The sequence below is a fragment of the Dolichospermum heterosporum TAC447 genome, assembly GCF_024584745.1.
Taxonomy (GTDB): domain Bacteria; phylum Cyanobacteriota; class Cyanobacteriia; order Cyanobacteriales; family Nostocaceae; genus Dolichospermum; species Dolichospermum heterosporum.
Genome location: NZ_CP099464.1, coordinates 4,171,201 through 4,228,871, shown reverse-complemented (window position 1 = coordinate 4,228,871; position 57,671 = coordinate 4,171,201). Strand labels below are relative to the sequence as shown.

Below are 57,671 nucleotides of genomic sequence, written 5' to 3'. Positions count from 1 at the left end.
ATAAAGTTATTTACCACTTTACCCAAAGCGGCTTTCGCATAACCGGTTTCTCCGGGTTTAATGCCATTTACAGACCCCGTTGCATCATCCACCTCATATAGACCGAACAGATTATTAAAAGCTGCGGTGGTCTGATTTAGGGCATTTTGCAGGGAGTTTTTGACAAGGGATGGGTTGTAGTTATTAGGAAATTCGTAGCCCAATTTATCAACAATACCAGTTAATGTACCTGCTTCCTTGGGAATCAGTTTATCATCAGGAGCAATTGGGATTAGCTGAGTTGGTGCTACAGTATCAGTTGCAGCTTTACCCGTAACCGTTACCCTAACATTAGCGCTTGCGGAAAGACTACCATCAGAAACAGTGTAACTAAAGACATCATTACCCAAATAATTGGCATCTGACAGCGTATAGGTCAAATTATTGCCATTGATATCAACTTTGCCATATTTACCGTCGGTTTTGCCGGTGAGCTTTAAACTATCTCCTTCAGGGTCACTATCATTGTTTAAAGGGTTGATAGTTCCCGCACTTCCTTGACTGACAGATAATTGATCATTTTGTGCAACGGGAGGATCATTTACCGGAGTCAGATTGATTGTGATTGTAGCAGGATCAGATTCTACTTTTGGAGTACCATTATCAATCGCTGCTACTGTCAATGTGGCAACATTACCATTAGCATTAAGAACGGGATTATATCGCAGATTAGCTAGGTCATCAACTGATATCTCTTGATTGACAGTCACTTGTTGACCATCAACAAAAGTCAGGCTTCCAGCGGTTGGTAAACTTATTACCTTAATTGCCATTAAATCATTATTGTCTTCGTCTTGGTATTTACCCTTATCTTTGAAGTCTCCAATACCAAAACTAATTATTTGATCTTCTTGTCCAGTTTGGGTAAAGCTTTGCAAATTTGGTTTTTTGTTAGACGCAGCATCATCATCATTATTATTAATTGTTCCTTTCGCTGTAGCGTTGGTAGAACTAACAACCGCACCATTATTAGGATTGCTTAAACTCACAGTGAAAGTCTCATTGCCTTCAAATAGGCTATCTTGAGTTGTTTGCACAGTAAAGGTTTTGCTAAGTTCACCTGGTGCAAATGTGAGAGTTTGAGTATTTGCAGTCAAATCACTGGCACTAGCTGTATCATTTGTCGCAATAGAAGTGGCTACAGTGACACCTTGGTTAGATTGAGCATCTCCTGTGCGGGTGACAGTGAAATTAACTGCACTTCCTTCTGTTGCTGAAGCAGCAGCAATACTGAATATGGGTGCAGCATCATCATTATTAATTGTTCCTTTCGCTGTAGCGTTGGTAGAACTAACAACCGCACCATTATTAGGATTGCTTAAACTCACAGTGAAAGTCTCATTGCCTTCAAATAGGCTATCTTGAGTTGTTTGCACAGTAAAGGTTTTGCTAAGTTCACCTGGTGCAAATGTGAGAGTTTGAGTATTTGCAGTCAAATCACTGGCACTAGCTGTATCATCTGTTGCAATAGAAGTAGTTACAGTTACACTTTGGTTAGCTTGAGCATCTCCTGTGCGGGTGACAGTAAAGTTAATATTGCTTCCTTCTAATGCCTGAGCAGTAGCAATACTAAATATGGGTGCAGCGTCATCATTATTAATTGTTCCTTTCGCTGTACCATTTGTAGAACTGACAACCGCATCATTGCTAGGATTACTTAAACTAACAGTAAAAGTCTCATTGCCTTCAAATAGGCTATCTTGAGTTGTTTGAACCGTAAAGGTTTTGCTAGATTCACCTGCTGCAAATGTGAGAATTTCTGTTTTTGCAGTTAAGTCATTTGCACTAGCTGTATCATCAGTACCAATAGACGTAGATACAGTTACACTGCGAGTAGTTTGCTTATCTCCTGTGCGGGTGACAGTAAAATCGATTGCACTTCCTTCTATTGCTGAAGCTGAAGTAATCGTAAATATTGGTAATTCATAATTTTGATCTTTAAGAATAGCAAATTGTGTATTATTTGCACTAATTACAGTGTCATTTCCTTGAGCCGAGAAACTGAGCTTGTCTAATTTGATACCATCAATATCAATTCGCAGATTATCATCTGCGGGATTAAAGTCTGTAATGATATTTGGACTGTTGGGATATTCGGCATTAGCCAGCCAGAATGTATCTTTACCCGCGCCACCAGTTAAAGTATTGCCACCGCGATTACCAAAAATTGTGTCATCACCTGCGCCGCCTAAAATAGTATCATTACGGTCAGCAAAAATAATATCATTACCATCTCCACCATCTAAGGTATTGCCACCATTACCCTCAGAGTGGAGTTCATCATTTCCTGCTTCTCCAAAGAGTTTATCATTAGTATAGGCAAATAACTCATCATTCCCATCACCACCTTGAAGGATATTGTTTCCCCCTCCAGTTAAGGCATCAAGAATATCATCTTCTGCCGTACCAACTAGGGTGTAATTCGTGCTACTTGCTGGTACAAATGATGTTGTCATTGTCATGCTCCTGTTCAAAAATTAGTAGATACTGGTTTAAATTTGTTTACGTATTTTTATTAAAGAACGCTGATAGAACCAGGGGGAAATTTCCAAAGGAAAGTTTCTACAAAAGTTTATCATTGTTACTAAAATTATTGCATTTGAATGTTTCCATTTTTGCAATTAGAGATTTGTTGTTACTTATTCTGCTGTGAGAATTTTAGTTTTATTGAGATTTAAAAAATGCCTAAAAATTTGACTACATAGTAAACTTATCTTAGATTGTTTAACAAATAAATAATTAAGGGTTAAGAAAAAATTAAAAGAACTAAGAGGATGTTTGAAAAGTTTTTAATGTATAAATGAACCCCTCTGGTAAACCTCTCCATTATTAAATGTTATTCCTTTTCCCTCTCCTCTTAGGAGCTATCGTGTACACACAAGTTCAATTACCCCTTAATCCCCCGGATGCTTTGGGGGGAAACCGGAAAAATAGTTCCCTCCCCAAAGCATCGGGGAGGGTTAGGGTGGGGTAATTTGAGGAATAATGGTGATTCGATAACTTGTGTGTACACCGTAGCCTCTTAGGAGATGGTTAGGTTTCTAGAGATTATCGGTTTCATCTAATACTTTTCAAACAACCTCTAAGGTCATAGTTCGCGTTACCTGTTATTGATGAATCGTTTCTGGGCGCAGACCCTGCGCCCCTACTTTCTGAATTTTTCATGGTCAGAATCTACTAGAAGTTCGTCAAATTTATTTTGACGGGTAATGAGCGGAAAAAACTTCTGTTCTTCCCTCCCCTGCCCCCCTTGCCTCTCTTCTCCCCCTGCTTGCCTTCACCCATCATTTTCGGGTTGACAGACTACTAGTACAGCTTGGCGTAAATAAAATGACTATTAAAAGCTCCAAAAATTTGATTAGACATCTCCAAAAAAGATTGTAGAGCCGAGAATGGTGAGTTTGACACTCCCCGCGTCTTTAGACGCGGGGATTCTTAATCGAATAATTGTCAAGACAACTGCTCGAATAATATCCGCTTTTCAGGTATTACCTTAGATGTACGGTTCTTGCCCTGATCCTGTTTGCCATTACTGGCAGAATCATCTCTGACAAGCGTAACTTTCAAAAGAGTCCCCCGGTAGGTTTTTAATGTCTTTGCTGACAAATTTTAAATTAGCTCTTCGTAAAATTGTCCGAGAAGCCTGAGTATCAGCATGGTCAATATGACCACAATGTTCACAAATGAACTTTTCGCCATCTCTATTAGCTTTACTAATATGATGACAAGCCGAACATTCTTGAGAAGTAAATTTAGGATTAACGGATAATACTGGCTTACCAGACTTCAATGCCAGCCAAGCAATCTTAGAAAATAATTCGCCCCAACTGGCATCAGAAATAGAGCGATTTAATCCACGTTTTGCAGATTGACCATTAGCCATAAATCGTCCTTGCTGCCTTTTGGGTTTGCAGCGGGACTTCATTGCTATTTTTTGTTAACTCAGCATACATGATGCCATGTTTAACAATAGGGCAGGTCAAAGGGCAATAAGAACCATATTCAATTCGACTATCTAAGTCTGAGAATGCACCATAATAGTACATCACGGACTCATCTGATTTCTGGTTATTAGTCTCAAAACCGCGCTGACGTTCTGCCAAACAATAATTTCTGTGTTTCCGCAAAGTAACAAGCCACTCAGACATTAAGGCTTGTTGCCCAATATTCGGTTGTAGCTTGAATCTCCAGCGTATTTGCACAGGTTTATTTTGTTGATGTGATTGATGATATAACTGTGTTAGTCTACAATTAAAAGGAAGTCAATAGCTAAAATCTATGAAAAAAAGCTATTTCTTTTCAACTGCGGGGAATGTTGCCGCCGACACAATAGAAAGATATATTAATGACCCGCATCATGGTTGAGAATATTGGCAGCGGTTAAAACCGCACGGGTAGGCTTTCCCCCGCGCTCTAAAGAGACGCGGCTCCCAGCCTTCCCGCAATCCCCTGGCGGGCTTTTCGGCGACTCTTCCATGAAGACATTGACCGAGATTTAAAGCCCTAAGGAAAAGACTTTTACGCTATGCTATCAGCAAGTCCTATTATAGGTGCATCAAGGAAAGTTTTCCCATACTTGAGCAACTAACTGACTTAACCAGCGTCTTTGTTGTCTATCTAACATTTGATCATCTGCTAATACTTGGGTGGTTAATTGATCTAAGGACTGACCCTGGGCGCGAACAACTCTAACTACACCAGCAATTACCGCAGCAACTAGTTCTTCATCAACTGGCTGTTTTCTGAGTGCAGATATTTCTTGGGGACTGTCTGGGATAGGATAATTCATAGCGTGGGTTTAGGAAATTTACAATGTCAGCAACCCAGCCCTAAATGGACTGAGCTTGCAAGAAATTTCAAGCTGTACGACCAGACCACCCTAAGCGGCTTGCCCTGAGCGAAGTCGAAGGGAGTCTAAGGGTAGCCGTTATTTGAGTCACGACACCTCGAAATGCGTAGCCAGTTTCCCGCTCTGTCGCTGTAAGTTAAACAGTTCTAAGGTAACTGGAACAGTGCTTTCAGCCCAACAAGCTCTTATAACAGGTCAAGGCTAACATTACCCCAGAAATGGGAGTTGGTTTCCAGATTCCAATCAAAAATCTGGTCTCAATTTTAACATCCACAGCGGTTAAAACCGTGATCAGTGAGCTTGTCGAATTGCTCGTGTCGCGGCTGGTGAGCTGCGTCGAACCATCCCTCTCAGCGTCTTTAGACACGCTTGTTTCCCACTTACCGCGAGGTTTTATGAACAATGAACTTGATAGTAAGAATTCAGGGGTCAGGAATCAGGATGTAGGGGCGCAGGGCTTGCGCCCAGTCAGGAGTCAGGAGTATGGCTAACGCCACGCCACGCTATCAGGAGTTTAGGAGAAAGAAATTGAAGAATAGAGAATGGAATTTCTCCCCTGTTCCCTGTTCCCTGTTTCCTTCCATCTCAAACCTTATGTATCCTGAGTCCTTATACTTGATAAATCATTAAAATTCTTTATGGGATCTTTATGAAGTTAATTAGCGCAGAGTCTAACCTAGTTTCTGCCTTTTTTTAATCTGTCTAACTGAGTAGATTGATAGGAGATATCAGAAAAATATGCAAGAACTTCTTTATTTAGAAATTCCTACGCCCGATACAGTATCCGTTAGCAAATGGCTACAAACAGATTTTGTTGTTGAAAATGGGCAAAAATTAATTACCGCAGATGGTTTGCGGTTGAGAGGCGCGGTTCAAGGTACCACTTCTGGTGATGTAGAACTGTCTATATTTGTGTGGTCGGTGCAGCGAACAACTTATCTTAAGGTATTCCGTTGGGGAGATGAACCTTTTCCAGGGGAGAGAGGTATTCTCCAATCTCTGACACAGGAAATTAGAGGTCGCTTTCCTAATTGCTACCCGGAACTACCTGTTATTGATGCCCAAAATTCAATTTTCACAGAGCTAGAACCTTATTATCCCTTAACTGTTAAGTATTTTCAGAAAATGTCTAATGGGGAATATCACCTCAACCGGGCTTACTGGTGGGAACAACGGTGGCGCGAAGGGGTAAGAAATCCTCAAAAGCCCCGACAAGTGGTATTTTATCAAGGGAATAGCCAGGAAACATCACCTGTTCTTTCTCCTGCTGCTAGTCCTGAGTATGACCTGATTTATATTGGTGGTGCTTTGGGGTCAATTCATGCGGCGGTGATGGCTAAATTGGGCTATAAGGTGCTATTGGTGGAAAGATTGCCTTTTGGTAAAATGAACAGAGAATGGAATATTTCTCGTGATGAAATCCAAAGTTTAATCAATTTGGGTTTGTTAACAGATGCTGAATTAGCAGAAATTATTTCTAGGGAGTATAAGGACGGTTTTAATAAGTTTTTTGATGGGAATAATCCTGCTAAGTTAAAATCCCCTGTTCTCCACACTCCTACTGTTCTGAATATAGCTTTAGATTCAGAAAGGTTACTGGCATTATGTGGACAAAAACTTCAAGCTGCTGGTGGTGATATTTGGGACGAAACGGAGTTTTCCCAGGTGAATATTAGTTCTACACAAGTTGCTATTAATGTCAAACATTTGCCTACTGGAAATGAACGGCAAGTGAGTGGAAGGTTGTTGATAGATGCAATGGGAACGGCTTCACCGATTGCTTGGCAATTAAATGGTGGTCGGGCTTTTGATAGTGTGTGTCCAACGGTGGGAGCGGTGATTGAAAAGGGCTTTGAGCCTGGGGTTTGGGATTCTGAATATGGGGATGTTCTCTATAGTCATGGGGATATTTCTAGGGGACGACAGTTGATTTGGGAGTTGTTTCCTGGGGTTGGGGAAGAGTTGACGATTTATCTGTTTCACTATCATGAGGTGAATGAGCAAAATCCTGGTTCTCTGTTGGAAATGTATGAGGATTTTTTCACAATTTTGCCAGAGTATCGGCGTTGTGATTTGGATAAATTAGTGTGGAGAAAGCCCACTTTTGGCTATATACCAGGACATTTTAGTGTAGATAGTAGCGATCGCACTATTGCAGTTGATAGATTAATTTCCATTGGTGATGCTGCTTCTTTGCAGTCTCCTCTAGTTTTTACTGGTTTTGGTTCTTTAGTCCGCAATTTAGACCGATTAACTACTCTGTTAAATATCGCTCTCAAACATGATTTATTAAGTCAGCAACACTTAAATAAAATTCGGGCTTACCAAAGTAATGTGGCGGTAATGTGGTTGTTTTCCAAGGGAATGATGGTTCCTACTGGCAAATTTATCGCCCCCCAAATGATAAATGCGATGCTGAATACTTTCTTTGGGTTATTAACAGATGAGACCCCGGAAGTTACAGATAATTTCATTAAAGATCGTTGTGATTGGTTCACTTTTAATCGTCTAGCTTTGAAAGCAGCCATGAAAAATCCGGCTTTATTATTGTGGATTTGGCAATTAGCTGGTTGGCGAGATTTATTACGTTGGCTGGGTAATTATTTTAGCTTTGCTCGTCATGCTTTAGTCAGTCTGATTTTGGGGACATGGTTTCCAAAATTCTTAAAATGGAATCAATCTTGGTTAGAAAATCGCTTTCCAGGATTATGGTTACAATTGTTAGTAATTAACTATGCAATTTCTACTGGTAGACCACGATTACCGCCAGTGTTGCGTTAGTTTTAGGGACTTCCAAGAAATAAATTATCCTGATTAACGAACCACGGAGGCGCAGAGGACACAGAGGAATAAGGGTTTGAGAGATTTTTGCGTTAGGTGGTTTATCGGTTGTCAAGAGATTGCTTCCTTTCACTCGCAATGACAACTCATGCAGCACAGGTTTATTAGAGACTTCCAATCAAAAAAATATCCCAAAATTTCTTGTGGTGCGGGACGAATTGCCCGCTAATCACCAAGGACGGGCAAGGATGCCCATCCCACAAAATTGGATCATTTTTTTGTGGAGTTCTCTTAGAAACACAAATTTAATAACCTGCAATTCTGATGTAACCTGGAATGGTGCGTTACGCTGTCGCTAACACACCCTACTTTTGCACCTTATTTAATTCACATTCCTTATTTAATTATATTCATCATCAACATAGGATTCATATATCTCCGGTGTTTCTGCGGAACTAACAGAGTCCGATAGTTGGAAACTGTCATCTGTCATCCGAATAATTTCTCCCGAAAAGAATTTGGCTAAACTTTCCGCAGCTTTAACGACTCCATCATGATCCCAATTTGATGGAGATGGTAACACCGGTGGCGGAGAAAGAGTTTGTACTGGTGCTGTATTCGTAACAACAGGCTCAATTTGGACTGGTGTGGGTGATGGTGCGGATACTGTAGCTACTGGTTGTGGTGTGGGTTGTGGTTCTGGTGTTTGTTGATATGTTTGTTGGGGTGGTTGTTGAACTGGAGGAGAAGTTTGTGGTGGTGGATTTCTTCTGGTAGAGGTGGCGTTTGCAGTGGTAGCTTTTTCTAAAGTAACTTGAATTTCTTGCTGGAAAGTTTGTCTAAAGGCTGTGGTGATAATAGGTAAATAAGATTTCACTTTGTCATACCAAACCGCTTTTACACCTACACGGGCAGTATGACCATTAAATTCCATTAAATGGCACATTTGACCCAGTAATGCTTGTGTGGGTAGCTGTTGAATATGTCCACGAACTTGTTGCCAAAGTTGAGTTAAATCGTATTGTGAACTTTCTCCTGCTGGTTGTACTGCTGCTGTTTGATAGTTGGCAGGTGGTGGTGGAGGTAGAGGTTCTGATGTTGGTGGTGCGAAATTAACAGGATATGCTGGTGGTGCAGCAACGGGTGGATATGTTGGGGTTGCGGTTGTATTGGTTCTTGGTGGGATATTTGCAGTTGGGGTTTGAATATTGGCACTGGGTAATAATCCCAGTAATGTTACTTCTAACCATAACCGGGGTTGAGTGGTGTTTTTTAGTTGGACTTCGGCTGTTCTCAGGTGTTGTTGTCCTAGCAAGATGGTACTGATGTCAAATTTTTGGGCAAATTCAACTAATGATGTCCAAGTTGACTGAGTACAAGCAACTAAATCTTGACGATTGGGGGCAGTTTTAGCGATGAGAAAATCTCGATAAAAAGCTGCGAGATTTTGGAGAATAATTAGGGGTTCTCGTCCTCTATCGAGGATTTTCCGGGTAGTGTCTAGGACTATTTCTGCTTGATCTTGAGCGATCGCTTCTAACAACCCAAATAGGTCTTTTTCGCTGACTGAACCCACCAAATCCCAAACTTTATCCGGTGTCACTTCCCCAGCGACTAAAGCTAATTGATCTAATAAACTTTCTGCATCTCTTAATCCCCCTTGGGCAATTTGTCCCACTAAAGTCAGGGAATCATGGGAAATATTAATACTTTCTTTATCGGCAATATGTGTTAAATGTTTTACCATTGCCTCTAACTGAATCCGTCGAAAATCAAACCTTTGACAACGAGAAATAATTGTTGGTAATACCCTTTGTGGGTCTGTTGTCGCCAGAACAAAAACAACGTGCTTGGGTGGTTCTTCTAGGGTTTTAAGTAACGCATTAAACGCTGCGGTACTTAGCATATGACAGTTATGTACTAGTAATCCATTAGCTACAAAGTTATGATTATCCTCAACTTCCAGATCATAAACTCGCTCAACTCCAGCGAGGTGAACAGATTCTACCTTCTCCAAATTTGTAAATGAGCGTGCCGCATCCACATTCACAGGGGATAGTATCTTCATTCCTTCTTTTACGTCTTTGGCTGCTATCCATCCCTGATCAGTCCTGATTAAATGATTACTTGTACACTTAATTTCTCTGTGAGTTGTTTTGATAACTAAAGTTTGCTTTTCCCCTTGATCTAACCACCGGACAACTTTTTTAAATTCCCATTTTTTAGAGGATTCATTGTAACTAAGAACTTTTTGTCCTTTAATATTCGGGTTGTCAATGCGAACAAGTCCGGTATTAGTGAGAATTAAAGAATCTCCTGTTAGACATTCATCAATCACATATACTTTATAACGGCACTGCATCGGGGCAAACTGCGCCCGTTCAATCAGTTCCCGGATATTATCAACACCAGTATTACTAGCAGCGTCAATTTCAATAACATCAGTAGAATAGCCTTTAGTAATACCCTGACAGATTTCACAAACGCCGCAGGGTTGGGGGGTTGGCTGGTTGCCTTGGAGACAATTGAGAGATTTGGCGAGAATTCTCGCACTGGAAGTTTTTCCTGTACCTCTGGGGCCAGTGAACAAATAGGCAGGGGCGATTTTCGCTGAGAGAATGGCGTTTGTTAGGGTAGTAGCGATCGCCTCTTGACCCACTAGTTCAGCGAAGCTCTTTGGCCGATACTTATGGTGCAGTGGTTCGTAAGACATGGAGACAGGTTTAAATCCGTATATCCCAGGTAAATTTTAGGGTTTTACCATTCTAACAACTCATGGCATTCGATTTTGGATTGACAATTTTGGATTTTGGATTAACTTCACTCTAAACTTGTTCTTTGTGTTATAAAAAAGTCCAAGTTTTAACCGTTTTGAGTATAAGTAGGTTGGCGTTAAAAATTGTCGTTATGACAAGGTATTTGGAGAAAAACAAAAAAAGTGTTCGTTCCGCACTTCGTGCGGCTGCGCTAACATCGACCAACATTGCTGATTTCGCTATGCTCAATTTTGCTCGTTGGTCAATTCTTCACTCGCGCGTATTTTATTCATCTCATCACCTCCCTATCGGGTAGGTGAGAGGCTTCTACTGTTTAAGCTAAAATTTTAATAGGCAACATCAATGGTGCATCAAATGTTCAAGCGGCTAATTCAATGGCTCAAAAAAATTTTTCGGCACTTGTTTGGTGGTAAACAAAATCTCACCCTCAGTCGAGAGGAAGTCCCCACACAAGTAGCTCCACCCCTAAGTGATACAGATTTAGAATTTCTATTTACAGAACTACTAGAAGGGGTTCATCAGGTCAAGGGACAAGCTTGGGCGCAAAAATGGTTACATAGTCTTGAACATCGTGTTAGTACGGAACAGTGGTTAGAATGGTTAATTCGTTTTGGAGACAGATTATTAGCATCTGCTAAACCTCATAATGAATTAGCAGCCAGATTAGTCCAACTTGGTGAGCTAAGAGTTGGGGAAATCAGTAATCTGTCCTACGATATAGGTATGAAAGTCTTAACACTTAATGCAGGAGAACCAATTTGGGAATATGACGGTCCTGATGTAGTGGAGAGTAATCCCTTAGTATCTGCCAACACAGAGGAAAATTTATCCGAAGGGGAATACAAAACTGTTACCCTAGATGAACTGTTGATGATGTTACAACAGGATGAAAACCTATGTGACCAAATCTCCCAACAACTAGGAGTGGAAACACAAAATCCCGAAGAGATTATTCAGGTATTGGTTAATCAGTATAATGAAGCGAACGAACCTTCTGTATAATCAAAACTGAGGACTGACACTTTTCGTGATTATAGTCTTCAGTTCTAGGAAACACAGGATTAGGGAAAATTACGCTTTTTGTGAAATAGTATAAAGAGGATTTTTCACTCACTCTGATGAAGACAAGTCCCCATAACTCAAGTTTGATTTGTTCAGTGTAGCTATTAGTATTGTTACCCAGGTCTATTAAATTTTCTAGACCTTTCCGTAATTAATAATTTTTTTGACACAACAATAGCTACAATCTAGGAGAAAGAAAATCCCATAAATTGGCAGATGTTCAGGTGGCTCTTGCAGTGGCTTAACAAATTTTTACAGTACCCCTTTGGCAGTCTTGGGATAAGTGATCCCAGGGCTAGTCAAGGCAATCTGGTGGCAGATCAACCACCAGAACTTACGAATGCGGATCTAGAGTCCTTATTTAACGAACTCCTAGAAGGAGTAAACCAAGCGCGAGGACAACAATGGGCATTCAAGTATTTACAGCGGATGGAACCGCGTATTACTGTTGACCGTTGGATAGATTGGCTGTTGATATTTGGAGACAAATTATTAGCTTCTCCCGCACCAAATCTTCAGTTAGCGGAGCGGATGGTGAAACTGGGTGAGTTGAGTATTGGAGAGGTTAGTAACTTGTCCTATGACATTGGGATGCAGCTATTGCGGCGCAATCTTAATCAGGAGGATGAAAGTACGCAAGAGTCACAGGAGTGGGAAATTTTCATCCCTACACAGGAGGAGTTAGATACTCCTGGTCAGGAATTGCTGCGCCAATTTGGGGAGGAAATCTGGCAATATCAGGAAATAGAACCTCTGAGTCATCCACAATCCCCAATGGTTGAGGATCTATTCACTGGTGAGTCTCTAGAGTTAAGTCATGAGTCTTTGGCTGAAGATATTTTTGACAATACTGCCAAGACGGAAAATGACTATCAGAGTTATGAGCATAAAATTCAGGAATTTTCCCAGAATGTTGAGGATATAATTGCCGATCCAGAATCTCGAATGGAGAAAAGCTGGCACGAGCCTTGGGTAAATTTAGAACCGCAGTTAGCATCCACTTTCGATGAGTTGGTGGTGCGGTTGGAGCAAAGTAACGATCTTGTTCAGCAGTTAGCGTCGGAATTGGCAATTCGTGATGGTCAGATTGTGCAGCAATCTAGATCACAAATGGTTGTTACTAATCCGGCAGAAAGTTTATTTTATGAAGGGTTACAGCAAGCTAAGGCTGGAAACTTATTAGCGGCTTTGGATTTGTATGAACGAGCTAGTCAAATCCAACCTCAAGCTTATGAATATTGGTTTAATCAGGGGCTGACACTGTTTTATTTGCAACGGTTTACAGAGGCGATCGCTGCTTATGACCAAACCCTGGCTCTCAAACCCGATTTCTATAAGGTTTGGTATAACCGAGGCGGTATTCTCGGTGAGTTGGGAGATTTTGATGCGGCTATCGCTTCTTTTGATCAAGCGATCGCTATTCAACCAAATTACCAACCAGCTTGGTCTAGCAGAGGCTTGGCACTACTCAAGTTAGGTTTGATCGGGGAAGCCATTGATAGTTATGATCAAGCCTTGAATTTAGAACCCCAAGATGCGGAAACTTGGTATTACCGGGGTATAGCTTTAGCTGTGGTTGAGCAATATGCAGAGGCGATCGCTAGTTACGACCAAGCTCTTCATCTCGAACCCAACTATCATGAAGTATGGATAGACCGGGGGGTAGTGCTATTTAGTTTAAAACAATGGTCAGAAGCGATTGAATCTTGGGATCAAGCCCTGGCTGTGCAACCAGAATTTTATTTAGCTTGGTATAACCGGGGTGTGTCCTTTGAAAACTTAGGTTGTCGGGAAGATGCGATCGCCTCCTATCAACAAGCGATCGCCATCAAACCCGATTTCCATCCGGCTTGGTATAACCAAGCCGTAGCCCTATTTTACCTAGATCGTTTCCCTCAAGCCATTTCCTGCTATGACAGTGCCTTGGAAATGAAACTAGACTATTGGGAAGCTTGGCTAGGAAGAGGGGCGGCTGCTGGTCATCTTCCCCCCCAACAATCATCACTAATTATCGTTAGTACCATTTCTGCCGCCAATCCCGACCTGAACTTAGGCGGCTATGAAGGCAAATTAGCCAGTTATCAAGAAGGTTTAAAATATCTTCGCCCCGATACTCATCCAGAAGGTTGGGGAAGATTACATATAGCTGTTGGTAATACTTATTACGAGCAAGGCAAAAAAGAAACTGCACATCGGGATTATTGGCATCATGCCATGTCTGAATACCAATTGGCACTATCCACCCTAACACCAGAAGATTTTCCCGAATTCCATTTAGAAATTTTGCAACTTCTTGCCAAAGTCCTTGTCTGCTTAGGAGAAACAACAGCCGCACAAGAACTACAAAAATGGGGAATTGAACTATTACAACAATTACTCACTCAGCCCACCCGTTCTGATGAAAATAAAAAACAACTGTTACTAAAATTCATAGGTTTAGGACAACTAGCAGTTGATTTGGCTGTAAATACAGGAGACCTAGTAGAAGCTTGGGAAATCGCTGAACAGGGTAAAAATAATTGTTTACAGTGGTTAATACCTGATTTAAATTATCAACTTCAGTCGGGGAATTATCACGGTATTCAAAAATTACTGAATCCCTCCACAGCTATAATTTATTGGCATATTAGTCCAGCCGCTTTGCACACATTCATTATCAAAGATCAAGCCCCATCTCCCATTTTACTTTTTACACCTATCCAAGATATAGAAGCAATTCCAGAGGGAGTAAGACGCTTAATTGAGTTTGAACAATGGTTAGCAGATTGGCAAGAGTCAGCAACACTATCCAAACTATTAGAGTTGCAAAATATCTTGAATATTTCCACAATTATTCAAGAATTGGAAGGGGTAGAGACAATAATTTTAATTCCCCACCGTGACCTATACAAGTTACCTTTGCACAGTTTATTTAATCTGTCTTTTGTTTCGGTAGTCTCTGCAAAGGTGGCAAATTATAATATTAGCTATCTACCCAGTGTAGCTATGGGAGTTTATTTACAGTCTCAATCATCTTCTAATGGTCATCAATCTCATGATCATCAGGACTATCCTCTACTCAAATCTGATAGCGAAGCACGACCTAGTAATCAATTAGCATCAGAAATCATTAGCGAAACCTTTGCTATTTCTCAGGATTTTCTGAGTTATTAAGATATGATTGTGAACAGTTGACTGTTAAGAGACTTCCAAAAAATAAAGTTCTCAATTAATGATAATGATCATCATTGGTAATGTCTTTTAATTATCCCTCTTATCTGTTTAAACTTTTAAGAGGGCTGGACTATTCCTTTACACCTCTATATCTTTATTCATCAGAAATCATACTTAATATCCATTCTATCCATCGTCTAACTGTGCTAGAACGTCTATCAGCAGTTTCATTATTTAACTTTGAATTACAGGATAAAATTATTTTAATAATTTCATTTTTATCCGGTATTTCACCATTTGAAAGAGTAGATTCAAAAGTTTTATAAAAAACCTGATATTGTAAAATTTTTCTAATAAAATATAATATTTTTATTTTATGCCTTTTTTTTAAATAATCTGTGCTTTCATCACTTAACTTAAAGTTGATTTCTTTAGTATTTATGTCTTTATATTTTTCAACAAATCCAAGATATCTAGCAGCATCAGTATAATAAGTAGTCTGTCGTTGATTAAATTGATAATTTGCTGTAATCTCTTCCTTTGTAAGCTCTTTATTTAACAAAATTGTTAGTAAATCTATAATTCTTGCAAATGTATTTGCTTGTGGAAATGGAATATCTGTTGGTTCAGGGGCTATCGTAATAGATTTAAATACTTCAGATACATCATCATGAGTTATTATTTCGGGTGCCATAACATAATTTTTTTGCTCTACTAACTTTATAGAATTGTAATCTAATAAATTCTCAAATTTGTATATAAAGAAGCTAAATATATTACTAGAATTAGAGTAAGTCATTAAAACTGGAATTACCTCTTTTGTTCTAATTTTATTAGAGGATGTTTTAAAAGTATTAGATGAAACCGATAATCTCCAAAAACCTAACCCCCCTGCCCCCTTCCCTACGAGGGAAGGGGGTTTTCAAAGCCTCTCCCCGCTTCGGGGAGAGGTTTGGAGAGGGGTTTGTTTATACATTAAAAACTTCTCAAACACCCTCTTAGACCATAGTTGATATGGATAATAAAGCTGCCTAATTAAAAAATTATCCACATCATATAATTTAGCTTCCACTAATACAAAATAATTTTCACTCTCAAACCCTGCATCTATTTCACACTGAGAGTTATCAACTTCAATTTGATACTGTTTATTATCTACTTTATCTTTTATAAAAAAATTAAACTTACCTGTAGACATTCGACCATAAACAGTTTGTTTAAAAACTTCTCCATTACTATTAATTAAATCATCTATAATATCTATATTGAAAGCACAACTTAAAGCTGCACTTTCTGAAAAGAGATTACAATAATCTATACTTTCTATACTGGAAGGAAAATCAACAGGAGTAGGTTCTAAACAAGCGTCATAATCAACATTTAAATAAGTATCAAATCTGCCTATTATATATTTATTTCTGGAAATAGGTAATATAGACAGCTTATGTTGTTTAAAGATTTTAGGCAAAGTATGATAATGATCAAACTTTGCCATTAACCTACTTTCTCTGAATTCATTAATACTATTGGACTCTATCTCAAAGTATCCTATTTCATTTATTTTTTCCAAAATAGAGTATTTTTCAAATAGTGCTTCCCAAGCAATATCATTTTTAGTATTTTTATCACTCATAGTTTTTTACTAAAATCTCATCCACTTTACCTCTTTTTTTACCATTACAATTTATCGCTCTTATAGCTGAGATTTTTGTGTGCAGATAATCTTTATAGAGGTCTTCGATAAATTCTGTACAAGCATTACTTAGTAAAATATGACAACCCCTACTGTTTAGATCATCAAATACCTCTTTTAATCTTCTCTGTTCCTGTTTATTGAAACCGTTAACATCGTAGCCAGTAAAAGAAGCAGTTTCGGAAACTGGATCATAAGGAGGATCGAGATATATAAAATCTCCTCGTTTAGCATCTTTAACAGCTTCTTGAAAATCAGAGTTTAATATTCTAACTTGATTTTCATTTAAATATTTATTAACTGCTTTTAAAACAGCTATATCTAAAATATTTGGATTTTTATATTTGCCAAAAGGTACATTAAATTGACCTTGAGAATTAACTCTAAATAACCCATTATAACAAGTTTTATTTAAGAAAATAATCCTGGATGCTCGTTGAACTTCTGTTTTAGACTTGAAATTCTTTTCTCGATCCCAGTCTCTAATATCATAATAATAATATTCATTATTTTTGTGATTTTTTAAATCCTCAATTAGTTCATCTAAAGAATTTTTAATTATTTTGTAACAATTTATCAATTCAGCATTACTGTCATTAATGACAGCTTTTTTAGGTTGCAAACTAAACAAAAGCGCACCACCACCAATAAAAGGCTCGTAGTAGGTTTGAAGATTATAATTTTTAGGCAGGTGATTGGCTAGAATTGTCGGCACAAGCTGTCTTTTTCCTCCTGCCCACTTTACAAAGGGTTTGACTAACGGATTAACTGATACCATTTTATGACCTGTAAATTATTAAGTGACAATAGCTTATTGATACTATTGTACTATATAATTGATATTTTCGTCTAGAATCCAGATTATACTATATTTTTTAGAAAAATCTGGATTTTTGAGAATTATTGGATTATTCCCAGTTTAATTGACATTCATGTTGATCAAATTCCCAATCAATACATACATCAGATATGGAGTCCATCGAATTTATTATATTAAAAACTTGAAGTTTATCTTCTTGTTGATATAAGCTAACAGCATATAAAATAATAGCAGCTAACCAAGCATCAAGTCGTCTAGCAAATTCAAGTGTCCAATCATATCTTTCTTCAACAGTAGGTTGATAATTAATCACAGGAGTAGCTGTTGATTTATGTGATGGAGGGTAAGGTAGTTGAATCAATCCAGGTAAAACACCTAAAATATGAAATTCAGTTTCATTGTCACTCACATCAATTAATTGCCATTCAGTATTATTTGAGTATAAAGGCATATTAAAAAATAAATAATTTCCTCGTTCGTAAGTGTTACTTGTATTCCATATATCCCAAGATCGTAAAGCTTTTACTAACACTTTCTGCCATCGAATATTATCGGTTGACGCTCACGGAAGCCTCATTAATTTACAATCTGCTATATTCCCAATCACCAATTATCTATTTTGTAAAAATTCCCTATGTTCAGGTGAATTTAATCCGGCTTGTAAAACTACTAAAACCTGAATCATGTCACCTGCCAGTAATGCTGGTACTGCTAACCATAAACCTGGCATAACTTGACTTTTTATGACACCATCAGCATCGGGTTCAAGAGAGATATATTCACTTTCATGTAATTGAAACCAATTTAGTTTTTTTTCTAAACTTTGCCAAACAATATATTCTTGAATACCGTTGCGACGATAGGCCTTTTTTTTATCATGCAAATCATAAGCTGCACTACTAGCAGCAATTTCGGCAACTAATTCTGGTGAACCTTCAATATAGTCATCTACTGTAATGCGGGACTTTCCTCCTAAACTTTGATCAATGAATAGAATTCCATCAGGCTGGGGTTCGTTATCTTGATCTAATCTAATTGTGGGTTCAATACCTAACTTGATACCGGGTGTAGCAATTTGATAATTCCCTAACCAAATTACAAGTTTTGCATGGGGTTCTGCATGACGTTGAAAGCGTAAGGGTGATGCCACGTAAACTACTCCTTCGATTAGTTCGGCTTTTTTAACATGGAGACTTTCTGTATAACGACGTTCAAATTCGTGGCGGGATAGGCGATCGCCACTTTCTAAAGGTAAAATCAGATTTTGAGGAGTATTGTTAATATCTGGTTTCTTAATCACCATGTTGCGTCCCTCCATTAATTACCTTAATTTTATAAAATATCCAACTTGTCAAACAACCATTTGCACGCACTATCTACGTCTGGAACTTGTTCTCCTGGGGGTACAGGTGGACGATTTACCATCACAACCTTAATTCCGAGTTTCCTAGCGGCGATAATTTTGGGATAGGTGGCATTACCACCGCTATTTTTGCTAACAATGGTATCTATATTGTATTTGAGTAAAATTTCCTGTTCGTTTTCTAAAGTAAAGGGACCGCGATCGCATAAAATTAATCCAGGTGGGACGATAACATCAGTATTTGGTGGATCAATCATCCGCATTAAAAACCAAATTTCCTGTAAATGTGCAAAAGTCGCAATTTCTTGTCTACCAATTGTTAGAAATACTCGTTTAGCTTGATTTGCTAACACAGTAGCAGCAGCGAGATTATTTTCTACTTCTAACCAGCAATCATCTCCTAATTTTTCCCAAGGTGGACGAATTACCATTAATCGCGGAATACCTACTTCCTGTGTCGCTGCGGCGGCATTTTCAGAAATCTGATTAGCGAAAGGATGAGTAGCATCAATTAATATATCAATTTGCATTTCTCGCAAATAACCAACCAATCCTGGGACACCACCAAAACCGCCAATCCGCACATTACCAACAAGATTAGCAGGTTCACGAGTTCGACCGGCTAAAGAAGCGATCGCCTCAATACCAGGAATATTTGCTACCTTAGCAGCCAATTCCACTGCATCACCAATTCCACCGAGAATTAAAACCCGCAACATATCAATTTTGGATTTTAGATTTTAGATTTCTACGAAGCTGTTGTATATACAGTTTGCACTTGAATGAAATACATCCTAGTCCCATCCTTGCTTGCGGGGCTATCGTGTACACACAAGTTAAATTACCCCTCTTAATCCCCTCGATGCTTTGGGGGGAAACCGGAAAATGGCGTTGCTGAATCGAGGTATGAAATCTCCAAATTGAACCTTTAAAAATCAAACCTCAGTGCGTCTACTCTTCGAGATCACGAAGCGTGATTGCGCCTTTGCGTGAGACTAAAATTCATACCCTTAATCCTTAATCAGCAACGCCTCATTTTTAATTACTAATGTCTATTGACACTAGATTCTAGGATTTTAACTTGATTTTGGAGTTTTTCTACAGTTTGCAAATGCGATAACTTTAATGAATAATTCAACCAAATAAAACTACCGGAAAAGATAGTTAAAACTCCAACTAAAATACCTGTTAACAATTTCACCTGAAAATGCAGATGTTTTACCTGATTAACTTGATTTTCTTCTGGAAGTTGAGACATAGGAGCTAAACTGAGATTTTCATTATCTACCATCACCTCTATCTTCGTTTCTTCCACTCTGGCAAATGTCACCTTACTTTCCAGCCATTTAGTAATTAACTCAGGACAATTTTTATTAAACCATTGCCAAGCCAGGATTTTAAATACTGGCTTCGACATTTTAGTCATAAATTTTAGAGTCTTATTGAGAGTTCCAAAATGCAGCTTATGATTTATCAAATTAGTTGAACCAACATCATAAAGACAATCTATGATGGCTTTAATTGTAACTTCTTCCTGATAAATCAAGGTTTTTAATAAAAGTCTAAGTTCATTAATTAGTTGTTCCTCTTTCTCTTTCTCTTTTTCTTGAACCTTTTGTGTTAAATGATCAGATATTTTTACTGATTTAGACATATTAAAACTATGGGTTGCTAGAAAAGTTTTTTTATTATAGTTCCCAGTTTCCATTACCTAATCTTCCGAGAACCGGAAATTTTCGCCAAAGCATCTTGAAACGCGGGTGGTAACTGACGCATAATTTTACCTTTTTCTCGATCCAAAGCTACTAACGTTACCAGAGCAGTAATATATAAATCCTGACCATCAGGAGAAACAAGGGTGTAGTCCCAGTTCATTCGCACTCCTGTTACCTCAGCCATCCGTGTTCTTACTAGGACTGGCATTCCTAATTTCACCGACTGATGATAACGAATTGACAATTCTACAACAGGTAAATCACAACCTAAAGCTACTAAATCAGCAAATTCAATGCCTATAGAGCGTAAGCATTCTACCCTTGCTTCTTCCATCCATGTTAAATAAGTACCATGCCAAACTATACCTGCGTAATCAGTGTGGTGAGGTTGCGCCCGAACTGGATATTCAAACCAATTTTCAAATGCAACATTAGTCACACTGTCAATGGCGCTGGTGGGTGGTAATTGGGGCTGATTGATTTCTTTAGACATAGGAATAATTTTTACAAGCAACGGATGGCTAAAAAACCGATAAAACTTTGTAAATTGGATATTTGTGAACTATTTTTTATCTTACCAGATTGTCAAGACGTTGCGTAAAACGCCCATGATTCGGAAAATTTGAGCAATACTGGTACATGAAGCAAGATAGACAGAAATTAAAAAAATGACGATTCAACTTACAAATACAGGATTATTAGATTGGACCGGTGATACTTTAGCCTTTGGTCTATTTGAAGATGCGGTGGAGTTAACCGGTGATCTGGTCAACTTAAATGATAAATTTGCGGGAATTTTAAAAGAAGTAATTACCGAGGAAGAGTTTACAGGTAAGGCAAATAGCACCGTTGTTATTCGTTTAGGTGGGACTTACCCAGTGAAGAAGGTAATTGTAGTTGGTTTAGGGAAACCAGACGCACTAAAACTAGACAGTTTACGCCGTGTAGCCGCGACTATAGCCAAAACCGCCAAAAAGCAAAAAACCAAGACTTTGGGCATCAGTTTACCACTGTGGAATAATGACCCAGCCACCACAGCCCAAGCATTGACTGAGGGCATAGAATTGGCACTTTACCAAGATATTCGCTTTAAATCCGAGCCAGAAGATAAAAATCCCAATATTGAAACCATTGATTTACTTGGTTTAGCTGGACAAGAAGCGGCTATTACCCGCGCTAATCAAATTGTTTCCGGTGTAATTTTAGCTAGGCAGTTAGTCGCAGCCCCAGCTAATGCGGTTACATCTATTACTATGGCAGAAACTGCTCAAGCGATCGCTCACGAATACGGGTTAGAACTGGAAATTTTGGAACAGGAAGAATGCGAAAAACTAGGCATGGGGGCATTTTTGGGAGTCGCCCAAGCTTCTGATTTACCACCAAAATTCATTCACCTCACCTATAAACCAGCCGATACACCTAAGCGGAAACTGGCAATTATCGGAAAAGGCGTAACTTTTGATTCCGGTGGATTGAACATTAAAGGCGCTGGTAGTGGGATCGAAACCATGAAAATGGATATGGGTGGTGCAGCGGCAACTTTAGGCGCGGCTAAGGCTATTGGACAATTAAAACCAGATGTGGAAGTTCACTTTATCTCCGCCGTTACTGAAAACATGATTAGCGGTAAGGCTATGCACCCTGGAGACATCTTAACTGCATCAAATGGCAAAACAATCGAAGTAAATAACACCGATGCTGAAGGGCGGTTAACCTTGGCTGATGCCTTGGTTTATGCGGATAAATTGGGTGTGGATGCGATCGTTGATTTAGCTACCCTTACAGGTGCTTGTGTGGTAGCTTTGGGTGAAGATATCGCTGGTTTATTTACACCAGATGATGCGGTAGCTTGCCAACTGCAAACAGCCGCTGATAGTGCTGGTGAGAAAATTTGGCGGATGCCAATGGAAGACAAATATTTTGACGGGCTAAAATCGGGTATTGCTGATATGAAAAATACCGGACCCCGTTATGGCGGTTCTATTACTGCGGCTTTATTCCTGAAGCAGTTTGTTAAGGATACCCCTTGGGCGCATTTAGATATTGCCGGACCAGTTTGGGCTGATAAGGAACATGGCTACAATGGTGCTGGGGCAACTGGTTTTGGTGTGAGAACACTGGTTAGCTGGGTTTTGAGTTAGGGAAACACCAGGGCGGGGAAACCCCGCCCCTACGGTTTTTGTATAGGAAATAGATCAAAGTGCGATCGCTCAAAATAGCCTATCATTAGGCTAGGTGTAACCTGTATTCCATAACTTCATGCCTTTCTCCGATTTCACTAATCCTTATAAAAATCCGGCTGACGTACCAGAAAAGTATCGCCAGCATATAAATCTACAGAAATTATTTAAAGCTGATGGTTCTTATGTACGTCCAGCAGAAGATCCTGTAACAATGTGGGCAATTCAGATTTTAGTGGAAGAGTACGGCGTTCCACTAGAAGCAATGGCATTAGAACTAAATGCGGATTTTGCCGAGGGAACTCATCAAGGTGGACGACGCTATCAAGGACGGGCAGACGTTGTAGTTTATGATGACCGTTATGCCGATTCTGTAGGTAATTTGGATGTAGCCTTTATTATGGTAGAGGCTATGGAACCAAATAAAAAAGTTGGTGGAACTGAAGCGGAAGGTTGGGTAGAACATCTTAACCGACTCAATTCTTACATGAGTGCTTCACCATCTGCTCGTTATGCAATATTAACCAGTGGGAAACAAACAGATATCTATCGTCGTGACCTTGATTATCCACGTAAGTTAGAAATAATTGGTAACTTACCTAAATATGAAAGCGCCCGTGAAGCTGCAAACCATAGTCCTTATACTGTAATTTTAAATCCTAGTGAACCAGATGGTATTCAAACTGGACTTACACCTCTATCCCGTGATAAATTTCGGGAGGTTTTGGGTGATACCCGTTCTGGATGTCATTCTATTCTCAGAGATAACGAGGGTTTGCAGCCACAAGAAGCCGTTGATGCAATGGTTAAATTTTTGTTTGCTAAGTGGTACGACGAACAAGCAACAATTGACTTGGTAAAGCAAACAGGAGAATCACGGGCTTATGTATTTAGTGTCAGTAATGAAACAGACCCAGAACGTTTATTAGTTCAAGTCAGAGAAACTTTTGAAAAAGCCAAGCAGTGGGAACGGGACACACTAGCGAAAAAATTTGGTGATGATTTGGCTGTGAGGTTGGCTTTTAATGAAGCTGATGTTTTGCAATTCAAGCCACACACCACAATGGAAATAGTCAAGCGTTTACAGCCTTGGAGTTTGCGGAAATCTTCAGCAGATGTCAAAGGTGGAGTATTTGAAGACTTTTTAAGTAAAACTTTCCGTGATGATTTAGGGCAATATTTCACACCTACACCTGTAATTAATTTAATGGTAGGAATTTTGCAACCAACAGTAAATGATTATGTTGGTGATCCTGCTTGCGGTTCAGCGCGAATGCTAACTCACGTTTTGGATTATGTGCGTAAACAGGAATATGCAAAAGCAATAGCAAATAATGGAGATAGTGCTGAAGGGATAAATCCTGAAGAACCAACGGAAGAGTTTATCAAGTTTCGAGATAATCATTTATTTGGGGCTGAATATTCTCGAAATGTGATGCACGTAGCGCGAGTTAATACTTTAATGAATGGCGCACAATATGCCGATTTAAAGGTTATGGATTCGCTGGAAAGATTGAGTAGCATTACAGGAGGAATTACAGAAGGACTTCCAGAACGTCCTGGTTTTTATCTGGGTGGGTTAACGATGATTTTAACTAATCCTCCATTTGGTTCTAAGTTGACAAATGAAAGTATTTTGAAGGATTTTGCTTCACGGGATGGGGTGACAAAGAAAAATGGCAAGGTTGTTAGAAGCATTCCTCAAGAAGTCGCTTTTCTTAATCGTTGTCTTGAGTTTTTAGCACCAGGGGGAAAGTTAGCAATTGTTTTACCTGATGGTGTTTTGGCAAATAGTTCCATGCAGGATGTAAGAGACTGGATTTTACGTTGGGCAAGATTAAAAGCGATTGTGAGTTTACCACAAGAAACATTCAGACCCTATGGTGCTGCTGTGAAAACTAGCGTGGTTCTTCTAGAAAAGCGTGATATAGCTTTGACAGCAGAAAGTCAGCTAGAAATTGAGCAGGATGATAAGATTTACATGGCTAGGATTGATGATATTGGCTATGACGCATCTGGTCGTATTTCTGCCTCAGAAGATGAAGTTAATGAACCGCCAGAAGTGAAGAAAGCAATTACAGATTTAGCTGGGTTATTAGGAAGGTAGTTAAATGGAAAAAACTATAGTTAATCTTTCGCAGTTACGTCAAAAGGGTGTCTGGAACTTTGAACCTTACTCGCAAGTTGTGACAGGTACAATGGCTCAGTTAGAGAAAAGCCCCTTTCCAGTAGTCAAATTGGGTACTTTAGGAACTACTCAGCGTGGTTATTTTATCAACGGGATTAAAGATAGAGGGGAAATTCCTTTGATATCAGTACGTAATATTTCGACTGAAGGTATCAACCTGAATCATGTGCGCTATCTCACTCCAGAGGAACACAACAAACTAGAAAAAACTCAAGTTCATAAGGGTGATGTGCTGGTTAGTTTAATCATGCGTCCAGGGATAGCTGCTGTTTATGAATCTGACGAACCAGCCAACATAGATACACACCTTGCAAGATTGCGCTTAACAGACAAGATTGATCCTGCTTACTTGACGTTATATCTCAATTCAGATGATGGTCAAGCCCTTATTCACTCCCTTTCAACTGGTAGCATTCAGCCTATGTTGACTCTTGCTGCTCTAAATAATTTGCCTATAATGCTCCCCTCTCGTGATGAACAAAAACAGATTGTTGTTGAAGCACAACGATTAATAAAAGAGGCAGAGCAATTATCGAAAGCTGCTAAAGATCACCGTGCTGAAGCTCAGAAGCTTGTTGGAAAGCTATTTCAAGGGGGAGTTTAATGATCCATGCTTGCTACTTAACTGTCTTTGAACAGCCACAGGAGGAATTAGAAAGAGCCTTGTATGATCTTTTCGATGACTTGGGTGCTGTATATGACGAATACGATTCAATACCTCTAAACCCATTAAATAATCAATATGAATTGCAAGCAGCAGTTACCCAAAATTTTGAGTTTCTCCTAAATGTACATTGGCAATCCCATATCAATTCTCATACTTTAATAACTTTTGACGTTGAAATGGCAGTTCCGGTTGAACCTGTCGAACTTGAGAAGGTTTTAGCACAGGCAGCAGAAACGTACTTTCCTAAATTAACACTTGTTTATAACTCTTATGGGGATGAGAGAAGTGAGAGATTATTCCCTTTAGTAATGAATTTTGAAAACGCAGTTAGAGAATTTATTATATCTGTAATGCTCAAAAAGTATGGTTCTCGCTGGGAAGATACTCTTGATAGATATATAGAAGATGCTGAACAAAATCTTGAAAAATATAAAATTAAATATGGCTATAAATGGGAAGATAGACTTAGAAAATATAAAGAATGTAAGAGTGAGGCATTAAAGAATAATGAAAATGAAGCTAACTACCAGCAATATAATCCTCTACTTATGCACTGGCTTTATTATGCAGATTTTACAGATTTATCAAAAATGATTAGTATAATTGATGACTTAGAAGGAGGTTATAAGCTATCAAATTCACCTCAATCAATTTTTGCTAATACTGTTAATAAAAACACACGAGATACAATTACGAGAAAAATTAATGACCTCCGTGTATTAAGGAATAGGCTGATGCACGGACGTTATCTAACAGGAGAGAATGAAGAGTTAATTAGATTGATTTGTAAAGAGTTTCAAGAGCTAATTATTCAGCCAGGATATATTAATAACTTTGAAAGTCGTAGGCTAACTGAAGACTAACTAATTGATAGAAGATAATAGATGTTAGTAGAGGAAGAGGTAACATGAAGGAGGGTAGTAAATACCAGCCACTCCTAGACTTTTTGTATAGCAGTGAACAAAATGAAATAATTTTATCATTTGCCGAAATCGAGCGTTTAATAAAAGAGTCCTTACCCAATTCAGCAAAAAGTAAACGGGCATGGTGGAGTAATCGCAGCAAAGGCGCATTACAAGCTTCAGCCTGGATAGAAGCAGGATATCGGGTTGAAAATGTTGATTTTGATCAGCAATGTATTACTTTTCGCCAATTTACTAATAGCGAAGAAGTGCAAATTGTAGATGGGAAAGTGGTATGGAATAGCAAATCAATTAAGGCATTACGTCTCCAAATTGGTTTAACACAGGCAGAATTTGCACAAGAGCTAGGTGTACGTCAGCAAACAGTTAGTGAATGGGAAAATGGAATTTATGAACCGACTCGCTCAAAGTCGAAACATTTAGACTTGGTTGCTAAAACAATCGGATTCAAATACGAGGTAGGAAGTTAGTCATTTAAGCTTTGACATTTACATGGTTAACAGGTATATTGTCAGAATAGCATCTGCTTCTGGCAACTGTCAAGCATGAATATAAAAAACACCGAACCCAAAGCCCTCTTCCTGTCCCCCGACGGCAAAATCTACCCCGACAGCCTAATTTGCACAGGTATCATCCCCGCAGAACTGGACGGAAAACCCTGCCCCTATTCTCAAAACGGTCAATTTCCTGGCATCAAACCCCTAAATTCTGAAGACCCCACATACACCATAGACAAAGGAAAAGCAGGCGACCTTTGCCCCACCTGTGCCAAACAACAACTTGCACACCTGGGACACTGGCAAGGTTACAGAAATCAAAATTTCCCAGAAGAACTGCGATCACTACGCTTATTCAAGTGTCGAATGTGGTTCTGGCTAGTCGTTCCCGGACTGCACGACCATGACGCAACCCAGCTTTTACCGCAACAGCCATGAAAAGAGAGTGTTTAGAAGCGATGAAAACACACTCACAGCAACCCACCAACAAAACTACAAATATTGTCAGAAGCCAGCAAATAAGTTTCCGACGCTTCCTGCTGACTTCCGGCTTCCTAAAATAAGGAGACATTTACCATGATAAAACCAGTTGTTGCCCAAAATCATCCTTGGGTGATAGTCAGAACTGTAACCATTACCCAATTTCACACCGTCGCCCATTTTGCTAACCGCCAAGATGCAGAAAACCATTTAAGATTTTTGCGTCGAACTATTCCCAACGGAGGTTTTGAGATCATGTTTGAGTTGCCAGAAGATGCAAAAGAAAACCTGAATATTGAATTACTGACTATCAACCGAAAAAGGGTGTAAATCGTGAGTTTTGATAATGTTTGTAAAATCCTAGCTGAAAAATATCCTCTTGATTTTGCCAACTGGTTGTTACCGGAAACAGTCGAAAAGATCAAAGTCTTAAAAACCGAATTAAGCATTGAACCAATTCGTGCAGATTCCGTTATATTGCTGCAAACAAACAACAGAATCCTACATTTAGAATTTCAAACTAGAACCAAATCAGAAACTCCCATTCCGTTAAGAATGTTAGATTATTTTGTCAGATTAGTTAGACAATATAATCTACCTGTAACTCAAGTGGTGATTTTCTTGCAGGAAACAACTAATGAAATCGCTTTTACCGAGGCTTATATTGATGAAATGACAAATCATCGCTATCGAGTCATCAGAATGTGGGAGCAAGATTCGGCTTTGTTTCTCAATAACCCCGCATTACTTCCCTTAGCACCATTAACAAAAACAAATTCCGCACCAGAATTATTATCCCAGGTTGCCACAGAAATTGCTAAAATTACAGATGTACCAGCCAGACAGAATACTGCTGCTTACACAGAGATTTTAGCAGGTTTGCGATTCGAGAAAAATCTAATTCGTCAATTATTGAGTGAGGATATTATGCAAGAATCTGTAATTTACCAGGATATTTTGCAAAAGGGTGAACAGAAAGGAGAACAAAAAGAAGCTTTTCGTTTTCTGAATCGTCAATTAAATCGGCGGTTTGGGGAAATGGATTCATTTATAGTTGAACGGATTCGTTTATTACCTACTGAACAATTAGAAATATTGGGAGAAGAGTTTTTAGATTTTTCAGGAATATCTGATTTAGTTAATTGGTTAGATACACACCTTCCCAGAAGTTTATAGGATTTTTTCCAGATTCTCGATTTTTTGAGATTTTAGCAGGTTTGCGATTCGAGAAAAATCTAATTCGTCAATTATTGAGTGAGGATATTATGCAAGAATCTGTAATTTACCAGGATATTTTGCAAAAGGGTGAACAGAAAGGAGAAAAAATAGGAGAACAGAAAGAAGCTTTTCGTTTCCTGAATCGTCTTTTGAATCGGCGGTTTGGGGAAATGGATTCATTTATAGTTGAACGGATTCGTTTATTACCTACTGAACAATTAGAAATATTGGGAGAAGAGTTTTTAGATTTTTCAGGAATATCTGATTTAGTTAATTGGTTAGATACACACCTCCCCAGAATTTTATAAGGTTTTTTCCAGATTCTCGATTTTTTGAAAAAGTCGGGAATCTAATTTTTGATTTGCTTTGGGACATTAGTAAAATCACTTAATCATTAATGTTACCCATGTAATTCTAAGTAAATACTAACAAGCGAAATTAAGTGAAATTAAATATACTAATTCTCTTGATTTTAGAAAAAGTAGATTTTCTTATGCTTTTTTGAGAATTTTAAATTTTTAAGTATTGCAATCTGATAAAATTTGTAAGGTTTCTATAAGCTCTGAGCAATGGGATCGACTGGTGTAAGGATCGCAATTGACGCAATGGGGGGAGATCATGCACCCACTGAAATCGTCGCCGGCGCACTGCGGGCGCGAGAGGAATTAGGTGTAAAAATATTACTGGTTGGAGATCCCCAACAAATTGAGGCTATAATGCCGCCAAAGACAACTATGGCGGATTTGGAGATTGTTCCTGCCGAGGAAGCGATCGCTATGGATGAAGATCCTCTCAACGCAGTTAGACGCAAGCGGAAATCTTCCATCAACATAGCGATGGATTTAGTCAAAAATCAACAGGCAGATGCTGTATTTTCTGCTGGACACTCTGGGGCAGCTATGGCATCAGCTTTGCTGCGATTAGGCAGATTACCGGGAATTGACCGCCCAGCAATTGGCACAGTATTCCCCACCATCAAAGCCGGCAAGCCAGTAATGATTCTGGATGTTGGTGCTAATGTAGACTGTCGCCCTAAATTTTTAGAGCAGTTTGCAGTTATGGGTTCAATTTACAGTCAGTATGTTTTGGGAACCGACAATCCCAAGATAGGTTTATTGAATATTGGCGAAGAAGATACTAAAGGTAACGAAGTAGCTCTCCGCGCCCACCAATTGTTACGGGAAAATACTCAAATTAATTTTACTGGTAATGCTGAAGGGCGGGATGTATTATCTGGTGAATTTGATGTGATTGTTTGCGACGGCTTTGTGGGTAATATTTTATTAAAATTTGCCGAAGCAGTTGGGGGCGTAATTCTACAAATTCTTCGAGAAGAACTACCCCAAGGGATACACGGTCAAATCGGTACAGCGATTTTAAAACCTAATCTGAAGCGCGTTAAACAACGCATGGATCATGCTGAACACGGAGGAGCTTTGCTTCTGGGTGTCAGCGGTATTTGTTTTATTGGTCATGGTAGTTCCCAAGCACCATCTATTTTTAGTGCCATTCGCATGGCTAAAGAAGCCGTAGATAATCAGGTACTAGAAAGACTCCAATCCCAATATCAAATTCTCCAAAATGAAAGTAGTTAGTACCGCCGGGCGTTCGTTAAAAGTCAAAAGTCAAAAGTCAAAAGTAATAGGTCGTCAGCTTTTGGGGATTGACAATGGCTATTTTATTTTACGCCGTGCTGTATTAGCCCATTCTTTTCTCTATTGAGATGAGGATACAACAGCTATTTGTCATTTGTCATCCAATTTTAGATTGGGGATTTTAGATTCATAAATACTTTTATAAATCTGAAATTCTTGATCTCGAATCTAAAATTGGGATTGTCATTGGTACTCGTTATTAATGCTTACAAACAAGACAACTGACAATTTACAAATGACACTTGACAATTGAGGAAAAAAGAAGTGCCAAATTTTTTCAACAGTGGTATAGCGATTACAGGTAGTGGTTCAGCAGTCCCAGCAGCTTGTTTACATAACCAAGAATTAACTCAACTGGTAGAAACATCAGATGAGTGGATTGCCTCAAGAACAGGAATTCGTCAAAGACGGTTAGCATTGCCCCCCGATTCACTGACATCATTAGCCACTGCGGCTGGTCAACAGGCTATTACTGCCGCCGGCATCGCAGCAGCAGACATAGATTTAATTTTATTAGCCACATCCACTCCTGATGACCTGTTTGGAAGTGCTTGCCGTGTTCAAGGTGAATTGGGTGCTACCAAAGCAGTTGCCTTTGACTTAACTGCTGCCTGTTCTGGCTTTGTCTTTGGTTTAGTCACAGCCGCCCAATACCTCAGAACAGGCGTTTATCAAAATGTACTCTTAATTGGGGCTGATATCCTCTCTCGGTGGGTAGATTGGCAAGATAGACGCAGTTGTGTGTTATTTGGTGATGGGGCTGGGGCGGTGGTATTACAGGCTAATAAAAGCGATCGCCTATTAGGATTTTGCCTCAAAAGCGACGGTTCTCAAAACAATTGTCTCAACCTAGCCTATAACGCCTCTAGCACAGAATTAGCGCCAGATGTTCACGTATCTACAGGCAAATATCATCCCATTACCATGAACGGTAAAGAAGTCTACCGCTTCGCTGTGCAAAAAGTTCCAGAAGTGATAGACAAAGCCCTATTTGCAGCTAATCTCAAAGTTGAAAATATAGATTGGCTAGTATTACATCAAGCAAATCAAAGGATTATCAATTCCGTTGCTGAACGCTTAGAGATTCCCGAACATAAAATTATCAGCAATGTCGCCGACTATGGTAACACCTCCGCTGCATCTATCCCCCTGGCTTTAGATGAAGCAGTGCGAGCCGGGAAAATTAAACCTAATGATATCATTGCCACATCTGGTTTTGGCGCAGGTCTTTCCTGGGGGGCAGCCATTTTTCAATGGGGAAGATAGATAATTCAAAAGTCAAAAGTCAAAAGTAGAAAATTAATACTAATAATCAATGACAACTGGCAACTGGCAACTGACAACTAACAACTGACCACCGACTAATAACAAATGACTAAAACTGCATGGGTGTTTCCCGGACAAGGTTCTCAAGCATTGGGAATGGGAATAGACTTGTTAACTCTACCATCTGCCAAAGAAAAATTTATTCAAGCTGAGGCAATTTTGGGTTGGTCTGTAATAGATATATGTCAAAGTGATATTGACACTTTATCAAGAACACTTTATACCCAGCCTAGTTTATATGTAATCGAAAGTATTATTGCTGATATTTTGCGGGAAAAAGGACAGCAACCAGACGTAGTTACAGGGCATAGTTTAGGCGAATATATAGCCCTTTATGTGGCTGGTGTCTTTGAATGGTCGGCTGGATTACACTTGGTAAAACGACGGGCAGAATTAATGGATAGTGCTGCTGGGGGAATGATGGCAGCATTAATGAACTTTGACCGAGAAGAATTAGAAAAAGTTATTAGCGCCACACCTGATGTAGTTTTAGCAAATGATAACAGTCCTCTCCAAGTTGTTATTTCTGGAACTCCAGATGCTGTACAGACTGTCATTTCACAAGTTAAAGCTAAACGGGCTATCCCTTTAAAGGTTTCTGGTGCATTTCATTCCCATTTAGTGAAAGCAGCCGCAATGGAATTTCAAGAAGTTCTCGATTCAGTTATTTTTCAGTCAGCAAATGTTCCAGTTTTATCTAATGTAGATCCAGTTCCAGCTATGGAAGCGGAAACTTTAAAACAGCGTCTTTCTCAACAAATGACTGGTTCTGTCCGCTGGCGAGAAATTTGTTTGCAATTAGTAGAAGATGGCATTGAGAAAGTTGTAGAAATTGGTCCTGGAAACGTATTAACTGGGTTAGTTAAACGAACTACACCTAGTTTAATTTTACAAAATATTCGTAATGCTGCTGAGTTACCTGAATAGGTGAAGAAAACATCAAATTGCTACAAAAGTCTGGAATTGATGAATTTTTCTCTCCTCATTGGTTGCCCTTTGTAAATTTGCAACCTTTAGACTTTACGTCGGATGAAATATTTTCGCAAAGTCTTAATCAACCTGCAAACAAAACTAAAAATATTCATGAATACACTTGAACAAAAAGCTTGGATGACGCAAGCTGAGTATGCTAAAAAGTTGCGTCCTTTACTGCCGCCAGAAGCATTTTTACCTGATATCAATAAACTCTGGATTCTCTTAATTAATCTAGCAATTATGATTTTAGGTTGGGGAATTGCCAATCATCTTGATGACTGGAATTGGTATTTTCTTTGGCTGTATTTACCATTAGCATTAGTGATGGCTAATAGTGTGATTGTTTTGCTCTTTAGTACCCACGATTTGCTTCATAGCCGCACAGTTACGAATCCTTGGTTGAGACAAATAATTAGCTTATTGGGATTCACAATGTTATGGATGCCGCCAACTTTATGGAAAGCAGTACACAATCGAGAACACCATAATAAAACAAATTCTTTGAAAGATCCAGATCGTAATTATTTAGATAATCAACCTAAAAATTGGGGTAAATGGATTCAGAATGCTTTTGTGCCGTCATCTGAGGTAAATCCTATTTTATTGTTTATAGGAATGAGTCATGCTTGGGGCGTTCACACATTTCGGAATTTGACCTCAGTTTTATTATTCAATAATGGTAAGTCTAAGTATCCTGTAGTGGCTTTTACAGTTAGTGGGAAAGAACAACGGGCGATCGCTGTAGAATTACTCATGATTATCGCCATTCATGCTACCATCTTAAGTTACCTGGAGTTCCACCCCATTAAACTACTTCTTAGCTACTTCTTGCCTATTTGGATAGGCTATGCGGGGCTGATATTTTATATCTATACCAATCATATGTTGTGCCGCATGACCAATGTAAATGATCCTCTCATTAATAGTCTCTCTATTCGAGTTCCGAAACTATTTGATGTCTTACATTTAAACTTTTCTTACCATACAGAACATCACATTTTCCCCGGCATAAATTCAGATTATGCGCCAATGGTGCAAGAACTATTACAAACATATTACCCTGAAAGATTTAACTTATTAAATGCGGGAAAAGCCTGGGAATTAATGATGGAAACACCCAGACATTACAAAAATGATCATACTTTCACAGATTGGTCTGGAAATAAATTTGTAACCTGTCCAATCTTAGGGATAAATCTCAGCGATCTATAGTCAAATTTAATCAGCACCTATGGAGAAGTAATGTAGAGACTTTCCCCGTCAACTCGATTACATCTCCATCCAAAGACGTTCTAATTGTCTTTGCCAAGCTGCTAAAACTTGTTCTCGTCCCTGGGCATTTTGGTCAATATCTCCTAATAATCCTTCGGCATAAAAACGGTCTAGATTTTGCATAGTGGCTTCTAAAGATTGTCCCTGTTGTTTTGCGGCTTTAATAATTTCGCGGATACGAGTTTCTAGCAAATTATTGAAAACATCATTAACACCAGCTTGATATAATGAAATCAGACGAGCGATCGCATTAGCAAAATCTCCATTAGTCAAAGTGCCACTATTATGCTGAAATACTCCCCAAATTACATCATCATAAACGGCATATCGTGTTTCCTGAGTATCATCAAAATTAGCCTCTAGAAACTGTGTCATAAAGGCTGCGGCTTCTTGTAAAGGCATAATTGGCAATAATATCCGCAACCAGGTATTATCTTCTGAAAGCAGCACCAACAACCGAAAATCAGCAGTTTCTACTTGCCAAGAACCGGGGGCAATAGATTTTACAACTTCAGCAGTGAATAACTCTGTTAACGTACCCGCTATGTCTTCCGGTGTCATAATTATCTTTGAACTTTATCATCTAGAGTAACGCTTTTTGGCATAGGACTTACCCAAGTTTCACACTAAAAATCTGTTGTCGGGTGCTAATCTTAGCACTATTGACTTTTAGACTCAGTTGGTGATGTAGTCGCAGGTTCTAGTGGTGCGGGAGATTCTGCTGGTGGTGAATCAGCAGACTTTTGACGACGACGGAGGACTTCTGTTAAGCGTCTCTGACTTTTTTGTATTCTTTCGGTTCTACCTTCGTCCGATTGATTACTCGTGTCAGATTTTACGGGCTGAACTGAACGGCGACGGGCTGGAGATTCTTCTGTTTGCTTGGGTTGTTCAGGTTCAATAGACTGACGGGGTAGTGAAACTGGTTTACTTTTGGAGGGTGCAGATTCTTGTCTCTGTCTAGTTATATTTTCGGATGGAATATCGGTAATAATAACATTCGTTTTTCTGCGATTGCGTTGACGTGATTCTATCGAAGTGGAAGCAGCAGCTTCTTGTTCCGGTTTTTTATTAATGGCTTCTCGCTGTTTTTCTATTTGGCGTTCTTGAAGTTTACGGTGACGCTGTGATCCTTTAATAGCAAAGTTAACCGAGGCTCTTACTCCTTCTCTTCCTGCTTCTGTGGGCGTTAATTTCCACTCTTGAGCAGCTTTTTGAGCGGCTTCATCTAGTTCACTATCACCACTGGAACGGATTAACCGCACTCTCGTAACATTACCTTTATTATCAGTATCAATAGCAACTTCTGGATTTCCTTCTGCGCCCCGCCGTCTGGCTCTCTCTGGATACTTAATTTGACACTGTAGACAATCCGCACGATTCAATTTAGAACTGTTTTCGATGGGAGGATTGGGCGCGGTAGCTACTGGTGTATTCTCTGACTTGGCTGTGTTTCCCACACCATTACCAGAACTGTTTCCTACACCATTACCAGAACTGTTTCCCACGCCATTACCAGAACTGTTTCCCACGCCATTACCAGAATTGTTTCCCACACCATTACCGGAATCTTTACCTAAAATATTTCTCCAGCGATGATTACCTAAATTATTTAAAATATTTCTATTCTGTGAAACTGGTATAGAGGTTGTGGAGTTGCTGGGGATATTATTAGAACTAATATTAGGTTGAAGTTCTGACTTTAATAATGGGATTTCCGTAGGTTTTGTTTCCGCTTGAGGTTCAGTAGATGCTAGGGTATTTGAAGTTTCATCTAATTTTTGGATTGGTTTGGTTTCTGTTGGGATTGTCGGTTCAGGAGTTGTATTTTCTATAGAGTTATTTTTTAGAGAATTTGGGATGATTGCACTTTTAGGAGGCGTGAGTATTGGGGATTGTTTATTAATCAGGTTATTAGTGGTTTTTGGTTGGGGCTGTTTGCTTACAGGGGCAACAGAAGACTTGATTTTACTAATGGTTGTTTTTGTTGGTATAGAAACTTCGCCGCCTTCATTTCCACCACCAGGATTTATTTTTGCTAGGGATTTGATCTCTACTGGTGGTTGGATTATTTTCTGAGGGAGAGTTTCCAAAATTGTTACTTCAATTGGTTCATTTGTAACTTCAGGTACTTTGAAGAAAAACTTATTAATAGCTAAAGCCAATAGTCCGATATGTAATGCTAGTGAGCCAATAAAACTAAAGATCAGGAAAGTCTTTAAGGCTTCAGCCTCTTTTTCGCGCTGTTCTATAGTAATGCCTGATAAACTCATATTTTATGATTAGTTATGGATGATTAAGTAGGTTGGCGTTGAAAATTGTCGTTATGGCAAGGCAAAAGGCAAGAGGCAAGAGTGAAGAGGGTTTGGGCGATTTTACGTTTCTTTACACAGTTTGGTTTTATTGTGTTCACCTACTTAGTTATGAATAACATAACAGTTATTAAGTAGTGAGACAGAATTAATTACACAATGTTATTGCGTTAGCGCAGCGTGGCGTTAGCCATATGGAACGAAGTGAAATAAAATGAAGCAATCGCCAGGGTTGTGATTGCTTCCCTTCGCTCGCAATGACTGTAAATATTTTTGTCCAATTACTTATGCTCAATGCAATACAATCTAGGGCGGGGTTTTCCCGCCCCTAGATGCTTTGCGGGTTGCTGACTGTATCTCACAAAGAGTGAATACTGCTATAACTATAGGAATAATAAGCGAAAAGCCCCGCACATTGTTAAGCCATCAAGTTAGATGTAACTTTACTTTTCCCAGCCATTATCAGCTTGTTGTAGGACATAAGCAGCTACATTTTCTATTTGATCTGGTTTTAATTTATTACCAAAAGCTGGCATTGCGCCTTGACCTTTAGTAACTTGAGCAATAATTTTTTCAGCCGAGTACATATCGTACTTTACCAAAGCCTCTTTCTTCAAGGTTTTAGCTCGATTAACTAAATTTCCGCCGCCAAGGTGACACTGAGCGCAATTAGCCTTAAATATTTCGGCTCCATTAGCAGCGTCCGCGGCCAAAGCGGGACTACTGAAGGCAAAGGTGAAGGTAGCTATGCCTAGTAATAATATCGAGACGATCTTTTTCATCTGGTGTTCTCTCTACGACAATGGCTGAATCCGTGCAAATATCCTCTATAATTTTCATTTGATTTTGTGGGATTAGTCAAAAGACAAGCTGTCAAACTTGGTTCTCAATTATGGGAAATTGGCGATTAATTGATTGATAGCTTCAGGGTTTAGGCTGGAGGTAAATTTATGTGAATTTAAATTTACGATTAACAAAAAGAAATTAATAATGAAGGATAAAAGGAAAGGTAAACTTTTCGGATTCCTTCTTGATCTTTTAAACTTCATTTTTGATTGGCTAATCCTGAAATACCCTTTTCAGTGACACGACAAATCCGCCAATCATCTAAAATATCCGCGCCCATGTTCCTGTAAAATGCTTGGGCTGACACATTCCAATCTAAAACGCTCCACTCTAAGCGCCCACAATCCCTTTCTAAGGCTATTTGAGCTACCTTTGCCAAAAGTGCTTTACCAATACCTTGGCGGCGATATTCTGGCAAAACAAAGATATCTTCGAGGTAAAGTCCTGGCTTGGTGAGAAATGTTGAATAATTATGAAAAAATATGGCAAAACCTACAGCTTGACCTTGGGATTCAGCTAAGATTGCGTCTACATATTTTGGCGAACCAAATAAATGATCTTTGAGGGCTTCAGCATTACCAATCACAGCATCGGATAGTTTTTCATATTTTGCAAGTCCTTGAATTAATGCAAATAGGGTATGAGCATCACTGGGTTGGGCAAAACGGATGATTAAATTAGTCATTAGTCATTGGTTATTGGTCATTGGTCATTGGTCATTAGTCATTGGTCATTGGTAAAACAACTGACTAATGACTAATGACTAACAACTTATACTAACCAGCCTTTTAACCGTTTGGCTATGTGGGGGCGACGTAACTTTCGCATGGCTTTACTTTGGATTTGGCGAACTCGTTCACGGGAAAGGTTAAACATATTACCTACCTCTTCTAGGGTGCAGGGTTCGCTGCTGGTGAGTCCATAGCGGAGAGAAATGACATCTTTTTCCCTGGGGGTAAGTACGTCTCCTAGAACTTCCCAAATTTCCTGACGCATCATGTTTTCGTTCATTTTTGCTTCGGGAGACTGGTTATCTTCATCTTCTAGCAAGTCCATTAATTCTGTGTCTTCTTCTTTACCGACACGGTGGTTAAGGGAAAGTGCTTGTCGTCGAAGTTGTTGAAGTTGACGCAGTTGGTGAACCGTAATTTCCAAAGATTCAGCCATTTCGGCTTCCGTTGGGTTACGAGAGAGTTTTTGTTTAAGTTCCCGTTGTGCTTTTTTTAGTTTATTAAGTTTCTCAACAATATGGATTGGTAAGCGAATAGTTCGGGCATCATTAGCGATCGCTCTAGTAATTGCTTGTCTAATCCACCAATAAGCATAAGTAGAAAACTTATATCCTTTATCGGGATCAAATTTTTCAGAAGCGCGGTTTAAACCCATTGCTCCTTCCTGAATCAAATCGAGAAAAGGGACACCACGATTTAAATATCGTTTAGCAATAGATACAACTAACCGGAGATTGGAGCGAATCATTTTTCGCTTGGCGACTCTACCTTGATACAAGCGGCTTTCCAGTTGTTTTTCTGTCATTTCTAATTGCAAAGCCACCTGAACCTTACTAGGGTGCGCTCCTAGTTCCAATTCCAATGCTGCTTGCAATTCTTTGACTTCTTCCAAAAATCTGACTCGTCTGGCTAATTCCACTTCTTCATCAGGTTTGAGTAGTGGATAACGTGCCATTTCCTTAAAAAATGCGCCTACAGCATCATCATTTTCGGTTTTATTATATCCCGAAGGGCGGGCTGCGGCCATGTCATCGCCATTGCGTTCTTCTGATTCCAAGTTTTCGACAATTGCAGTATCTTCATATACTACTTGATCTAAACTCTCGATTGATGGTTCTTCATGATCAGTAATATTCTCTAGTATTTCCATTGTTCCCAATTCAGCAAGATTCATAGTTTCCTTTAGGGATGGTTGCTTTGTTTGGTACATAATTTAATCACAACAGCCTGTTTCAGACTGGGTAGTTTTCCCTTCAGGACAAATACACCCTTTTTCTCTAGCAAAAGACTCTCTTTTTGATCATTCCTTATCTGGAAGGTAAATCAGTATTTGTCCATTATTTTTGGTTATGCCTAGATACAACCCATGATCATTACTGGTTTTAGCACCCACAAAAAACTATCTTTTTTGGAAGATATATCGGCATATTCTTCGTTCTTTTCTTAATTAGCAAATATGTCAACCCTCCTGATCATCACTTTAACAAATATCCAAAATGTAGATAAACACTCCTATATATCCATCCTAAATGATCTGTGAAAAAATCTATTGCTTGTTGCCTGTTGTCTGTTTAGCACCTCCATGAATAAGCCAGGAAAGCTATATATTAAATTTTTGTGTATTTTTTGCAAAGTTTCTATGTTTGTTCGGGGTAGACGATGAGAGTAATTGGATAAATCGCCATGTTGTTACTAGATTTATTTGTTCCTACGAAAATTTACTAAATAATCCAAAATACAAAAATAGAAACTTACAATCCGGACAATATTTATCGTTTAAAAGCATCGCATATTGAAAAAATATTTAATATCTATCAATGGGTGGAAAAGCTCTATGCCTGATTTCGTAGTTCAAAATGAGTTTTAATTAATAACACAATTACGTAAGAAGTCAGAAATAATAATTCAACACTTAATTCGCTAATAGTACAGGTATAGCATGGGTATTTAAGAGTTGGAATACTTATTAGACAAGAATTTGTCTAAAAGTTTTATCTCCGATTTATTCTATATGTTGAATCCTGACTTCATTGCCTATTACTCATAATTACCCATTCTCTGAATGTATTTCTCAAGATAGGGTTGGTAGATTGAGGACACAAGTATGTAAATCAATTTTCAACTATTTATTACTCGGATACTAGAAGATAATTTGTCTGGTAGATTACATAAATTCCAGATTATCAAGTATTATGTGTAATTGAAGTATTGTAAAATACTATTTACATCAGGTAAAACCAAAGGATATAGTTAAGTAAGATTGAATAGAATTAACCAAGTCTGTAAATAAAATATTTGTTTATAAATTGAGAAGTTATGTATAGTATTGGCGTAAATTCATCGGTTATAACCGTATCTGAACCAGAAGGATTATATCAATCTCAAACAAAGTTGTCTCAATGGGTTGAAGTGCTTGTAGATTGTCCAGGATGTTCAGATTTATTTACCTATAAAATACCGGAACAGTTAGAAATCAAACCAGGGGATATTTTAAGTGTTCCTTTTGGTGCAACACAGGTAGGTGCGATCGCTATTCGCTTATTAACTCAACCTAATCTAGATATTCCCTTAGAAAAAATTCGAGAAGTTGAAGATGTGGTTAGTGAAGGGTTTTTTCCTGCTGGCTATTGGATATTACTTAATCGAGTTGCAGCTTATTACTATACACCTCTAATTCAAGTTATTCGCGTCGCATTACCACCAGGATTATTAGGAAGATCACAACGTCGTCTGCGGTTAACTCCCTTGGGTAGAGAAAATCTTTCTATTTACATTAGCCCTACAGCCCAGCAAGTAATCACACTTTTACAAAAAACGCCAACAGCAGACTATAGTTATCACTACATTCAACAAAAAGTTAAAGCTGCATATAGAGGTATTCGGGAATTAATTCGTTTGGGATTAGCAGAAAACTATTTAGAACCGCCACGACTCACCCAACCTAAATTACAAAAAGCTGTCACACTTCTGGATAATCATGATGACGATTTAACAACCCGTCAAAAAGAAATTGTCGAAGTTTTACGCCGACAAGGCGGGGAAATGTGGCAAAGTGAATTATTGCAACTTTGCGCTACTAGCACGTCTACGCTGAAAGCTTTAGTAGATAAAGGCTATATAGTCATTGAAGACAGAGAAATATTACGCCAAGAACAAGGACCCACAGTAGCCGGAGATTGGGCTAAATCCTTAACACCAGCCCAAAATAACGCCTTAGAAACAATTAATTCCTTAACTGGATTTACTCAAGTATTGTTACATGGGGTGACAGGTTCAGGAAAAACAGAAGTATATTTACAAGCCATATCACCATTACTCGCACAAGGAAAATCCGCCCTTGTTTTAGTTCCCGAAATCGGACTCACCCCCCAACTCACAGACAGATTCCGCGCCAGATTTGGAAACAAAGTCCACGTTTATCACAGCGCCCTTTCCGACGGTGAACGTTACGACACTTGGCGACAAATGCTCACAGGAGAGCCACAAATCATCATTGGGACTCGCAGTGCCATTTTCGCCCCTTTGCCCAATCTAGGCTTAATTATCCTGGACGAAGAACACGATAGCAGCTTTAAACAAGATTCCCCCATTCCTACTTACCACGCCCGCACTGTCGCTCAATGGCGAGCCGAATTAGAACATTGTCCCCTTATTTTAGGTTCTGCAACTCCTTCTTTAGAAAGTTGGGTAAGTAGAAATCATCAATATTTATCATTACCAGAACGGATTAACTCCCGTCCATTACCACCTGTGGAAATTGTGGATATGCGTCAAGAGTTAAAAGAGGGAAATCGGTCTATTTTTAGTAGAAAGTTGCAAAATGCACTGCAACAATTGGAAGAAAGACAACAACAGGGAATATTATTTATTCACCGGCGGGGACATAGTACCTTTGTGTCTTGTCGCAGTTGTGGTTATGTATTGGAATGTCCCCATTGTGATGTTTCCCTAGCTTATCATCATGTGGAAGCGGGAGCGCCAGAATTATTGCGCTGTCATTATTGTAATTATGGGCGTTTACATCCTCCCCATTGTCCCGAATGCAGTTCCCCTTATTTAAAGTTTTTCGGAAGTGGTACTCAACGGGTAGCGCAAGAATTAACTAAACAATTTCCCAATTTGAAAATAATTCGCTTTGATAGCGACACCACTACAAAGAAAGGTTCGCACCGTGAACTCCTAACTAGATTTGCTAACGGTGAAGCGCATTTATTAGTGGGAACACAAATGCTAACTAAAGGGTTAGATTTACCCCAAGTTACCCTTGTGGGTGTCGTCGCTGCGGATGGATTATTGCATTTATCTGATTATCGCGCCAATGAACGCACATTTCAAACTCTGACTCAAGTTGCAGGAAGGGCGGGAAGAGGGGATGATCCAGGGAGGGTAATTGTCCAAACCTATACCCCAGAACATCCGATTATTGAAGCTGTGCAACAACACGATTATCAATCTTTTTGTGATGCAGAGTTAGCACAAAGACAAGCTCTGAATTATCCTCCCTATGGGAGATTAATTTTATTGCGGTTAAGTAGTTTAGATCCGATTCAAGTCCAAAATACAGCCCAAATCATTGCTACATTTTTAAACGATAAGGAAGGGTTTGAGATATTAGGACCTGCACCTGCTAGTATTTTACGAGTAGCTAACCGTTATCGCTGGCAAATATTACTCAAGTTTGCCCCTGATGCTTTACCTAATTTACCAGATTGGACAGAAGTGCGATCGCTCATCCCCACTTCCGTGAGTTTAACAATTGATGTAGATCCCATTAATATTATGTAGTCGGGGAAAATAAATTATTGTCAGAATCAGGATTGACGGGTTGTTATCCAAATATTATGGCAAATTTGGGTTGTTTAGCGATCGCTGTTTAAATTAGTGGATACTACCGGAGCGATCGCTGCTATTATGGCTATTTATTGGTAATTTTTCAGCCAAGTTTCTAAATCTGTAATTGAAGTAAAGTCTAATAAAGCCTCTCCTAATTCCTCAAGTTTCTCCACAGATAATTGCTGAACTTTTTGAACTAATAATGAATCAATTTCCCCAATTCGGCGATTTAATTGCCGGATAATTAGACTTTTTTCTTTTTGCAGTCCTTCTTGTAATCCCTCTTGTTTCGCCAGTTCTCTGTCTTGTTGATAAAGTGGTGCTAATCGCACAATCAACTCCTGATCTTCTGTTTGTGAATTTTGATTGATTTTTAAGTTTTTCTGGAGGTTGTAGAGAGTTAGTTATACAATTTCAGCCAAGTTTCTAAATCTGTAACTGAGGTAAAATCTAACAAAGCTTCTCCTAATTCTTCAAGTTTTTCAATAGGTAATTCTTGGACTTTTTGAATTAATGATAAATCAATTTCACCAATTCGACGGGTTAGTTGGCGGATAATTAGATATTGTTCCTGTTGTAATCCTCGTTGTAATCCCTCATGTAATCCCTCTTGTTTCGCCAGTTCTCTATCTTGTTGGTAAAGTGGTGCTAATCGCATAATCAACTCCTGATCTTCTGTTTGTGAACTTTGATTGATTTTTAAGTTTTTCTGGAGGTTGTAGAGTAGTTCTAAGGTGATTTTGACGTAAGGTTGATTTAATGGTAACGCAGCTAATTCATCAATTGCTCGTTTTTGGACTGTACCTCTACCTAAAAGTCTTAACCATAGTGTTTCTTGAGTTTGGGGTAATTGATGAATGACGACAATTGCGGCGTGTAATGATTTTGCTAAATAGTATATTCCGGGTAAGGAATCTGGTTTTGTTGTCTCGCTAAATTCTGATATGATGTTTCTTGAGGCTGTGGGGGTGAGAATCCACAATTTAGGGATCTCAATTTTTGCGGTGGTGGTTTGTTCGCGTTTGGCTGCTCTTCGTAATGCACTTCTGACTTCTAATGATTTTAACAGACAATCACAAATTTCTTCTGTTGATGCTGGGTTACGAAATGGCTCAAAAATAGCTGGTGTTGTGGCTAATTTGCCTAATAATCCTAATAGTTCTACGTTGGTTGTTTGATGGGGAAATGGTGTAAATAATACGTCTATTTCTCGGATTTCTCCAGCTACTTGACTGGCTGCTTGTAGTTCTCCGAATGGTTTGAGTAGTTCTTCTAAATAGTCTTTGGCAAATTGATCATGTATAAAGCGAGTCATTTTCGGGATTGCTTTAGAGATATTTTAGATGTTACCAGATCCCCGACTTCTTTAAGAAGTCGGGGATCTATTCTATGCTATTTACTTGACTAAATCTAAAGATTTCTGTATTATGGGTGAAGCACTCATAAAGCACCTGAAAATCTCAAAAAATATTCTTTGATCGCTCCACTCCGTTACCCTAGGAGAGTGAAAAGAATAAAAAGAGCAGAGATTAAGAGCTATAAAGTCCTGACACAAAACACGACCCGAAAACCTTCGTTGTCCTGGCGGGAATAACGAAAAATGCTAAGGCGATTCGCAGACCGACAGAGATTAGGTCCGTTGCCCCAAGAACTGCCGCGCATAGTCCTTGGTTCATTATCGCTTAGACTTGTCCAAGCACTACCATCTGTAGGCGCGTTTATATAATTTTCATGCCACTCATCTTCGCACCATTCCCACACACTACCACACATATCATATAAACCAAAAGGATTGGCGAAAAAAATTCCTACCTCTATGGTTTTTCCTCTATATTCTCCTTTTTGTCCCTGTCCATAAGTGTCGTTGCCATAATAATTTGCCAATTCTGTGGAAATTGTTTCTCCAAAATAAAATGGGGTAGTAGTTCCTGCACGACAAGCATATTCCCATTCAGCTTCACTAGGTAAGCGATAGGTTTTATTTGCCTTGCGGGAAAGTCTGGAACAAAATTCTTGAGCATCATCCCATGATACACACTCAACAGGTAAATTATCACCTTTAAACCTAGATGGATCAGATTTTAAATCAATCTTAACCTTTTCGAGTGCGGCTACAGCTTGCCATTGTTTTTGAGTAACTGGATATTTACCCATGAAAAACGAAGGAACGTTAACTTGATGTTGTGGACTTTCGGAAGACTGTCGGCCTTCCTCATTTTCTGGAGAACCCATGATAAAAGTCCCTCCAGGAATATGTACCATTTCTATAAATACACCATTTCCTAAGTCTTGGGCAAAATACTCGGCACTTTTGGTAATACGTTTAATTTCCGGTGTTTTTACAAAACCAAGCATTGAGCTTTTTAAAGTTATCTGAGCAGTTTCAAACTGAAAAGTTTTTAACTGATAACTAGATTTATTTTTTTCTGCTTCTGCCTTTTGTTGACGTTGCGATGCTTCTACTTCTTGTTGCAATCGTAATTGTTCGGCTGCTTCTACTTCTCGCTGGCGTTGCAATCTTTCTGCTTCTTGCTGCAATCGTAATTGTGATAATGCTTTTGCTTGTTGCTGAAGTTGCAATGCTTCCTTTTCTTGCTGTTTTTGATATTCTGCTTCTTTAACAGATGTAATTTCTAACTTAATTGATTCTACATCCTCATCTCTCAAACCTAAAACATCTTGCTGATAATCTTTTAATATCCTCAAAGTATGTTCATCTAGAGGATATTGTTGCTCAACTTCTTCGGCAAAATATTGTTTATAACTTTGCAAATTTATTAATCGTCTACGAAATGGTTCTAAAACTTCCGTTTCTATTTCCTCGGCTTTTGCATCTGTAATTCCCAGATTTTTCCGTTTTGCTGTTAAAGCTAAAATAGCAATTTTTTTCAGTTCACCATTTTGAGCATATTGTTCAACCAGTTGGCGATACTCTGCTTCTGGATTTTTGGGAGCATTGGCCAATAAAATATTGTATCCTTCCTTATCCAGAATGATATCTGGTGTCATGTTAGGCTTCACCGCTTGGACTTTTGATTTAGCGTAAGTGTGTAGTTCCTGGACATGAATATTGCCATCGTTATCTGTATCTGCTGCACCTGTCTCGATTCCCTCAACTAAATATTGAGTATAGAGGGAAAGTGTTGCCCCTTCTTGTGCAAAGGAAGTTTGAGTTGCACCAGAAGATGTAAGCACAACTCGACCTTCCGCGCCTAACTGCTTTTTGATATCTACACCAATACTTTTTGTATGCCAACCATTAGAAAAAGCACCACTGTAACAAGCATCTAAAATTAAAATTTGCCGTTTAGAATAACAATTTTTTGATTGTGTTTGAATAAAATTTGCGTCTACAGCAGTGGCTTCAAAGTCATCTTTTGCTGTGTTGCGAGTTGCTAAATAGAGATGATTATCATCATTAGTAATTCCATGTCCAGAAAAAAAGAATAATAATAAATCCTCTTTACTTGCATTCCTAAATAGCTTTTGAATTGCTATTCTCATAGCTACTGAATCAGGATTCAGCAGTCTTTCCACCTGTGCAAAGTTTCCCAAATTGGGGTTTTGCAAAACTCGTTCCATTGCCTCGACATCATTGAGTGCAGATAATAGGGATGGAATACCTGCACCATACTCACTGACTCCAATCAGGAGGGCTATTTTTTTAGCCATTGTCACCACCCATTGCGGCTAATAGGTTTTGTGCTATTTTTTCGCTTTCTAGCAGTTCTTGGCGGCTTTTGGCTTTGATACTGACTTCTTTATCACCGACTTTGACAGTAATTTCGATGGGTTTGTCTCCCAAGCGATCGCCCAAAAAGGCTAAAAATGTTTTAATATTTTTTATACTGACTTGTGCTGTCAGCACTCCGATCAAAGTTGCAAAACCTGGCTTACTTCCTGCTTCTGGGTTAAAATCTTCAGCACGGTCTGCTTTTTCCACTTCATCCGAATCCCGCAATTCCCGCAGCAGCTTACTTGCTATTTTTAGCCGTCTCTCATCATCTAATTCTGGGTCATCAATAGCAAAAGTAAACTGAATTGTGCAATTATCTGTCATATTCACCCCCAGAGTCTTAATTATATTTTTAATACTAAACTATACAGTCAATTTAACAAAAAACGGGCGGTTAGAAACCGCATCTACACAAACAAAACCTGCCTTCGCAGGTTAAAAATCTTAATTTAACCTTAGTCCGCGCAGGCGGACTATCCCTACGGGACGCTACGCGAACGTTTGTATAGCCGCGTTCGCGTAGCGTGGCGAAGCCATATTCTATTCGCCAGGATTTAATTTTCAATTCCCCGCTTTCAACTTCCCATAAGCATAACGAGTTAAACTGCCTTCATTAAGATTATTCCAAGCATACATCCGATCTCTAAAGGGTTTCCACTGTTCATAAACAGCTTTAAAATCAGCATCTTTAGCCGCAAATTCATCATATAAAGCAAAAGAGGCTTTTTCCGCTGCTTCCAAAATTTCTTGACTATAAGCACGCAGTTGAACCCCGGTTTTTAATAGTTTCTCTAATGCTTCACTATTGCGGGTATCATAACGAGCTAACATTGTTGTATTCGACTGATATGCAGCGGTTTCTAAAGCTGCTTGGTATTGAGGTGGTAACTTTTTCCATTCGTCCAAATTAACTTGTACTTCTAAAGTTGGACCTGGTTCCCACCAACCTGGATAATAATAAAATTTAGCGACTTTATTTAAACCCAATTTTTCATCATCATAGGGTCCCACCCACTCAGCCGCATCAATAGCACCTGTTTGTAGCGCTTGGAAAATTTCCCCACCAGGAAGAGTCTGTACAGTTACTCCCAGTTTAGCCATAACTTGCCCCCCTAAACCGGGAATCCGCATTTTTAAGCCCTTGAGATCATTAAGTGTTTTGACTTCATTGCGAAACCATCCCCCCATTTGTGTCCCCGTATTTCCCGCAGGAAATTGAATGACATTAAATTTACTGGCGTAAATTTCCCGCAGTTTGGTTAAACCTCCGCCTTCATATAACCAAGCGTTTTGTTGTTGGGCATTGAGTCCAAATGGTACTGATGTACCAAATCCTAAAGCCGGACTTTTACCAATGTAGTAATAAGCAGCAGTATGTCCGGCTTGGACTGCACCTTGGGAAACCACATTGAGAACTTCTAAACCGGGGGCTATTTCTCCAGCAGCACGGGGTTCAATGATAAATTTGCCGTTAGTGAGAACTTTGACGCGCTCCGCTAAAACCTGCGCTCCGCCAAATATGGTTTCTAAAGATAATGGCCAACTTGTAGCCATTTGCCATTTAACTATCGGTAGATTACTGGTGTCTGTTTGACCTGTAGCTGCTTGATTTTGAGCCTTTTGACAACCACCAACAATTGCTACTCCTGTAGCTGCGATCGCACTTTGAGATAATCTGTTAACAATAGCTCGACGTTTCATAAAAATGAATATTAGTAAGATTTACCTACAATATCATAATCCTGTAAAATTTTAGCCACTACAGGGTAGGTTGATCTTAAAATTTTTCGTTGAGATTAGGCACGGGGAAAAAAGGTTTTGGACTTGTTTACTTTTCCTTATACAGTTTGATTCTATGGTACTGATACACTTAAAACTTATTATTTCTTATAATTTTGCCAATTGCTGATCATTTCAGATTAGTATAAAAATATTAAGTAATTTCTAACTAAATTTAACGGCTATGTTAGAAACTGTTTTGGCTGAACCTAGCATTAAACTGCCACCCACCCAGGCAGAACTTCCTTGTGATGATGGTATCCCCATGGAGACACAAAGACATAAATTACAAATGGATATTTTAATTGATACCATTCAGCCTTGGTTAGATCAAAGGGCTGATGGATATGTAGGTGGCAATATGTTTGTCTACTACAGTTTAGCACAATTAAAAAATCAAGATTTTCGCGGTCCAGATTTCTTTGCTGTTTTAGGTGTGCCGAAAACAGAAAGACTTTCTTGGGTAGTTTGGGAAGAAGGAAAACCCCCAGACGTGGTAATTGAATTACTTTCAGAAACCACAGCTAACAATGATAAAAATCAGAAAAAACTGATTTATCAAAATCAAATGCGGGTTTCTGAATATTTTTGGTATGACCCGTTTAACCCCAATGATTTTGCAGGTTTTGATCTGAATAGTGGTGCATATCAACAGATTGCTCTAAATGAGAAAAATCAATTGGTAAGCAAAGTTTTAGATTTAGCTTTGGTGCGTTGGGAAGGTAATTATAGAGGCGTTGATGCCACTTGGTTACGCTGGGCAACTTTGGATGGTGAGTTGTTCCCCACTTCTCAAGAAATGGTAGGAATTGAAAGACAAATTACAGAACAAGAAAAACAACGGGCAGAACAGGAAAAACAACGGGCAGAACAAGCTGAATTGCAATTAAGACAAGTTGCCATTAATTTGTTACACAATGGAATGTCTGTAGAACAAGTGGCACAATTGACAAATTTGGATATTTTGGAGGTGGAAAAATTGCTTAATTAATAGTAATAATTTCTCGTTTCTCGTTCCCATACTCTGTATGGGAATGAATTCCAGAAGGCTCTGCCTTCAATAACAAAATAGGCAGAGCCTCCATAGGGCATTCCCAGTCAGAGACTGGGAACGAGATAACGAGATAAAAACACTGGGGAAATTTCTGAGTCTGTTTTAACAGACTTGAGCTATTAGACAGGGAATTTATTCCCTGGCTGACTGTATTATCAGGTCTTGCCTTTAATTTATTATGTTGTATGCGTAACTCAAAAAGATTTACTTTCATCAGTAAGCTATTAAGATTTTCCCAGTTTATTGACAATGGTGCTGATAAATTGGGATGGTTATCGAATTGGCTGGTTTTGCTGACAATTGGAGTCGGTTTTTTCAATGTTGTCGCCCGTTATATGGGTCGCTTTATTGGCGTACAATTGTCTTCTAATGCCTTATTAGAACTGCAATGGTATTTATTTTCTCTCACATTCTTATTCGGCTTCGTTTATATTTTACGTCATGGAGAAAATGTCCGGGTTGATTTTCTCTATACTAATATGAGTGAAAAAAAACGCGCCTTAGTTGACTTTGTGGGAACAGTTTTATTTTTAATTCCCTTTTGTCTACTTGGCATTTGGGTGACAATCAATCCAGTTTTACAATCTTGGGGGAGATTAAGTGATGGTAGTTGGGGAACTTGGGAAATATCTTCTGATGCTAATGGTTTACCCCGCGCCCCAATTAAAACAATGGTTCCTATAGCCTTATTATTGCTGCTTTTACAAAGTATTTCTCAAGCAATTAAATATTTAGCAGTATTACTAGGCTATCAACAAGTAGCGGAACAAATTCGTTTAGAAACTTCAGAAAATATCAATATTGAATAGGGGAAAATATGGGTTTTGAATGGTTAGCAGTTTTAATGTTTGTCGGCTTTTTCTTTATTCTCATGAGTGGCTTCCCTGTCGCTTTTTCTTTCGCCGGCACAGCCATTGTTTTTGGACTTATTGGTACAGCAGTTGGGGCTTTTAATCCGGCGCGTCTTCTCCTATTACCTAATAGTTGGTTTGGCACAATGTCGAATTTTACCTTACTTGCTATTCCCTTCTTTGTGTTTTTGGGCGCAGTTCTAGAAAAGTCAGGATTAGCTGAAGAATTATTAGAAACTATCGGCATTATTTTAAGTCGTGTTCGGGGAGGATTAGCTTTAGCAGTTGTCTTAGTAGGAACTGTTTTAGCAGCCACAACTGGAGTTGTAGCCCACATTCCGCACCCCAACTGTCACAGGAGTGGAATTACATAGGCAAGAAATAAAATTGAGAATAAAAAATAACATATTATCGAGAAAATACATTGGCAAAAAAGAAAAACACCAAAAATGGCATCAAAACCCATTGTCAATAAGGAGCAACAAGAATGAACACCACCCAGAGGGAGAAAAAGATAAATAAATGAAGATATTCAAGATACAGATTATAAGTTAGACTAATAAATTGAAGTAAAAAACGAAATTATAGACATAGTAAAATAGAGCAATAAATCAAACAGATTAGCTCCTAAATCTGATATTAATTAAATTAATGGAGAGAAGAATTAAGTGGCTAATTGATAGTAATGAAAACAATCATCTGGTAAAAGATTCAGAATAAAATCCCTATCTTGAGTCCAATTAGAGACGTGTTGTTCGTTGTTATATTCAACTAAATGAATACACTGAAAGCATTGAAAAATCCAGCGTAAAGTAGGACGGTCAGTTGCTTTACCTAATTGATTTTTAATTGTTGATTTAGAATCTTTCAGAGCATTTCTAATTTGACGTTGAGCCAAAGTATAAACCAGTAGACATAAACCCATAATCATTCCCAGAGACTCTATTCTCTCAGGACTTTTGAGAAAAATACTGTCTGCAAAAAATAATGGGTCTTTAAGAAAACCGAACCCCCGCTCACAAGACTGTTGAGCTTTATATTCACTCAGCATGGAATCATTGCTAAGTTCATTTGAATCTAAAACATTCGTAGCAATAATAAAACGTCCTGCACTCAGCAATTCTGTATTAATTTTACTTTCATTTTCGGAAACTGTAGCTGATATTTGGTAAGATATTTCTTCTGAAGAATCTTTTGTCTTAAATTTGATTTGAGTAACCAAAATTTCGTTAATTTGATGATATTTGAATTGTTTTGATAATTTTGATAATGCCTTGATAGCATCAGCCTCACAAGCAAATCTCTCTTGTGATAACTTTTTCAAATCTTTCACAGCTTTTGATTCTGCTTTGGTAATTTTTTGTCTGAGCTTACGCAGGTCTGATTCTCTTCTTTCTTGACTTTGCACTACTAACCATCTTTGTTCTATCCCTGCATAATTTTCGGTTTTTGATGCTAATTTATATCCTGGTATTGTACTATCAATAAATTCTGATTCTGGTAATGTTGATATTAATGATTTTGCTGCTTTTATGCTTAATGGTACTCGACATAACCAACGTAATTCTGACATCATTTTCAGGTTTGATTCTGTATATAAAGCAGCGTCAGCAACGATGAGACTATTAACTTCTAATTGTTTTTGATATTCTACTGCTATTTGACCAAAGCATGATGAATCTGTTTGGTTTCCTGATGCTAGTTTTAAAAATATTGGTATGTCTCCATCTCCTGAACATATCATTTCTATGATGAATTGTTTTAAATCTGGTCTATGGTCACGGGAATAACCGTAGGTGATGGTTATCTCTTTTGGTGATTTTACTGCTAATTCTTCTAATTCTTGGTTATTTCCTACTTTTTGATTCTCAAATATTACTTCTGGTAAACTTGTATTATATTGCCCATGCACGTGTATTGATGATGAGTCTAAATGCGAGGTTGACAGTGATACTCCAAATTTTTGTGCTGCTTTTAAGGCTATGATAAAAAATAGTGTATCCAATCCTTTGATAAATAGTTTATCCATAACTCTCCCCAGTTTATCGTCGTTGAGATATTCTGGTTTTACTCCTGCTCCTATTAGATGTTCACAGGCGATTGTTTCAAAATATTGGGGAAACATATATAAGGGTTTCGATACAAATCCTAACCCGTTTATTATCATGGCTTTTACTACTTGACCTGCACTTACTTTCTCGTCTTTTTCAACTCCTATTAATTCATTTATTATTTCTACTATTCCGATTGAATCTATCATCCCTGCTACTATCCCTAGATGATCTATGTTTTGAATTTCTATTTCTTGGGGTTTTAATTTCACAACAGATTCCTCTACTTGTTCTATTGTGATTCTCTCATTTCTTGCTTTTGTGAACAATTAATTTTTTAATCATATCGAATTTTCTCTTTCTTTCAGTCCCGTTACGAAGTTCCACTTTCTCACTCCATGCCCAGCTTAATGCTACTTACTATCATTAAGCCTCTTACCCTTCGAATGATTTTTAGTTATTATGTACTACTCGCTAGGCTTTTTTGATATGTGACAGTTCAGGGTGCGGAATGTGGGTTGTAGCCGCCACAGTAATTGTGATGGGGATGTTATCATTACCGTTGATGTTACGCTATGGCTATGATAAAAAATTAGCTTCAGGAGTAATTATTGCTTCTGGTACTTTAGCCCAGTTAATTCCTCCCAGTTTAGTTTTAGTGATTCTCAGTGATCAAATTGGTGTTTCTGTGGGAGATTTATTTTTAGGGGCATTAATTCCCGGATTAATGTTATCTACTTCCTATATTCTCTATATTTTAGGACTAGCTTTTTTTCAACCGGAAAAAGTGCCACTTATCCCTGATGATGTGGTAATTCCTCAAGGTAATCAATTAATTAAACAAGTTTTTAAAGCTGTTGTACCCCCGATTATTTTAATTTTTGCGGTGTTAGGAAGTATATTCTTTGGTGTGGCAACTCCCACAGAAGCTGGGGCTGTAGGTGCTGTTGGGGCTTCTATTCTCGCCGCTTTTAATAAACGTCTTACACCACAATTAATTCGTGATGCTGCCCATTCTACCGCAGTGATTACGGCTTTGGTGGTGATGATTTTATTCTGTTCTTCTATGTTTAGTTTGGTGTTTGATGCTTTAGGTGGAAAAACTCTGATTACTAATTTATTAATAGGTTTACCCGGAGGATATTGGGGGTTTTTAATTGTTAGTAATATCGTGATTTTTATTTTAGGAGCTTTTTTAGAATTTATTGAAATTTGCTTTATTGCTATGCCTTTATTAGTACCAGCGGCACAGGCTTTAAATATTGATATGGTGTGGTTTGGTGTGGTAATGGCAGTGAATTTACAAACCGCATTTATTTCTCCACCTGTAGGCTTTTCTTTGTTTTATTTACAAAGTGTTGCCCCTAAAGAAGTGAGTACATTAGATATTCATAAAAGTGCGATTCCTTTTATCATTTTACAGTTCATTGTCTTGTTAATTGTCATTGCTTTCCCGCAAACAGTTCGCTGGTTAATTGATATTTCGGCAACAACTGGGGTTTAAGGCATTTTTGGGCGGTTGGGAATCGCGTCTATACAGGCAAAACCTGCCTACGCAGGTTAAAAGATTCCTTTGTGATCATATTTTATTATCAAACTGAGAAAATTTCTAAAAATTGCGTGGCGGTAATAATATCAACTCCTTGAAAGGGATGAAGTTCTAATAAATCTTTATCTCCTGTAATAATATGAGTTGCATTACCATTAATAGCAACCTCAAGAAATTTGTCATCTTTTGGATCTCTACACTCCTTAATCATCTGAACTATTTCAGTTTCTTCTGATTCAAGTTTGAATTTAGCTAAGAATTGAGTACGAACACTCACAGAAATATATTTATCGAATTTTGACCAATTAAGGATTTCTTGTAGTTCTTGAAAAGTCGCATCTGAAAATAAAATTATTCCTAAGCTTCTGGCTTTTTTGAATGCCACATCTGGAATAGATGACTTAATCAAAACGGCACTAACTAAAATGTTTGTATCAACAACAAAACGTAATTCATCCATTCTGAAGAATCTCATTTAAAATTTCTGGAGTTAATCCCCTATTTTTCGCTTGTTCTTGCATTTCTTGGATAATGTCATCTAGAGATTTATCTTGAATAATTAATTTGAGCAAATCGTTAACAATAGTCTGAATTTTTTGCTGTTTTTGCGGTTCTGCTGCTTGATAGGCTTTGGCAACTTCTGCATCAACTTTAATGGCAATTGTTTCCATTTTTTGATAGAAAAAGTAAATTACATTTGTTTGATTATAGCATTTAACAGATACAAGAGGGCTGATTGGGAAAGCAAAGGGGCTGCGATTCGCAGTGGAGTTACCTAATCATCAAAAAAGCCCCTGTTTAAAATGCACCATGTATAATATAGTTTATCTATCCTGTATATTCTCTATACAGAATTACAAACATCCAAGGGTTAAATCATGGCAAGTTACATTAAGTCTAAAGTCCAACAGTCTCTGAGTTTTCTGCTGGTCTTGGTTATAGCATTTTCAGTATTCAGTGGGGTTCTCTTCCTCAATCCTAGTCCTTCCTATGCGTATAGTCAATCTGATCTTAGTCGGGCGCTTATTGGTGACAAGGATTTAATCGGGGCGGATTTAAGAGAGGCGGATTTAACCGAGGCGGATTTAAACAAGGCGGATTTAGGCGGAGCGTATTTAAACAGGGCAAATTTAAGAGGGGCGAAGTTAGACGGGGCGTATTTAAGCTGGGTGGATTTAAGAGGGGCGGATTTAACCGGGGCGGATTTAACCGAGGCGTATTTAAACAAGGCGGATTTAAGAGAGGCGGATTTAACCGAGGCGGATTTAACCGAGGCGGATTTAACCGAGGCGATCGCCAATAGTCAGACTAAATTTCCTGACGGTTTTGATGCAAGGGGCGCAGGAGTAAACATCCGACCCTAATAAATTTTATTCCCAGACATCAAAAAAACCTCGCCTTTTCTAAGATAGGGTGGGGTTTTCTGATTCAGCCATATTCCAACTACATTACTTGCGGCTGGAAGATTATCTAAAATTGGCGGTTTCCAACCGCCAAAGCTAAAATAACTGATTTTTCTTTAACTAAAACTACTACAATGACTGTTGATGCTAGATAATGGGAAAACCTTGACATTTACCCAACCTAGCCCGGAACCAAAGAACTAACAACTATGCGCGGCGAACTCCGAAAAGAACATATTGGTGAAACTGTTACCTTTTACGGATGGGTAGACCGTCGCCGCGATCACGGTGGTGTGATATTCTTAGATTTGTGCGGTTCAGTTATTAGTTGGGCTTACACTATTTAATCCATATCAAAATCCTTAACTAAGGAGATAAATAAAATGTCAGAAGAAGAGTTTCAACAAAAAATCTTAAATTCACTCGAAGAATTAAAAACTGATGTGGCAAAATCAAATGAGAAATTTGAGGTGTACAGGCAAGCTACGCAGTCACTGGTTAATTTGGCTTTCGGTTTGATTGCCAGCGCCACGATAATTACGGTGGTGTCGTCAGTTTTTAAGAGGTAATTTCTGAATACCAAGAAGGCATGGATTTGAAACCCATAATGATGAGTTTTGCCTGTGTAGTAACTGGAACTTGAAATATAGACTTAAAGAAAAATCGGCTGTAAATCTAAAATAAAACCTGGTAATACATCTTCTCCAGATAAACTTATAGGAGATTGTAAAACTTCTATTTCTTGATTTTGACGATAAATTTCTACTTGTTTGGTTTTAGGATTAATTAACCACCCTAAACGTAAACCATTGGCTATAAATTCCTGCATTTTTGCTTGAGTATCTGCTAAATCATCACTTTCAGAAACTAACTCAATCACAAAATCGGGACATAAAGGCAAAAACTTTTTTCTTTGTTCTGGTGTGAGTACATTCCATCTTTCTATTTTAATCCAAGACACATCTGGGGAACGGGTAGCACCATTAGGTAATTTAAAACCTGTGGAAGAATCGAAAGCTTTTCCTAAATTATTTTGGCGATTCCAATACCCTAAATCAAGACAAATTTCAAAATTACGATTTCCTGTTTCTCCTCCAGTTGGTGACATAATAGTTAATTCTCCTTGATGTGATAATTCTAAACGCAAATCTTTATTAGCAGCGACTATTTCCACAAATTCATCATCTGTGAATTTTAATGATTGTGGTATTTGTAAAGTTACAGCAGTCATGATTCATACCTCTTGAATAATCTTGAATAATACTTTCCATTATATCTGTTAAAATGGCGGTTAGAAACCGCAGCTACACAGACGAAACCCACCTTCGTGGGTTAAATTCCGTGAGTCCGCGTAGGCGCGATTTATAAAATTAATGTTTCAAGTTTCGCTTGTACTTCTTCTATTAAATCTTGGGTAACACTCTCAACAAATTTTACCTTTCTAGCTCTCCAATCTAGTGTTTTAATTTGGTCAGCTAACACAACTCCTTTTGTTTTCATTCCCTCAACAAGTGGAACTTCAAAACTCAGCCCTTTTGGATTGCTAGTTATAGGACACACTAGAACTAAAGAAGCCATTCGATTATATTTAATTGGAGATATAACAAGAACAGGACGATAGCCGATTTGTTCACGCCCAAGTTGTTGTAATTCGTTATTTAATGTCTTAGCAATATCATCAAAAGACATTCCTGACGCTTGCAGGGAAAATGCACGCTTAATCGAATCAGCAGTAAATCTTTGTGTGTTCCCAAATTCTAATTTAACAATATCTCCTCGATTGGGAAAATAAGAATTAACTACCAATCTTCATTCCCCACAGCGTTTCCAGTTTCAAATTCAGGATGAAATTTATCAGGAGTCATACCTTCAAGCAACTCATCCAGGGTATATTTTTTTCTTTTTTGTGGTGTAATCACAATCCTGTTACCTTCCACACTAAAATTTATCGCTATCCCTTCCGTTACTTGCGCTTGTTCAGCTACGGATCTGGGAATCCGAATCGCTAAACTGTTTCCCCATTTTGCCACAACTGTTGTCATAGTTATCTCCCAATATTTTGTTAGAAATCTACAGGACTAAACTTGAGGTTTTCTCCAGTCAAACACTCTTCACAACTTAGGTCAATGTATATACTTTGAGTATACATATTTAATTAGCGGGTGTCAATAAATTTTTTAACCTGTAGAAAGGAAATCGCCCTGATCACTTCCCCCGTCTCTGATCTACGGTTACACACAAGTTCCGAAATAAATACGTTGTAGCAATCACCGGTAGAGTAACCCAACGTCCTGAAGCCAAAGCTAAAATAACTGATTTTTCCAGAACTAAAACTACTACAATGACAATTGATGCTAGATAATGGGAAAGCCTTGACATTTACCCAACCTAGCCCGGAACTAAAGAACTAACAACTATGCGAACTCACTATTGCGGCGAACTCCGGAAAGAACATATTGGTGAAACTGTTACCTTTTACGGATGGGTAGACCGTCGCCGCGATCACGGTGGTGTGATATTCTTAGATTTGCGCGATCGCTCTGGTATTGTCCAAATCGTCAGCGACCCCCAGCGCACCCCAGACTCCTACGAACAGGCTAACGCGCTCCGCAATGAATACGTTGTAGCAATCACCGGTACAGTTAGCCAACGTCCTCCAGAATCCCTAAATCCCCGGCTTCCCACTGGCGAAGTGGAAATCTATGCTGATAAAATAGAACTACTCAACGCCGTCCGCAAACAATTACCTTTCCAAGTTTCCACCGCAGACACGGAAACAGTTAGAGAAGACTTGCGGTTAAAATATCGTTATTTAGACCTACGACGGGAACGCATGGCGCAAAATATGCAATTGCGTCATCAAGTCATTAAAGCCATGCGGCGCTACCTGGAA

At 38.6% G+C, this 57,671-nt stretch carries 53 protein-coding genes and 3 pseudogenes (2 of these 56 only partly in view); 26 read left to right on the top strand and 30 right to left on the bottom strand.

Features of this window, described 5'->3' with window-relative positions; genetic code table 11:
- The 4 genes from NG743_RS19010 to NG743_RS18995 all read right to left on the bottom strand — a co-directional run.
- Positions 1-2,495: the 5' portion of a Calx-beta domain-containing protein gene (locus NG743_RS19010; RefSeq protein WP_257120678.1), read on the bottom strand. 349 nt of this gene lie to the left of the window's left edge; the window shows 2,495 of its 2,844 coding nt (coding positions 1-2,495); its start codon is at positions 2,493-2,495; the stop codon falls past the left edge of the window.
- A 1,085-nt stretch (positions 2,496-3,580) separates the two neighbouring features.
- On the bottom strand, positions 3,581-3,964 hold the full coding sequence (locus NG743_RS19005; protein WP_080683899.1) for a zinc ribbon domain-containing protein: 384 nt from the start codon (positions 3,962-3,964) through the stop codon (positions 3,581-3,583).
- Positions 3,915-4,187 carry a hypothetical protein gene (locus NG743_RS19000; RefSeq protein ID WP_257120677.1) on the bottom strand — a complete coding sequence of 91 codons (273 nt, stop codon included), beginning with the start codon at positions 4,185-4,187 and terminating at the stop codon, positions 3,915-3,917. Before NG743_RS19000 ends, NG743_RS19005 begins: the two co-directional genes overlap by 50 nt.
- A gap of 407 nt (positions 4,188-4,594) precedes the next feature.
- Positions 4,595-4,828 carry a hypothetical protein gene (locus NG743_RS18995; RefSeq protein WP_027402261.1) on the bottom strand — a complete coding sequence of 78 codons (234 nt, stop codon included), beginning with the start codon at positions 4,826-4,828 and terminating at the stop codon, positions 4,595-4,597.
- A 798-nt stretch (positions 4,829-5,626) separates the two neighbouring features.
- Here NG743_RS18995 and NG743_RS18990 point away from each other — a divergent pair.
- Complete coding sequence (locus NG743_RS18990) at positions 5,627-7,669, top strand: NAD(P)/FAD-dependent oxidoreductase (protein WP_027402260.1); 2,043 nt, start codon at positions 5,627-5,629, stop codon at positions 7,667-7,669.
- Positions 7,670-8,069: 400 nt separating this feature from the next.
- Here NG743_RS18990 and dnaX read toward each other — a convergent pair whose 3' ends face one another.
- Entirely contained in the window at positions 8,070-10,382 is a 2,313-nt protein-coding gene (gene dnaX / locus NG743_RS18985; protein WP_257120676.1) for a DNA polymerase III subunit gamma/tau, read from the bottom strand.
- 418 nt (positions 10,383-10,800) lie between these two features.
- Between dnaX and NG743_RS18980 the strand changes: the two genes are divergently transcribed.
- Both NG743_RS18980 and NG743_RS18975 read left to right on the top strand, forming a co-directional pair.
- Positions 10,801-11,448 (top strand): hypothetical protein, encoded by a 648-nt coding sequence (locus tag NG743_RS18980; RefSeq protein ID WP_257120675.1) that lies wholly within the window; start codon positions 10,801-10,803, stop codon positions 11,446-11,448.
- A 276-nt stretch (positions 11,449-11,724) separates the two neighbouring features.
- Positions 11,725-14,661, top strand: a complete 2,937-nt coding sequence (locus NG743_RS18975; protein ID WP_257120674.1) for a CHAT domain-containing protein — start codon at positions 11,725-11,727, stop codon at positions 14,659-14,661.
- 154 nt (positions 14,662-14,815) lie between these two features.
- Here NG743_RS18975 and NG743_RS18970 read toward each other — a convergent pair whose 3' ends face one another.
- The 9 genes and pseudogenes from NG743_RS18970 to NG743_RS18935 all read right to left on the bottom strand — a co-directional run bounded on the left by NG743_RS18970 (position 14,816) and on the right by NG743_RS18935 (position 20,745).
- Complete coding sequence (locus tag NG743_RS18970; RefSeq protein ID WP_257120673.1) at positions 14,816-15,355, bottom strand: DUF7226 domain-containing protein; 540 nt, start codon at positions 15,353-15,355, stop codon at positions 14,816-14,818.
- Positions 15,356-15,415: 60 nt separating this feature from the next.
- Positions 15,416-15,460: pseudogene (locus NG743_RS26965) on the bottom strand (hypothetical protein); the annotation flags it as partial.
- A gap of 123 nt (positions 15,461-15,583) precedes the next feature.
- A complete protein-coding gene (locus NG743_RS18965; RefSeq protein ID WP_257120672.1) occupies positions 15,584-16,294 on the bottom strand; it encodes a type II restriction enzyme in 711 nt (236 codons plus the stop codon).
- Positions 16,287-17,132, bottom strand: coding sequence for a DNA adenine methylase (locus NG743_RS18960; protein WP_027402257.1), 846 nt, complete (start codon positions 17,130-17,132; stop codon positions 16,287-16,289). The genes NG743_RS18965 and NG743_RS18960 overlap by 8 nt, the downstream gene beginning before the upstream one ends.
- Before the next feature lie 130 nt (positions 17,133-17,262).
- Positions 17,263-17,625 (bottom strand): alfin, encoded by a 363-nt coding sequence (locus NG743_RS18955; protein ID WP_193961916.1) that lies wholly within the window; start codon positions 17,623-17,625, stop codon positions 17,263-17,265.
- Positions 17,626-17,784: 159 nt separating this feature from the next.
- Positions 17,785-18,477, bottom strand: a complete 693-nt coding sequence (locus NG743_RS18950; RefSeq protein WP_257122164.1) for a Uma2 family endonuclease — start codon at positions 18,475-18,477, stop codon at positions 17,785-17,787.
- Positions 18,478-18,506: 29 nt separating this feature from the next.
- On the bottom strand, positions 18,507-19,256 hold the full coding sequence (locus tag NG743_RS18945; protein ID WP_257120670.1) for a cobalt-precorrin-6A reductase: 750 nt from the start codon (positions 19,254-19,256) through the stop codon (positions 18,507-18,509).
- Positions 19,257-19,582: 326 nt separating this feature from the next.
- The gene (locus tag NG743_RS18940; protein ID WP_193961915.1) at positions 19,583-20,191 is read right to left on the bottom strand and encodes a hypothetical protein; all 609 of its coding nucleotides are present in this window, start codon (positions 20,189-20,191) and stop codon (positions 19,583-19,585) included.
- Between the two features lie 53 nt (positions 20,192-20,244).
- Positions 20,245-20,745 (bottom strand): acyl-CoA thioesterase, encoded by a 501-nt coding sequence (locus NG743_RS18935; protein WP_027402252.1) that lies wholly within the window; start codon positions 20,743-20,745, stop codon positions 20,245-20,247.
- A 175-nt stretch (positions 20,746-20,920) separates the two neighbouring features.
- Between NG743_RS18935 and NG743_RS18930 the strand changes: the two genes are divergently transcribed.
- From NG743_RS18930 to NG743_RS18865, 14 genes and pseudogenes are all read left to right on the top strand, one after another.
- A complete protein-coding gene (locus tag NG743_RS18930) occupies positions 20,921-22,393 on the top strand; it encodes a leucyl aminopeptidase (RefSeq protein WP_257120668.1) in 1,473 nt (490 codons plus the stop codon).
- A gap of 118 nt (positions 22,394-22,511) precedes the next feature.
- Positions 22,512-24,539: a type I restriction-modification system subunit M gene (locus tag NG743_RS18925; protein ID WP_257120667.1), complete on the top strand. Its 2,028-nt coding sequence runs from the start codon at positions 22,512-22,514 to the stop codon at positions 24,537-24,539.
- Positions 24,540-24,543: 4 nt separating this feature from the next.
- The gene (locus tag NG743_RS18920; RefSeq protein WP_257120666.1) at positions 24,544-25,224 is read left to right on the top strand and encodes a restriction endonuclease subunit S; all 681 of its coding nucleotides are present in this window, start codon (positions 24,544-24,546) and stop codon (positions 25,222-25,224) included.
- Positions 25,224-26,150, top strand: a complete 927-nt coding sequence (locus NG743_RS18915) for a CSN8/SAC3 domain-containing protein (protein ID WP_027402248.1) — start codon at positions 25,224-25,226, stop codon at positions 26,148-26,150. The genes NG743_RS18920 and NG743_RS18915 overlap by 1 nt, the downstream gene beginning before the upstream one ends.
- Before the next feature lie 44 nt (positions 26,151-26,194).
- Positions 26,195-26,680 (top strand): helix-turn-helix domain-containing protein, encoded by a 486-nt coding sequence (locus NG743_RS18910; protein ID WP_027402247.1) that lies wholly within the window; start codon positions 26,195-26,197, stop codon positions 26,678-26,680.
- Between the two features lie 75 nt (positions 26,681-26,755).
- Positions 26,756-27,145: a hypothetical protein gene (locus NG743_RS18905; protein ID WP_027402246.1), complete on the top strand. Its 390-nt coding sequence runs from the start codon at positions 26,756-26,758 to the stop codon at positions 27,143-27,145.
- Positions 27,146-27,283: 138 nt separating this feature from the next.
- Positions 27,284-27,517 (top strand): hypothetical protein, encoded by a 234-nt coding sequence (locus tag NG743_RS18900; protein ID WP_027402245.1) that lies wholly within the window; start codon positions 27,284-27,286, stop codon positions 27,515-27,517.
- Positions 27,518-27,520: 3 nt separating this feature from the next.
- Complete coding sequence (locus tag NG743_RS18895) at positions 27,521-28,363, top strand: DUF4351 domain-containing protein (RefSeq protein ID WP_257120665.1); 843 nt, start codon at positions 27,521-27,523, stop codon at positions 28,361-28,363.
- Between the two features lie 20 nt (positions 28,364-28,383).
- Positions 28,384-28,713, top strand: a pseudogene (locus tag NG743_RS18890) (DUF4351 domain-containing protein); the annotation flags it as partial.
- Between the two features lie 261 nt (positions 28,714-28,974).
- Positions 28,975-30,000 carry a phosphate acyltransferase PlsX gene (gene plsX / locus NG743_RS18885; RefSeq protein WP_027402242.1) on the top strand — a complete coding sequence of 342 codons (1,026 nt, stop codon included), beginning with the start codon at positions 28,975-28,977 and terminating at the stop codon, positions 29,998-30,000.
- Positions 29,987-30,127 carry a hypothetical protein gene (locus tag NG743_RS18880; RefSeq protein WP_160170619.1) on the top strand — a complete coding sequence of 47 codons (141 nt, stop codon included), beginning with the start codon at positions 29,987-29,989 and terminating at the stop codon, positions 30,125-30,127. The genes plsX and NG743_RS18880 overlap by 14 nt, the downstream gene beginning before the upstream one ends.
- 197 nt (positions 30,128-30,324) lie before the next feature.
- The gene (locus NG743_RS18875; RefSeq protein WP_027402241.1) at positions 30,325-31,326 is read left to right on the top strand and encodes a beta-ketoacyl-ACP synthase III; all 1,002 of its coding nucleotides are present in this window, start codon (positions 30,325-30,327) and stop codon (positions 31,324-31,326) included.
- A gap of 105 nt (positions 31,327-31,431) precedes the next feature.
- Positions 31,432-32,313: an ACP S-malonyltransferase gene (gene fabD / locus NG743_RS18870; protein WP_027402240.1), complete on the top strand. Its 882-nt coding sequence runs from the start codon at positions 31,432-31,434 to the stop codon at positions 32,311-32,313.
- A 156-nt stretch (positions 32,314-32,469) separates the two neighbouring features.
- Positions 32,470-33,573: a fatty acid desaturase family protein gene (locus tag NG743_RS18865; RefSeq protein ID WP_027402239.1), complete on the top strand. Its 1,104-nt coding sequence runs from the start codon at positions 32,470-32,472 to the stop codon at positions 33,571-33,573.
- Positions 33,574-33,630: 57 nt separating this feature from the next.
- On the opposite strand, the gene NG743_RS18860 is transcribed toward NG743_RS18865, so the two are convergent.
- The 5 genes from NG743_RS18860 to NG743_RS18840 all read right to left on the bottom strand — a co-directional run bounded on the left by NG743_RS18860 (position 33,631) and on the right by NG743_RS18840 (position 38,732).
- A complete protein-coding gene (locus NG743_RS18860) occupies positions 33,631-34,194 on the bottom strand; it encodes a hypothetical protein (protein WP_027402238.1) in 564 nt (187 codons plus the stop codon).
- A 98-nt stretch (positions 34,195-34,292) separates the two neighbouring features.
- The gene (locus tag NG743_RS18855; RefSeq protein WP_257120664.1) at positions 34,293-35,906 is read right to left on the bottom strand and encodes an energy transducer TonB; all 1,614 of its coding nucleotides are present in this window, start codon (positions 35,904-35,906) and stop codon (positions 34,293-34,295) included.
- A 482-nt stretch (positions 35,907-36,388) separates the two neighbouring features.
- Entirely contained in the window at positions 36,389-36,727 is a 339-nt protein-coding gene (gene petJ, locus NG743_RS18850; protein WP_027402236.1) for a cytochrome c6 PetJ, read from the bottom strand.
- Between the two features lie 263 nt (positions 36,728-36,990).
- Positions 36,991-37,476 carry a GNAT family N-acetyltransferase gene (locus tag NG743_RS18845; protein ID WP_027402235.1) on the bottom strand — a complete coding sequence of 162 codons (486 nt, stop codon included), beginning with the start codon at positions 37,474-37,476 and terminating at the stop codon, positions 36,991-36,993.
- An 86-nt stretch (positions 37,477-37,562) separates the two neighbouring features.
- Complete coding sequence (locus NG743_RS18840) at positions 37,563-38,732, bottom strand: RpoD/SigA family RNA polymerase sigma factor (protein ID WP_027402234.1); 1,170 nt, start codon at positions 38,730-38,732, stop codon at positions 37,563-37,565.
- 1,106 nt (positions 38,733-39,838) lie between these two features.
- Between NG743_RS18840 and priA the strand changes: the two genes are divergently transcribed.
- Positions 39,839-42,307 (top strand): primosomal protein N', encoded by a 2,469-nt coding sequence (priA, locus tag NG743_RS18835; RefSeq protein WP_257120662.1) that lies wholly within the window; start codon positions 39,839-39,841, stop codon positions 42,305-42,307.
- Between the two features lie 134 nt (positions 42,308-42,441).
- Here the strand turns inward: priA and NG743_RS18830 are convergent, their stop codons facing one another.
- The 5 genes from NG743_RS18830 to NG743_RS18810 form a co-directional block, all read right to left on the bottom strand.
- On the bottom strand, positions 42,442-42,687 hold the full coding sequence (locus NG743_RS18830) for a DUF4351 domain-containing protein (RefSeq protein ID WP_371316432.1): 246 nt from the start codon (positions 42,685-42,687) through the stop codon (positions 42,442-42,444).
- A gap of 68 nt (positions 42,688-42,755) precedes the next feature.
- Positions 42,756-43,670: a DUF4351 domain-containing protein gene (locus tag NG743_RS18825; protein ID WP_257120661.1), complete on the bottom strand. Its 915-nt coding sequence runs from the start codon at positions 43,668-43,670 to the stop codon at positions 42,756-42,758.
- 221 nt (positions 43,671-43,891) lie between these two features.
- Positions 43,892-46,027: a caspase, EACC1-associated type gene (locus tag NG743_RS18820; RefSeq protein WP_257120660.1), complete on the bottom strand. Its 2,136-nt coding sequence runs from the start codon at positions 46,025-46,027 to the stop codon at positions 43,892-43,894.
- On the bottom strand, positions 46,020-46,415 hold the full coding sequence (locus NG743_RS18815; RefSeq protein ID WP_257120658.1) for a hypothetical protein: 396 nt from the start codon (positions 46,413-46,415) through the stop codon (positions 46,020-46,022). Before NG743_RS18815 ends, NG743_RS18820 begins: the two co-directional genes overlap by 8 nt.
- A gap of 237 nt (positions 46,416-46,652) precedes the next feature.
- Positions 46,653-47,792 carry a TRAP transporter substrate-binding protein gene (locus tag NG743_RS18810; RefSeq protein ID WP_257120657.1) on the bottom strand — a complete coding sequence of 380 codons (1,140 nt, stop codon included), beginning with the start codon at positions 47,790-47,792 and terminating at the stop codon, positions 46,653-46,655.
- A 262-nt stretch (positions 47,793-48,054) separates the two neighbouring features.
- Between NG743_RS18810 and NG743_RS18805 the strand changes: the two genes are divergently transcribed.
- From NG743_RS18805 to NG743_RS18795, 3 genes and pseudogenes are all read left to right on the top strand, one after another.
- Positions 48,055-48,861, top strand: a complete 807-nt coding sequence (locus NG743_RS18805; RefSeq protein ID WP_027402227.1) for a Uma2 family endonuclease — start codon at positions 48,055-48,057, stop codon at positions 48,859-48,861.
- 248 nt (positions 48,862-49,109) lie between these two features.
- A complete protein-coding gene (locus NG743_RS18800) occupies positions 49,110-49,733 on the top strand; it encodes a TRAP transporter small permease subunit (protein WP_257120656.1) in 624 nt (207 codons plus the stop codon).
- Between the two features lie 8 nt (positions 49,734-49,741).
- Positions 49,742-50,107, top strand: a pseudogene (locus tag NG743_RS18795) (TRAP transporter large permease subunit); the annotation flags it as partial.
- Between the two features lie 332 nt (positions 50,108-50,439).
- On the opposite strand, the gene NG743_RS18790 reads toward NG743_RS18795, so the two are convergent.
- Positions 50,440-52,035, bottom strand: a complete 1,596-nt coding sequence (locus tag NG743_RS18790; RefSeq protein WP_257122116.1) for an IS1634 family transposase — start codon at positions 52,033-52,035, stop codon at positions 50,440-50,442.
- 302 nt (positions 52,036-52,337) lie between these two features.
- Here NG743_RS18790 and NG743_RS18785 point away from each other — a divergent pair, with 302 nt between their 5' ends.
- Entirely contained in the window at positions 52,338-53,330 is a 993-nt protein-coding gene (locus NG743_RS18785; protein ID WP_257120654.1) for a TRAP transporter large permease, read from the top strand.
- Between the two features lie 88 nt (positions 53,331-53,418).
- On the opposite strand, the gene NG743_RS18780 is transcribed toward NG743_RS18785, so the two are convergent.
- Together NG743_RS18780 and NG743_RS18775 are read right to left on the bottom strand one after the other, a co-directional pair.
- Complete coding sequence (locus tag NG743_RS18780; RefSeq protein ID WP_027402224.1) at positions 53,419-53,835, bottom strand: putative toxin-antitoxin system toxin component, PIN family; 417 nt, start codon at positions 53,833-53,835, stop codon at positions 53,419-53,421.
- Entirely contained in the window at positions 53,828-54,046 is a 219-nt protein-coding gene (locus NG743_RS18775; protein WP_027402223.1) for a hypothetical protein, read from the bottom strand. The genes NG743_RS18780 and NG743_RS18775 overlap by 8 nt, the downstream gene beginning before the upstream one ends.
- Before the next feature lie 207 nt (positions 54,047-54,253).
- Here NG743_RS18775 and NG743_RS18770 point away from each other — a divergent pair, with 207 nt between their 5' ends.
- The 3 genes from NG743_RS18770 (at position 54,254) to NG743_RS18760 (ending at position 55,347) form a co-directional block, all read left to right on the top strand.
- Positions 54,254-54,739, top strand: a complete 486-nt coding sequence (locus tag NG743_RS18770; protein WP_051424293.1) for a pentapeptide repeat-containing protein — start codon at positions 54,254-54,256, stop codon at positions 54,737-54,739.
- A 248-nt stretch (positions 54,740-54,987) separates the two neighbouring features.
- A complete protein-coding gene (locus tag NG743_RS18765) occupies positions 54,988-55,125 on the top strand; it encodes a hypothetical protein (protein WP_160170618.1) in 138 nt (45 codons plus the stop codon).
- A gap of 36 nt (positions 55,126-55,161) precedes the next feature.
- Positions 55,162-55,347 (top strand): ssr2422 family thylakoid membrane protein, encoded by a 186-nt coding sequence (locus tag NG743_RS18760; RefSeq protein ID WP_035081659.1) that lies wholly within the window; start codon positions 55,162-55,164, stop codon positions 55,345-55,347.
- A gap of 83 nt (positions 55,348-55,430) precedes the next feature.
- Here the strand turns inward: NG743_RS18760 and NG743_RS18755 are convergent, their stop codons facing one another.
- From NG743_RS18755 to NG743_RS18745, 3 genes are all read right to left on the bottom strand, one after another.
- Positions 55,431-56,009 carry a Uma2 family endonuclease gene (locus NG743_RS18755; protein ID WP_027402221.1) on the bottom strand — a complete coding sequence of 193 codons (579 nt, stop codon included), beginning with the start codon at positions 56,007-56,009 and terminating at the stop codon, positions 55,431-55,433.
- Positions 56,010-56,140: 131 nt separating this feature from the next.
- Complete coding sequence (locus NG743_RS18750) at positions 56,141-56,584, bottom strand: type II toxin-antitoxin system PemK/MazF family toxin (RefSeq protein ID WP_027402220.1); 444 nt, start codon at positions 56,582-56,584, stop codon at positions 56,141-56,143.
- Positions 56,578-56,820 carry an AbrB/MazE/SpoVT family DNA-binding domain-containing protein gene (locus NG743_RS18745; RefSeq protein ID WP_027402219.1) on the bottom strand — a complete coding sequence of 81 codons (243 nt, stop codon included), beginning with the start codon at positions 56,818-56,820 and terminating at the stop codon, positions 56,578-56,580. The genes NG743_RS18750 and NG743_RS18745 overlap by 7 nt, the downstream gene beginning before the upstream one ends.
- 374 nt (positions 56,821-57,194) lie before the next feature.
- Between NG743_RS18745 and aspS the strand changes: the two genes are divergently transcribed.
- Positions 57,195-57,671 carry the 5' portion of an aspartate--tRNA ligase gene (gene aspS / locus NG743_RS18740; RefSeq protein WP_257120653.1) on the top strand. The gene runs 1,311 nt beyond the window's last position, so 477 of the gene's 1,788 nt are visible here — the first part of the coding sequence; its start codon is at positions 57,195-57,197; its stop codon lies off the right edge, out of view.

Coding starts and splice junctions, on each gene's coding strand:
- NG743_RS19005 (WP_080683899.1), bottom strand. CDS start 3,964: ATGAAGTCCCGCTGCAAACCCAAAAGGCAGCAAGGACGATTTATGGCT.
- NG743_RS19000 (WP_257120677.1), bottom strand. CDS start 4,187: ATGTCTGAGTGGCTTGTTACTTTGCGGAAACACAGAAATTATTGTTTG.
- NG743_RS18995 (WP_027402261.1), bottom strand. CDS start 4,828: ATGAATTATCCTATCCCAGACAGTCCCCAAGAAATATCTGCACTCAGA.
- NG743_RS18990 (WP_027402260.1), top strand. CDS start 5,627: ATGCAAGAACTTCTTTATTTAGAAATTCCTACGCCCGATACAGTATCC.
- dnaX (WP_257120676.1), bottom strand. CDS start 10,382: ATGTCTTACGAACCACTGCACCATAAGTATCGGCCAAAGAGCTTCGCT.
- NG743_RS18980 (WP_257120675.1), top strand. CDS start 10,801: ATGTTCAAGCGGCTAATTCAATGGCTCAAAAAAATTTTTCGGCACTTG.
- NG743_RS18975 (WP_257120674.1), top strand. CDS start 11,725: ATGTTCAGGTGGCTCTTGCAGTGGCTTAACAAATTTTTACAGTACCCC.
- NG743_RS18970 (WP_257120673.1), bottom strand. CDS start 15,355: ATGGCACCCGAAATAATAACTCATGATGATGTATCTGAAGTATTTAAA.
- NG743_RS18965 (WP_257120672.1), bottom strand. CDS start 16,294: ATGAGTGATAAAAATACTAAAAATGATATTGCTTGGGAAGCACTATTT.
- NG743_RS18960 (WP_027402257.1), bottom strand. CDS start 17,132: ATGGTATCAGTTAATCCGTTAGTCAAACCCTTTGTAAAGTGGGCAGGA.
- NG743_RS18955 (WP_193961916.1), bottom strand. CDS start 17,625: ATGCCTTTATACTCAAATAATACTGAATGGCAATTAATTGATGTGAGT.
- NG743_RS18950 (WP_257122164.1), bottom strand. CDS start 18,477: ATGGTGATTAAGAAACCAGATATTAACAATACTCCTCAAAATCTGATT.
- NG743_RS18945 (WP_257120670.1), bottom strand. CDS start 19,256: ATGTTGCGGGTTTTAATTCTCGGTGGAATTGGTGATGCAGTGGAATTG.
- NG743_RS18940 (WP_193961915.1), bottom strand. CDS start 20,191: ATGTCTAAATCAGTAAAAATATCTGATCATTTAACACAAAAGGTTCAA.
- NG743_RS18935 (WP_027402252.1), bottom strand. CDS start 20,745: ATGTCTAAAGAAATCAATCAGCCCCAATTACCACCCACCAGCGCCATT.
- NG743_RS18930 (WP_257120668.1), top strand. CDS start 20,921: ATGACGATTCAACTTACAAATACAGGATTATTAGATTGGACCGGTGAT.
- NG743_RS18925 (WP_257120667.1), top strand. CDS start 22,512: ATGCCTTTCTCCGATTTCACTAATCCTTATAAAAATCCGGCTGACGTA.
- NG743_RS18920 (WP_257120666.1), top strand. CDS start 24,544: ATGGAAAAAACTATAGTTAATCTTTCGCAGTTACGTCAAAAGGGTGTC.
- NG743_RS18915 (WP_027402248.1), top strand. CDS start 25,224: ATGATCCATGCTTGCTACTTAACTGTCTTTGAACAGCCACAGGAGGAA.
- NG743_RS18910 (WP_027402247.1), top strand. CDS start 26,195: ATGAAGGAGGGTAGTAAATACCAGCCACTCCTAGACTTTTTGTATAGC.
- NG743_RS18905 (WP_027402246.1), top strand. CDS start 26,756: ATGAATATAAAAAACACCGAACCCAAAGCCCTCTTCCTGTCCCCCGAC.
- NG743_RS18900 (WP_027402245.1), top strand. CDS start 27,284: ATGATAAAACCAGTTGTTGCCCAAAATCATCCTTGGGTGATAGTCAGA.
- plsX (WP_027402242.1), top strand. CDS start 28,975: ATGGGATCGACTGGTGTAAGGATCGCAATTGACGCAATGGGGGGAGAT.
- NG743_RS18880 (WP_160170619.1), top strand. CDS start 29,987: ATGAAAGTAGTTAGTACCGCCGGGCGTTCGTTAAAAGTCAAAAGTCAA.
- fabD (WP_027402240.1), top strand. CDS start 31,432: ATGACTAAAACTGCATGGGTGTTTCCCGGACAAGGTTCTCAAGCATTG.
- NG743_RS18865 (WP_027402239.1), top strand. CDS start 32,470: ATGAATACACTTGAACAAAAAGCTTGGATGACGCAAGCTGAGTATGCT.
- NG743_RS18860 (WP_027402238.1), bottom strand. CDS start 34,194: ATGACACCGGAAGACATAGCGGGTACGTTAACAGAGTTATTCACTGCT.
- NG743_RS18855 (WP_257120664.1), bottom strand. CDS start 35,906: ATGAGTTTATCAGGCATTACTATAGAACAGCGCGAAAAAGAGGCTGAA.
- petJ (WP_027402236.1), bottom strand. CDS start 36,727: ATGAAAAAGATCGTCTCGATATTATTACTAGGCATAGCTACCTTCACC.
- NG743_RS18845 (WP_027402235.1), bottom strand. CDS start 37,476: ATGACTAATTTAATCATCCGTTTTGCCCAACCCAGTGATGCTCATACC.
- NG743_RS18840 (WP_027402234.1), bottom strand. CDS start 38,732: ATGTACCAAACAAAGCAACCATCCCTAAAGGAAACTATGAATCTTGCT.
- priA (WP_257120662.1), top strand. CDS start 39,839: ATGTATAGTATTGGCGTAAATTCATCGGTTATAACCGTATCTGAACCA.
- NG743_RS18825 (WP_257120661.1), bottom strand. CDS start 43,670: ATGACTCGCTTTATACATGATCAATTTGCCAAAGACTATTTAGAAGAA.
- NG743_RS18820 (WP_257120660.1), bottom strand. CDS start 46,027: ATGGCTAAAAAAATAGCCCTCCTGATTGGAGTCAGTGAGTATGGTGCA.
- NG743_RS18815 (WP_257120658.1), bottom strand. CDS start 46,415: ATGACAGATAATTGCACAATTCAGTTTACTTTTGCTATTGATGACCCA.
- NG743_RS18810 (WP_257120657.1), bottom strand. CDS start 47,792: ATGAAACGTCGAGCTATTGTTAACAGATTATCTCAAAGTGCGATCGCA.
- NG743_RS18805 (WP_027402227.1), top strand. CDS start 48,055: ATGTTAGAAACTGTTTTGGCTGAACCTAGCATTAAACTGCCACCCACC.
- NG743_RS18800 (WP_257120656.1), top strand. CDS start 49,110: ATGCGTAACTCAAAAAGATTTACTTTCATCAGTAAGCTATTAAGATTT.
- NG743_RS18790 (WP_257122116.1), bottom strand. CDS start 52,035: ATGATAGATTCAATCGGAATAGTAGAAATAATAAATGAATTAATAGGA.
- NG743_RS18785 (WP_257120654.1), top strand. CDS start 52,338: ATGTGGGTTGTAGCCGCCACAGTAATTGTGATGGGGATGTTATCATTA.
- NG743_RS18780 (WP_027402224.1), bottom strand. CDS start 53,835: ATGGATGAATTACGTTTTGTTGTTGATACAAACATTTTAGTTAGTGCC.
- NG743_RS18775 (WP_027402223.1), bottom strand. CDS start 54,046: ATGGAAACAATTGCCATTAAAGTTGATGCAGAAGTTGCCAAAGCCTAT.
- NG743_RS18770 (WP_051424293.1), top strand. CDS start 54,254: ATGGCAAGTTACATTAAGTCTAAAGTCCAACAGTCTCTGAGTTTTCTG.
- NG743_RS18765 (WP_160170618.1), top strand. CDS start 54,988: ATGCGCGGCGAACTCCGAAAAGAACATATTGGTGAAACTGTTACCTTT.
- NG743_RS18760 (WP_035081659.1), top strand. CDS start 55,162: ATGTCAGAAGAAGAGTTTCAACAAAAAATCTTAAATTCACTCGAAGAA.
- NG743_RS18755 (WP_027402221.1), bottom strand. CDS start 56,009: ATGACTGCTGTAACTTTACAAATACCACAATCATTAAAATTCACAGAT.
- NG743_RS18745 (WP_027402219.1), bottom strand. CDS start 56,820: ATGACAACAGTTGTGGCAAAATGGGGAAACAGTTTAGCGATTCGGATT.